The following is a 57671-nucleotide window of genomic DNA, read 5'->3' as shown; positions in this document are numbered from 1 at the left end:
AACCATCCTCCAGACAGGACCAGTGAAATTCACAGAAACCCTCAAACCATGGGGCTGAGAAAAATGAGGCGGCCTTTCCTGACTCCAGCAGGTATTCACCGGAAAAATACACTTCAGGAATATCCCTTGCGGACTTATTCTTAAGCTTACCAAGAGCCTTTATTTCCTTACCCATGGTACGGATAGCTTCCGCACTGACAGCCCCGTTCACAACCATAGGCTGGCTGTTCCTCCCATTAATAACAACTTTACATGGGTGGTAAAAAGCACCATGTTTTTCAAGAATGATGTGAATTTTTTCTATCTTTTCACTGTAAATTTTTTCAACTTCGTTAATATTTTCATCCAGAAAAATACCCACGCCCTTAAGAAAAGCTCCGCACTGAATATCCGTATCCTTATCTGTATCTGCCGGCAGCGGATGGGAATACATAGGATCTGAAGGAAATACGAGATCCCCCATTCCTGAAATACCATAAGAATATACGGTCATTATCTTTTCCATTCAATTACGGGCTGTCATTGCTGCCGGGTATGGGGCCTTTTATCTTCTTTATATTTTTTTTCTGTGGGCTTCCAGCTCATCCTTCAAACCCTGTGCCACTTCATAACCAAGGGATTCGGATTTATCTGCATTTTCAGCGGCTTTTTCATAGTCCCCTTTTTCAAGGTAAGCTACCGCCAGATTATTATAAGAAATGGGGAAATCAGGATTGATTTCTATGGCTTCCCTACAGGCTTCAATGGCTTCATCCAGAAGACCCTGCATCAGATAGGCGGTTGCCAGTGTTGTGAAAGCCTGAATGTTCTTTGAATTAAAAACAATACTCTTTCTGAGATGTTTAACAGCTTCTTCAATGTTTCCATTCTGCAACTCAAGATATCCGATATTGGCATATCCAGGAGAAAAACCTGCCCGTGCCTTGATGGATCTTTTATTATAATGCAGACAACCTTCAGTATCTCCCCTCTGGAGACAGATGGCGCCCAGCTGTACAAAGGCTTCCGCAAGGTTTGGGCTGCAGGAAATAGCTTCATGCAAATGGGATTCCGCTTCCTCATATTTTTTCTGGCCCATCAGGGCTACGGCCAGATTATAGTGCGTGGCACCGCACTCGGAATTGGATGCCAGTGCCATCCGCTGCTGTGCTATATATTCATCGGCGTTCTGTGCTTTCTGCATATTTTTTTCATCCCCTTAAAGTGTAAATTTTAAAAAAAAATCTATGGATACTTAAATATTTCTTACTGCTATACAGCCATTTCATATCATCCATAAAAACAATGAATGAAGGATAATCAAAAAAACCATGTGTCTTTATCATAAAACAACAAAAAATTCTTAAGGTGTTCCGTTAATATGGGCCGTCCCATTCTGTCAAGGATATTTGTCTTTCCTGTATTCCCAAAGGGTTAAATATTGTCAAATTATAAAATATATGGTAGGCCGACAACTGGAATATAAAAAACTTTAATGGTGACATTTCAATATTTTTTCACCATAAACTATAAATATTTTTATATTTTATTTAATTGCACTCCGATACTACCAGACAAAAAATATCTGATATTTTCTGTTACTTTTTTTAGAATACACCACAGGAAGGGAGTTTTATATGCGCACAGGCTGCTATACTGCGCTGGTCACCCCCATGACCAACAACACCGTTGATTACAAAGGCCTTGAAGCACTGGTGGATTTTCAACTTCAATCCGGGGTTACGGGTATTCTTGCCGTGGGAACAACGGGAGAAAGCCCCACCCTTAACTGGGAAGAACATAATACAGTCATTAAAACCGTTGCTTCGAAATGTAAGGATAAAGCCCTTTGCATTGCCGGTGCCGGCAGTAATAATACCGCAGAGTCCATGAATGCCGCCATCCATGCCGCAGATTGCGGAGTTGATGCCATTTTGCTGGTAGACCCTTATTATAATGGTCCAAGCTCCCTTGAAATACGCAGGGAATATATTGCTCCCGTTGCAAAAGCAGTTCCTGACATAGATATTATACCCTATATAATTCCAGGCCGCACCGGTGCCCAGATGTTTCCAGAAGACCTCGCTGTTTTGCATCAGCAGTATAAAAACATACGCTGTGTCAAAGAAGCCACGGGTGATCTCGATAATATGCGCCGTACACGTGAATGCTGTGGTCAGGATTTTATGATTTTTTCCGGGGATGATGCCCTCACCTTTCCCATGATGACAGATCCATATATCGCAGCTTCAGGTATCATATCCGTAGCTTCCAATATAGTACCGGCACTTATAACAGAAATGACCTATTGTCTGAAAAAGGGAGAAACACAGAGAGCACAGCAGATTCTTTCTGATATAGAGCCCCTTTTCCGATTGGTCACCGTCACCACCCAGGAAGAAACGCCCTATGGCCCGGTTGCCTGTCGTGCCAGAAATCCCCTGGCTCTGAAAACACTGATGCAGCTCATCGGTATGCCATCTGGCTCCTGTAGAAAACCCTTAGGAAAAATGACCCACAAAGGCTTTGAATTTGTTCTGGCCACAGCAAAAGAAATCCATCAGAAAAATCCTGATGTATTTGGCTCAGCTGCAAAGTTTTTTGATGTGGATATAGAAGAAAGACTTAAAAATCCTGAATACTGGAAAGATCTCTATTATACGGAAGAATACACTGACACTCCCGGATAATAAACAGTACAAAAACACTGTGGCAGAATTCCCTTCATGGTGAATCCTGCCACAGAGACAGTTAAGACATAGGGCCTGAAAAAATTATTTTTTTCTTGCTCCGGCAAACTCATCCTTTACGGAAAAACGTCCTTCCGGATCCCGCTTGAAAAGAATAGCCTGAAGCCAGTCAAAACCAAACTGTAACAATGTAATTTCATCTTCACTTATTTTTTTAATAATTTCATCGGAAATATTATGCATTTTTAAAAAATCCGACTCAAATACAAATCTTTTGAAACCGTCAATATTATAACAGACCATGAAAAACAGTTTTCTGCTCTTTTCCGTCATATCCATGGTAAAACCAAAACTTTTCTTCCTTACAATCAGATCCGTCCATCCCTCATTTATTCTGTCCTGAAGATCAACCCCCTGATCCATGCGCCATTCTGCTATTGACCATTCTTTGTTCTCCTGATGCCCCTTACAGCGTTCTTCATTGATCATAAAGAAAAAATCATCCTGTGTACCCTCAACCACATCTTCCATGTGACTTCTTGTAGCCATGCCTATGGGATAATAACGACAGGCACTTGGGCGGTCTGCATAAATAATGCACCCTTCACCATCCCGGACAAAGGGACAGGACTGTTTTTCATCATCCAGAAGACGCATTACCGGTACGGGCAATCCTGTTTTTTCAAGAATCTGAGGTTCCGTATAAACAGCCAGAAATTCATCTGAAGGAATTCCCATACGATTTTTGATTCGGATAATATCATAGGGAGTAAGCATGATATTAATTTTTCGGCAGCAATCCGTAAAGCATGGAACACCGGGATGGCAGTCAAAACAAAAACGGCTTGATCTGGTTAACTGGACGGGAACAGCCTCGTTAACATACTCCTGATCACTCATAAAATTTTTCCTTCCATACAATTGAATTTTTTTCAAATTTTATCTGGTATTAATAAAAAAAACAGAACTATCCTTATTCCGTAAGGAAAAAACACCTGTATAAAAAAGGAAACAAGGTATAAAACATACCCTGATATTTTTTAAAGTCCCTCAAAATCTGGAGACCCCCATGAATATTTCTTTTACCGCCAGCAGTAATCTTAAAAAAAAACCAGAAGACCATGAGCTCAGTTTCGGTACTCAGTTTACAGATCACATGCTTCTGATGGATTACAACCCAGAAAAAGGCTGGCATGATCTGCGCATTGTTCCCTATGATAATTTTTCACTTCCACCATCCACAACGGTTTTTCATTACGGACAGGCAATTTTTGAAGGCCTTAAAGCCTACAAACGCAAGGATAATAAAATCCAGCTGTTCCGTGCAAAGGACAACTTCGAACGATTCAATCGTTCAGCCAGACGCATGTGTATCCCAGAAATAGATAATGATTCTATCCTTGAAGCCCTGAAAGAACTTATCCGCATAGAAGAAGACTGGGTTCCTTCCAGTCGGGGTACCTCTCTTTACATCCGCCCCACCATTATTGCAACCGATCCCTTCCTCGGAATACGTGCTTCCCATAACTATCGTTTTTTTACCATCCTGTCTCCTGTGGGAGCTTACTACCCAGAAGGTTTTAATCCTGTAAAAATATGGGTCACCAGTGATTATGTCCGTGCCGTGCCCGGTGGCGTAGGTGAAGCAAAAACTGCTGGTAATTATGCAGCCAGTCTTTATGCCTCAGAAAAAGCCCAGAAGGAAGGTTACACTCAGGTTTTATGGCTGGATGGGAAAGAACACCGTTACATAGAAGAGGTTGGGTCCATGAACATCTTCTTTGTAATAAACAACGCCATTGTTACACCAGAACTCAATGGCAGCATTCTTTCCGGTGTCACCCGCAATACCGTCATTCAGGTAGCCAGAAAAAAAGGATTGTCTGTTTCTGAAAAACGGATTTCCATTGATGATATATGTAAGGCCCATGAAAATGGAGAATTAAGTGAAGCTTTTGGCTCAGGAACAGCCGCTGTTATTTCTCCTGTGGGTACCATTCGCTATAAAGATCAGGTTCTCACCATAAAAAATGGGGTTGCCGGTCCCATATCAACCATGCTTTTTGATGAAATTACAGGCATTCAATATGGTGAAAAGGAAGATTCTTTCCAATGGACTGAAATCATATAAAATTTTAATTGTTCAGCACATTTTATCTTAAAAAAATTGTTCATTAATTTCAAAACTCTGATTCCAGAAAAAGACAACAGGGCTGTTTGTAAGTGACATTGCAATAGTTTCGGATTCCGGCACTCAAGCCATAAACCCAAAGCCTGCGATGAAAACAATGGGTTTTTGCAAGCTTGAGTGCCGGATTGAGTCACAAACAAATAGCTCGCTTGTCTATACACCTGATTCATCAGGGCATGCAGGCAGATCCTGACTCCTTTATCCTTCAAAAAAACTTTTCAATTTATGTATTCTTCACGAAATTGTAAAACCCTTTTTATATAATTCACAGTTTCAGAAAAAGGCGGTACACCACCATATCTTTTGACATTGGATGGACCTGCATTATAAGCGGCAAGGGCAAGCTCCACATCACCTTCAAACATATCCAGCATCATTCGCAGATAACGGGTTCCTGCCATAATGTTTTCCCTTGGATTAAAGGGATCTCTTACACCAAGATCCTTGATGGTAGCAGGCATCAGCTGCATAAGCCCTTTGGCGCCTTTAGGTGAAAGGGCTTTCGGGTTAAATGATGATTCTGCCCGGACGACCGCCTTAACCAGAAACGGATCCACCCCATGATAATTTGCCGCCACCCGGATATTTTCATCATAAAAAGTCAGCTTTCCAATTTCACTCCCTTTTTTCTCACCTCTCTCACTCATAAAAAATTTATAGCTGGATGATGTTGGTGTATTGGTAAAACGAACAATACCATTTTCGTCCACATGCATATAAATATCCGCCACCGATAAGCATGGAAAAACAAAGTAAAAAAATAACAAAAAAACAGAAATAATGCTTAAATCTATCTTATTTATCATCATTTCTTTTATTCTGCCCTTTCCCATGACTCAATCAATGGACTTATCAAAATCTGTTATGACAGTATATTTATTGTTCATATCTTTGATCAAAAGTATGACAAAAAGATACTTTATCAAATAAATACAAGTAAATATATTTCATGTTTATTCTTATTATAATAAACAGCTACTGTTTTAGTGCAAAAAATACATTACTAAATAGACAGTTCTTTTTTTTCCTCCTTTGAAAAAATTTCAACCTTTCCATAGTCGCCGTCATATCCTCCTTCAATAGTTATACGATTTTCCCTGACCCGCAGGATTGCCTCCCCAAGAATGGGAATCCCCAACGTATTAATATTATCTATTTCCATTTCCCACAGAACGGAAAATTCCGGGCCCAGGCCGTTTATAATCTGTTCATAACTTTTTCCTGTTTTTTTAGTATTGGGTCCAACTCCCAGAATTTCAGAGAGGATATTCTTTAAGGGTACCAGGCTGTGGAAAGGTATTTTTCTTTTTTCTTCAGGATGATTACGGTCAGATAGTTCACAAACCCTGTATAAAACTCCAAGGGTAAGAGCTTTTCCACATACAGGACAAAGCCCCCCAAGCTTCATGGATTCTTCAGGTGTCAGTCGTACACCGCATTTTCTATGTCCATCCAGATGATATTTCCCCTCTTCAGGATAAAACTCATAGGTCCCAAGAAAACTCTTGGAATTCTGATTTTTAAGGGCATGGTACAAGCCCATATAATCAAATTCCGTATCAAGAATATTGGCTTCCCTTCCTAGATTTCCGGGAGAATGGGCATCTGAATTGGAAACAAGGGTCAGATTATCAAGGAAGGAAACGCGCCTGTTCATAGGAGGATCCGATGACAAGCCCGTTTCCACAGCAAAAATATGGGGCGTAAGATCCTCAAAACAGGCCTCCACGCTGTCAAAACCAGATTTTGACCCCAGAAGTGAAAACCATGGTGTCCAGATATGGGCAGGGATCAGGAAGGCATGTTCATGGGTTTCAAGAACCATCTCAAGGAGATACCGGCTGTCCAGCCCCAGAATAGGTCTTCCGTCGGAAACAATATTTCCTATGCGACCTAAACGCAGATTGAACTTTTTTACACTTTCAAGATCCGGAAAATAGACAAGGTTATGGTTTTTACGGACTTTGCCATCTTTTTTATAAATACAGCTTATTTCAGAGGAAAGAATAAAGCGGACCTCACGTCTGCAGACAGAAGGAACCAGAACATCCAGTTTCCCAGAAATTTCCGGACGAAGCTTATAAAATCCTGCTTCTGCAGGCAAAAGCTTACTTTCTAGCTCCACAAACCATCCGGGATGGGTACAGTCACCCGTTGCCACAAGGGAAATCCCCTTATACTGGGCTGAAATATACAAATGCTCCAGATCCAGCGAAGAAGCCGTTGCCATGGAAAACTTTGAATGGATGTGCAGATCCGCTATATATCTCATATGTTCAGGATTCCTCCGCAGGCCAGATGGGCTGATCCATCTCATCCGTATAGAACCCCATCTGAACTGAAATCAGCGTATCAAACTCAAAATAAAAAGACGCAGATAAATCATCCACCTCAAGGCAGTCCTGTTCTTCATCTTTTTCTTCAATAATTTCATTTATATTGTTTTTCTGGAGGAAATTTTTCAACTGTGTTTTGGATAAACGCGCAATATTCTGATCAAAGAGATCAAATTGCATGGAATCCACCTCAAAGCATCCAAACCGCCATGCATCCTCTTCATCAAAATAAAGGGTCAGGCCCTGATCAAAATAATAAAGAACCCTTGTTTTTCCTGTTCCTGCATCATTAAGAATATCTTTAAAATCCGCTTCTCCAAACAAAGCTTCCACCTGAGGTTCCGACATACCGAAAACAAGCCCATTGACACCCTTACCCGGAATAAGACAATGCTTTATATTCATTATTTTTCCTGTTTTTTTTCACAGATGCTTTTTTATCGAATCCGTGCTAATAATATATAGTTATTTTCTGCTTTATCTTTAAAGTTTATCAGCTGAAAACAACACCCTTTAAAACTTCTACAATAACCTCTGATTTTATAAATGGAGTCCCATGGCCCTGCTTTCCTCATCCACAGCCCTCACAAGATACCGTGTCGAGGGCAATAAAGAAACCTTATCCCTTGAGACCATAAGGGAAAAAATTAACAATAACAGATTCCCGGAAATTGAAGATCCCGCATCCTTTTTTACCAGCGGATGGACACCTTTCGAATCTCATTATTTATCTGATTTTTCAGAAAAAACAATAGTTTTTGGCAATAATTTTCTTTTCTGCCTGCGCATTGACAAAAAAACAGTACCTTCCAGGATACTGAAAAAAATGGTCGCCATAGAAACACAGAAGCGTCTCAAGGAATCCGGAAAGGAATTTCTGTCAAAAAATGAAAAAAAAGCATTAAAAGAAGATATAGAAGCATCTCTTCTTCTCAGAATTCCTGCAACACCAAATATTTACGATTTTCTATGGAATATGGAAGCAGAAGAAGTCTACTTTTTTTCCAGCCAGAAAGCCGCCTGCGAAGAAGTGGAAACTCTTTTTTTAAAAACATTCGGCATCCATCTTATCCGGATATTCCCCTATACCGCAGCCATGTTCAGCAATGAACTCAGTGATATGGAAAAAGACCGTTTTACAACCTTAAGCCCTGTTCGTTTTTCGGAGTAAAAAAATGCTTGATATTGCCGTTGCATATAATCGTTATAGTTTTGTTGGTCAGGAATTTTTAACCTGGCTCTGGTTTATATCTGAAAACCAGGATGATATTTTTCAAAAGATTCATGAAGAAATTTCGGACCTGCGTCTTGGAAACAGGATGGTTCTTCAGAACCGCTACGGAGATGACCGCATTGAAACCCTCACCATAAAAGGAGATACAGCAGGACTGGAAGAGGCCATGGTAGCATTGCAAAAGGGAGCTGTTGTAACTGAGATGCAGATTATTTTCACATCAGGAGAGCATGAATGGAGCCTTGCATTAAAAGGAGAACATTTAGGGTTTTCCGGATTAAAAACTCCGCAAACAGCCTCCATAAAAGAAATCGAAGAAACAGAAGGTGCTGTCATCGAAAAGTTTTTTTTAATTAATAAAACCTATGAAATTATTGATAAGCTTTTTATTTATTTTATAAAAACAAGAACAGGAGAAACATGGAACAATACCCTTCAGCTCATGAAGGAATGGGTAAAAAAATCTACTACAGATAAAAAAAATGCCTGAAAAAGTTATTAACAAGACATGAACATAACCTGAAAAAAAGGTAAAATAACATTTTTATAAAAACCTTGATTTTGAACAACTAAAAAAAAACAGACATAAAAGCCCTTTTTTAAACAGTTACAAGAGAAAGAAAACAACAGGAAAAAATAAAAATTTACTAAAAAAAACAAAAAGATACTTTAGTTACAAACAAAAAATCAGTCTGCTTATTATTGGTTTTATATATTTAAAAAAGAATAAAAAACAAAAAATTGTAAAACATAAAAAAGGCTGGTAAAAAGAAAAGGTTTTTTTGCAGGGCTTAAAATAATCTTCCATTTGATAAAAAAGCATCAAAAAAACGGAGAAAAACATGAAGTGCAGGCTTATAAAAAATGAAATATCTGAAGTTCTTGCAAAAATACAAGGAATTGCAGGTAGAAAAACAAATTTATTCATAACATCTACGGTACGTCTTACAGGACAAATGGATGGTACAATTCAGATAGAAGCCACTGATCTTGAAACTGATTTCAGCGGTATTTATCCAGCAGAAGTGGATGTACCGGGAAGTGTCTGCATCAATGCTAAAAAATTATATGAAATAATAAAGAGTTATCCTTCTGAAACCATTCTTTTGAATGAAATAGAAAACAGATGGATTGAAATAGGAGAAAACAATCTTCTTTTTCATATTGTGGGAATGAATCCTGATGATTTTCCTGAAATAGGAAAAGATACGGATACGGAATTAATTTCTGTGGACAGTTTTCAATTTAAAAAACTGATAGAAAAAAATTTGTCCATTCCTTCCCAGGCGGATGAAAAAAGAATTTACACTCAAGGACTTTTTTTTGAGTCCATTACAGATGAAGAAGGACGGATATTTCTCAGGGGAGTTTCTACAGACTCCAAAAGAATGGTAAAGTATGATATGCTTTCAGATAATCTTTTTGCTTTTCAGGGAGAAGATAAATTTATTCTGATACCCAAAAAAGGATTAAGTGAACTTCTTAAATTTCTTGATTCCCCTATGCCCGTCAAAATAGGTGCTTTAAACAACCGTTTTGTGGTTGTAAAAGAAAGTGAAATTTTTTCCATTACACTTCTTGAAGGTGGTTTTCCCGGTTATCAGGATATAATGAAATCAGATTCTGAAAGCATTATTGAATTTAAAAGACAGGAACTGATCATGAGTCTCAAAAGAATGTCCATTCTTTCCGATGATGATTTTCGTTCCATTATCTTTTCTTTTGAGGAAAACAAGCTGACTCTCATGACCTCCAATCCTGATCTTGGAGAATCCCATGAAGATCTTTCCGTATCCTATGAAAGAGAACCCTTTGAAGTTGCCTTTAATCCTAAATTTTTCATGGATGCCCTATCTTTAATAGAAGAAGATGATGCCCATGTTTTCATACGGAATAATCAGACACCCTGTTTAATTAAAGGAAAATCTGATTTTTATTTAACATCAGTAATAATGCCAATAAAAATATAAGAATATGACTGAAAATACCTATACTGAAAAAAACATAAAAATTCTCGAAGGCCTTGAAGCTGTCCGTAAACGCCCTTCCATGTATATCGGAAATATAGAAAGTGAAGGACTGCATCATCTGGTCTATGAAGTGGTGGACAACTCCATAGATGAAGCCATGGCTGGTTACTGTGATAAAATCCAGATAACCATTCATACAGACAACAGTGTGACAGTAAGGGATAACGGACGTGGTATTCCTACTGGAATTCACGAAAAAGAAGGTGTTCCTGCTGCAGAAGTTGTTCTTACAAAACTACATGCCGGTGGAAAGTTTGATAATGATACCTACAAGGTCTCAGGAGGTCTCCATGGTGTGGGGATATCCGTTGTTAATGCCCTTTCTGATCTTCTGGAGCTGACAATCTGGCAAAAAGGCCATGTTTTTTATCAGACCTTTTCAAAGGGTAAGAAAACCTCTGAACTGACAGTTATCGGTGATACGGACCTTAATGGAACCCAGGTTCACTTCAAACCCGATACATCGGTCATGAACACGGATAATTTTATATATGATATTCTGAGCAGACGTATGCGTGAAATGGCCTTTTTGAATAAAGGCGTGAGAATCATAATAGAAGATGAAAGATCCGATGAAAGGGATGATTTTCATTATGAAGGTGGCATTCGTTCTTTTGTCGAATACCTGAACCGCCAGCATACAGTTCTTCACGATCCTATCTTTATTGAAGGAAACCGTAATGATGTTCAGATAGAAGTAGCTATTCAATATAATGACTCCTATAATGAAAAAATACATTCCTTTGCAAATAATATTAATACAGTAGAGGGTGGTTTTCATCTAAGCGGATTTAAGGGTGCCCTTACCCGTACACTTAATGCCTATGCTTCGGGTGATCATATACCCAAAAACATGCAGGAAAAAATTTCAGGAGATGATGTCCGTGAAGGACTGACAGCCATTATCAGTGTCCGGATCAAAGAGCCTCAGTTTGAGGGACAGACCAAAACCAAGCTGGGTAACTCTGAGGTTAAGGGACTTGTTGAATCCCTTGTAAATGAAAAGCTGAATCTTTTTTTTGAAGAAAATCCAGCAATTGCAAGAAAAGTAATTATTAAGGCAGTGGAAGCTGCCCGTGCCAGGGAAGCTGCAAGAAGGGCACGGGATATGGCAAGGAGTAAAGGAGGGATGGCAGATGCCACACTTCCTGGAAAGCTTGCGGAATGTCAGTCCAAACTACCTGAAGAGCGGGAACTTTTTCTTGTGGAGGGTGATTCTGCCGGGGGCTCGGCAAAACAGGCAAGAGATAGAAAGTTTCAAGCTATTTTACCCCTCAAAGGGAAAATACTAAACGTTGAAAAAGCCAGATTTGATAAAATTTTAAAAAGTGAAGAAGTTAAAAATATTATTACCGTTCTGGGAGCCGGTATTGGCAGGGAAGAATTTGATATTGAAAAAATAAGATATCATAAAATTGTTATCATGACGGATGCGGACGTGGACGGCTCCCATATAAGAACCCTTCTCCTTACCTTTTTTTACAGACAGACCCCTGAAATAATTTCCAATGGTTATCTTTATATAGCCCAGCCTCCCCTTTACCGTATTGGAAAAGGAAAGGGAGGTATTTATCTGAAAGATGAAAATGAATACAGCCGTTATCTGCTCAGGAGAATCTGTGAGCTCAAACAGGTCAGTATAGGAGAAGAAGAACACCCTCTGAGTCCCGATGATTTATATGAGTTTCTAAGTCAGCTGGATGTTTTTATGATCAATCAGGAAAAGCTCCGCAGGCGAGGATATGAGCCAGAGCTTGTGGATATTCTTCTGGATAAAAATATCAGGGATAAAGATGATTTAAAAAATGAAGATATTATGACGAGGGTTTATGATCGTCTTCTTGCTTCAGATTATGAAATCAATCAATTTGTATGGAATGAAGAAAGGGATATTTTTGAGCTTGTTGTAACACCGCCCGAAAGAAAAATTTCCCTTGAAGAAGATTATGCAACAGTACGGGAAAAAAAATCAGTTCGCATTGGCAGAAGCTTTATCTTTTCTCAGGAATATCAGAAATGTGCTGATTTACATATGAAGATAGATCCATGGAACAGACCTCCTTTTAAAATTAAAGCCAAAGAATCCGTAAATATAGATTCCGTTGACAGTTTAAAGGCTTTTTATAAAAAAATAACAGAAGAAGCTAAAAAAGGTATTAATATTCAACGTTACAAAGGTCTTGGAGAAATGAATCCGGATCAGCTATGGGAAACAACCATGGATCCTGAAAAACGAAGACTTTTAAAGGTAAAAATAGAAGATGCCCTTGTTGCGGATGAAATTTTCACCCTTCTTATGGGAGATGAGGTGGAACCAAGGCGGGAGTTTATTCAGAATAATGCCCTGGAAGTAACCATGATAGATATGTAGAAAATAAAAAATAAAAATCCCTGTACCATGAAAAAGGTACAGGGATTTTTTTATATAAAAAAATAAACTTTAAACTATATCCATTTTTTTGGTCTTTTTTGCTACTGTTTTTTTCTCTTTTAAAACATTTATTTTATCCGTTGTTTCCTGTTCCAGCGCAATATTAAGAACATCCATCATTTTATCCACGAAATGAAATTGTATTTCTTTTTTTATTTTTTTAGGTATTTCATCAATATCCTTTTCATTCCACTTTGGAAGAATCAGAGTTTTCATTCCTGCCCTGTGGGCTGCAAGTACTTTTTCCTTTATACCGCCTACGGGAAGCACCTCGCCCCTTAATGTTATTTCACCTGTCATGGCCAGGTTCGGGATTAACTTTCTCTGCGTTGCAAGGGAAGTGATGGCCGTCAACATGGTGACTCCGGCTGATGGGCCATCTTTTGGAATTGCTCCTGCTGGAACATGAATGTGAAGATCATTTTTTTCAAAAAAATCTTCCGGTATATTTAGCTGAGCAGCATCAGACCTTATAAAGCTCATGGCGGCAGACACAGACTCCTTCATTACGTCACCAAGCTGTCCTGTCAGTGTAAGCTTGCCCTTACCCTTCATAGCCTTTGTTTCCACCACAAGGACGTCTCCGCCTGCTGGTGTCCATGCAAGGCCAACGGCAACTCCTGGAACTTTTATATTGGTATTAACCTCATTGTGAATTTTTTTAGGTCCCAGGTAACGGGGAATGTTCATGACATTGATGGAAACCGTCTCTGTTTCTCCTTCGGCTATACGACTGGCCACCCCCCTGCACAGGGATGCTATTTCCCTTTCCAGATTTCTTAAGCCAGCTTCCCTTGTATAATCTTCAATTATATGACGCACGGCACCATTGGTAAAAGTAATCTGGCTGGATGTGATGCCATGGGCTTTTCTCTGTCTGGGTATGAGATACTTATTGGATATTTTAATTTTTTCATCAAGGGTATAACCAGAAAGATCAATAACCTCCATCCTGTCCCTCAATGCCGGTGGAATGGTGTGAATCACATTTGCTGTTGTGATAAACATTACCTTGGAAAGATCAAAAGATACATCCAGATAATGGTCCACAAAGGAATTATTCTGTTCAGGATCAAGGACCTCAAGAAGGGCTGAGGATGGATCTCCCCTGAAATCATTACCCAGCTTGTCTACTTCATCGAGGATAAAAACCGGATTATCCGTACCTGCCCTCCGGAGAGCCTGAATAATCCTGCCTGGAAGTGCACCCACATAGGTTCTGCGGTGTCCCCTTATTTCTGCTTCATCCCTTACGCCGCCAAGGGCCATGCGGACAAATTCACGACCAAGGGCTTTGGCTATGGATCTGCCAAGGGAAGTTTTGCCTGTTCCGGGAGGACCTGCAAAGCAGATGATGGGTCCTTTTGAATCAGGTTTCAGCTTACGTACAGCAAGATATTCAAGGATACGTTTTTTTGCTTTTTCAAGGCCATAATGATCATCATCCAGGATTTTTCGGGCTTTTTTTATGTCTATTGTATCTTCGGTGGAGTTATTCCATGGAAGGGATATCATCCAGTCCAGATAAGTTGTTACTACATTATATTCTGCAGAAGATGGATGCATCCTTGAAAGCCGTTTCAATTCTCTGTCAGCTTCTTTTCTGGCCTCATCTGTAAGATTTTTTTCAGCAATCTTTGCTCGGTAATCATCAACTTCCACAGTGCTTTCATCTGTTTCACCCAGTTCATCACGGATGGCCTTTAACTGCTGCCTGAGGTAGAATTCTTTTTGTTTCTGCCCCATATCTTCTTTAACCTGGGTCTGAATTTTGGAACCTATTTTCAATATTTCAAGTTGATAATTTACAATTTTTGTAACTTCCCGGAGTCTTTTTTTAAGATCTGTTATTTCCAGGATTTTCTGTTTTTCTTCATGGGTGGTATTGATGGTGGAAGTGACCATATCCGCCAGTATACCCGGCTCATCGATGGTTTTTGCCATCTGAAGCATTTCCTGGGGAAGACCCGGGGATAATTCAACAATCTGTATGTAAAGATCCATGAGATTGGACATCAGAGCATCAATTTCCTTACTCTTTGTCTCAGGTTCTTCAATCTGTTTAATACCAGCAACAAGGTAAGGAGTTTCAGACTGGTATTCATTAATGGTAAAACGACTGATTCCCTGTACCAGTAACTGGGTTTTGTTATCTTCACCTTTGGCCATTTTAAGAATAATGGCACCACAGCCCATTTCATAAAGTTCATCTGGGGTTGTAAAGGTATTACCCTTGTTCTTTTTTACGGCAACAAAACCAACCATACGGTCTTTTCCCATCACTTCATCAATAAGACGGATGGATTGTTCCTGACGGACAATGAGGGGCAAAACCATTTTGGGGAAAAGAACGACATCATGAAGGGGCAGTATGGGTAATCTGGCTGGTAATTTTTCCTGGCTTAACTCCAGTGACGGCTGCTGCTCCTGCATCGCTCACCTCCGGATATCTTTTAAGTATTTTAGATTAGTCTGACTGAATTTCCACTTTGTAAATAGCTGTATGATCCTGTTTGCTTAAGTGTATTTCAAGAAATCCGTTACTGTATGAAGCATTTACTTTTTCAGTATCAATGGTTGTCGGCAAAAAGAGAATACGCTCAAAGCAGCCGTAAAAAATTTCTGCCAGCCTGTAGGTGGCATTTTTCATGCCTATATTGCAGTTACGGGTGCCATGGATACGGATAGCTTTATGGCTGATTTCAATTTCAAGATTTTCTTTTTCAACTCCGGCTATTTCCGCAAGAATAATAATTTCTTCCTCCGTTTCGTATATATCCATGGGAGGATTCCACCTGCGCTGACCAATAGCAAACATGGGATTTACAGAACCAAACATGTCAGAAACGGATCTTCCGCAGGTACGGGAATGGTCAAATCCCGTACCAAAACGAATTTTAATGTAATTCATGGAGATCTCCTTCATCAATTGGTACACATAAATATAAAACAAGCAGTAGATGTTGAAATATATAGTTAGGATTAAAAATAACATCTTTAAACTTAAAAAAATATAGTTAGTTTTGTTCGTTTTGCAAGCAGGTTTAAAAAAATTGGTTTTAAAATTAAAAAGAAAGAAATCTGGAGACTAAAACAGGCACGGCTGTTTCAACTTTTAAAATGCGGTGACCCATGGAAAAAGAAGACATTCCTGCTTTTTCAAGAAGATTTATTTCAAAGGGAATGAAACCACCTTCGGGACCGATGGCAAGTACAGATGCTTTATTGTGGCATATGCTCAGTGATGAATCCGTATAGGGATGGGCAATATAACCTTTTTTATCCTGCAATATGAGAGGAAGACGGTCTTCCACAAAAGGTCTGAATCTCTTTTCTGTCTGTATTTCAGGTAAAACAGTATCTTTTGCCTGCTGCAGACCTGAAATAAGTTGTTCATGAAGGGCTGTTTCAGACAAAAACGGGGTTTGCCAGTAACTTTTTTCAACTCTATAAGTATTTATAATTATAATTTTTTTTATTCCCATAGTAGTTATGGATTGAAGGATACGTCTGAGTACCTTGGGTCTGGGAAGTGCCAGAACAAGTGTAACCGGAACCGGTGGAGGCGGAGGAGCAGAGCAGTTGATGGAAAACAAATCTGCATGTTCTTCTCTTTCTAACAGGATAGCCTCACCAATGGAGCCATTGATGATTCCAGTCTGGATACTGTCGCCTTTCTGTATTTTCAATACATTTCTTATATGAAGAAGTCTTGAATCAGAAATGCGAATCGTATTTTTGGATATAAAATCTTCTTTTTTTATAAGAATAATATTCAAGTATAATTCTTTTTTTAGTCTATCGTTTATTTCTTTGTCTTGACATAAAGAGAAAAGGTTTTAATTTGTGCTCAGGCTGGTTTTGGTGCAGCGCAAAAAAAGATTTAAACTTTTTTACATATAAGAAGGAGGATAAAATGATTATTAATTTTTTAAAAGGGATTATTACCCGAAATGAGTTTATAGAAGAGCATTTTAATTTCTGATTTTTTACGTTCACTGTGAAATAACAGTTAGGAATAAAAGAAGATCAGTTCATATATAATAAAGGGGATTCCTTCTTCAAGGAGTCCCCTTTTTTGTTTAAAAACCTGTTTTGATATCAGGTTCAGGATATGTTTCCATTATTGTTTTTTTGAAGTTTTCTGTATTTTCACCATATAAAATAAATATATGAGTTTCCGGTTTTCCATAACGATCAAATAAAACAGCTGTAACTAGAATGTCTTTGCCCCTTTTCCAGAAATATACAGGCCCCGGACCTGATATTTTTACGTTTTCAATTGTTTGTGGTGTTCCATGAGTATTTTTAAGATTATTGATAACAATACTTCCGTCTCCAGGAAGCCTTAAAAAAAGAGAAAGTGGCTTATTTGTATATCTTGAAAAAACAAAACGAATATTATTAAAAGGAATATTCTTCTGATGTGCATAGCGATAATGCAATTTAAGCGTATTGCTTGCTATGGGGTCTCTAAGTCTGGGTTTTTCAAAAAAAACATCATAGGATTCCAGAGATGGAAAATATTTTGCAAGCCAGCCTTTATGAACAAAATCCATATACACAGGTGTCAGATTTTCCAGTCTGTGCTGGCCAAGAATTTTTCTTAAATCCTTTAATTTTGTTTTTGTAAGGACGGTATTTTCTCCAACATCAAAAAAGGTAAAGCTTTCTGATTTTTTCTGTTCAGCATTTCTTTGTATTTTTATGCTGGATTGATTTAAAAAAACCAAAAGAAAAGAAACACATATAGCAGTCAGAATTATAAAAAAAAGTATTATTCGATATTTTTCAGAAATAAGGTCTTTCATTGATCTGTCCTTGCTCAAGCTTAAATTTTTAAACTTGCATCATGGTTTTTATGAAGAAACCATACCACCCAGGATTTGTTTAACAAGCATACCATCGGCACGTGCACCAAAATGTTTCATGACAGCTCCTATGGCGGATGATGGATTTTTTAAAGATCCCATATCCAGATTATCTTCAATCCATTTTTTAATTTCATATTCATCTGCAGGCTTAGGGATATATTCCTGTAAAATTTCAAGAAAAGCAGAAGTTGTTTCTTTTTTTGCATCAAGCAGAATTTTTTCTGACTTTATAAGACCCCGTATCAGGCCTGTTACATCTTCATTACTAATTTCTTCCGTTTTTTTACATCTAAAACTTTTTTTTCCGGATTCAAGGGTTATTGGGACTGTAATTTTTGGAAACTCGCTGATAACCATTCGAAGTGCGTCACGAATATGATCGTCTTTTTGTTTCATGGCTACTTTGATGTCTTCTCTGATTTTTTCAGGCAGCCTTAAAGGACATTGAGGAGTCCATCCGTATTTTTTTTCCATTACTGTTTTTCCTTTTTAATCTTTTAAAAGAATACTGGAATATGTGTATTGTTAACCCAGTCAAATTGGTTGTCGGGTGATATTTAAAACAAGATTATTCTTTATCATGTAATCATGATGAATAAAATTAATATTATATTGTATTTAAATTAACATGTATGTCTTCCTTGGCACTTTTTATGCTTATTACAGCACAAGCTGGATGCCCAAAGACCTTAATAAATCCTGATCTTATTTGAAATAAAAAATTGAAAAATAACAAAAAAAATCTGCTTTTTGAGAAGAAGATTTTTATCTGTGTTTTTATTAACTTCATATAAAAAACGGCTTTATCCGGAAGGGATTTAGCCGTTTTTGGTACTGTAATTTTAAAATATACTGTTTTTTTTAAAAAAACAGTTAAAAAATCAAGATTGCAAAGCACGCTCTGCATCTTCGTTGCTACTGTAAAAATTAGGTTTTACCTGTTGTTGCTGTAAACTTTTCCCAAGTTCATCTCTTAGGGAAGCGCTGGTGGTATAACGGGTTACACCAGCATAGAAATGTTCCATCAGTCTATTTACCATATTGGTGTAATTTTGCATAAGATCTTGTTTTATATTAAAGTTTTCATAGTTTACAATAGCATCGACACGTTTGCCAAGATGGGAAAGCTGTTCTGCAACAAGAAATTCAATGCGGTGAATATCCCTTTCATTATCAATATTATAATTTTCAAAATTTACATAAAAACGATTTTTTACAGGATCATAGTGAAAGCGTTTTTCCAGTTTTTTTTCTTCGGCAGGATTTGTCATTTGGACCTCTTTCTTGTGAAGGGTATTTTTGATGGGTGCCGGAACGGCGCCGGGCGGGAAAATGATGTTTTCTATATTAAACACAAGGCTGCTTATGGAGCAAGTTTTTTTGAATATTTTTTTAGATGAAAGTTATTTTTTAAAAAAATAATAACACTATATTTATTTACTTAAAAAAAGAAAACGATCATACATTTCTTCATGAAAACCAACAATAAGTGTGTTGTTAAAAGAAAGAGCCGGAGCTCTCAGATTACCTCCAGGACCCTTAATTTTGTCTGTAAAAAGCTGTTTTTCTGATAGTGTATTATTGAAAATTAAAATTTTTTTCCCTGAAGAAACTACAATGGTATCTACTGAAGCAAGAATTGTTTCTAATTTTTCATCTTCTATTTTATTTTTTCGGGCGTCCTCAATTTCCATGAAAGTCATTTTTTTATCCTCGATCACGTCGAGGGCTTTCTGACATGTTTTTCAGCCTTTGCGAATATAAGCCCATGAAATAATGTTCATAATAACTCCTATGACTTGTTTTTTTGTTTGTCAGGGTCTGTTTTTTCCGGCCTTATGGAAAATTCCGGCTTGAGAAGACTCATGTTTTTTATGGTCTGTTCCCATAGAGTTTTTCCAACATCACCACCAGGAAAAATAATTTTCATAAGCTCTTTAGGATCCTGAGCTGCTTTGACTCTTGCCTGAAGATCCTTCATAACTTCTTCATGAAAAAGTCTCAAATCAGGAAGCCCCATGGCTTCACGGATTTCTTCGGGTGTTGCTTCAATGGTTATGTTTATTTTCATGGTTGCTCCTGGAATATAATGGATAAAATATGGAAGGTCTGATTTTCTTGTCAGGTCAGATGATTATAAAGGCCAGGATTACACAGTAACTCTATGTAATATTGACAAAATATTATTTAAAATTAAAAACATACCGTGTCTGGTAACATTATATGATTGTTTTTTACGTCCATAGCTTCAGTAAAATAATAACATGGGATAGTAATGTATGCAGCTTTATTTTTTTAAAAATAATATTTTTTTATTTTCCGGCAATTATTTTTTTTATTTTCTGGTTCTTGGTGTTTATTTCCCATATTTTCCTCTCTATTGTCACTATGCTGGCTTTTCTGAAAATCAGATAGGTATGATAACGGCTTTAAAAACATTTTCTGCCATTCTTTTTCCTCTGGCATGGGCATGGCTTGCTGATCGTTTTAATATTCACCATAATATTTTTTTACTTTGTCATTTTTTAGCCGCATTTTTATGGTGTTTCTTTTTTTTTACAGAATCATTTGTAATGATGATGCTTATTATGTTCATTTATGGTCTTTTTCATTCACCTATTATTGGTTTTACGGAAGCATTTACAGTAGGCTTTCTCGGAGGAAAAAAATCAGGATACGGTAATATTCGTTTATGGGGGTCCGTTGGTTTTATTCTTGCCGTATGGGGTTGTGGTATTGCTCTGGATTTTTTATCCCCCGTAATTGTACTCTGGCTTGTTTTTTCAGGAAGTATTGCAGGGGCATGGCTTGCTGTATATACACCGGTAAAAAAGAAAACTGCCGCCCGTATTTATAAAAAAGATATAATCCGTCTTTTTTCAGGTAACAGTATTTTATTTTTACTTATTACCTTTATTATGCTCATGAGCCATGGTGTTTATTATGGATTTTTTTCCATTCATCTTTCAAAAGCAGGGTTTTCAGGTAGTTTTATAGGGTTTGTATGGGCAGTGGCCTCCATCGCGGAAATTTTTGTGATGATTGGTTCAAGATATTTATTTTATTATTTTTCTTTAAAAAATCTCATATTATTTTCTTTTGCAGCAGCTGTTCTTCGATGGTGCCTGCTGGCTTTTTCCATTGATCCAGTTGTTATTATTTTCAGTCAGATTTTGCATGCTGTTACTTATGGCATTTTTCATATGACAACGATTCTTTATATGGATCTTCTTGTGGATTCTGGTGTTAAAACCATAGGCCAGACAGTTCTGAATGCCAGTTCCTATGGGCTTGGACTTATGGTCGGATATCTGGTTGGAGGCATGGGGTTTGCCGTTTTAGGCTCAGATATGTTTCTGATCAGTGCGGGAATGGCTTTTTCAGGGGGGGTACTGGCTATGGGTTTACATTCTCTGAAAATCCATTCAAGTCAAAGCAGTGCCCGGTAAATATTTTTTAAAAAATATTAAAGTTTTACCGGGCATTTTTTTATTTTAAAAAATGTTCCATCAGTTCAGATCTTGTCAGTATGGCGGAAGCATCGGAGATATGCTGACGTATATTATTCATACCACCTTCTTCCCTGTCCACCAATACAATAACCTTGCAGACATCAAGGCCTGTTTCCATGGCTCTGCTGATGGCTTTTATGGTAGATCCACCAGTTGTCGCAACATCATCTATGATTACAACCCGGTCACCGGGATTTACATCCCCTTCAACCCAACGGATAAGACCGTGATCTTTCTGTTCTTTACGTATGGAAAAAGCCTGCAGTGGTTTACCCTTCAGGCCCGAGGCAAAGGCTGTGGCCATGGCTACGGGATCTGCGCCAAAGGTGAGTCCGCCTATGGCATGAACGGAAATATTCCTTAATTCTTCCATAATAAGATGGCCAATTAAATACATTCCGTGGGGATCAAGGGCCGTTGGTTTGCAATTGATGTAAAAATTGCTTTTTTTTCCTGAAGCAAGGGTAAAACTGTCCGTTTCTGATACCTTAACGGATTTTTGACATAAAAGATCGATCAGTGCTTTTTTCATGTCAGAAGGACTTTTGGACAACTCTGTTGGATTCATGGGACGTCTTTTTCCGTGTATTTTGATTTTGTTATTTGAATTCAGTTTGTTATGACTGAAAACATGAAAAAAGTCAGCAAAAAATAAAGGCTAAGCAGCATAACGCCAAACCTCTGCCGGATTGAAAGAAGTCTTGGGGTTTGGGGATCCGGCAGTGGTTTGCGGCAGAAAAAACTGTTGGTCAGCACTTCCCGCAGATTTTTTTATACCATGAAGATTTGAGAAGGGTCAATAAAGGGTCTATGGGTTTTGTTTTTATTAAGGATATTTTTAAATTGAAAAGGATTTTAAATATTTTTATAATAGAATGAAAAATGGAAGTATTTGAAAAACTTTTGATTTAAGTTGGGTTAGGGTATAAAAAAGGGGTTGTAGAATTGAAAATAAAAATATGATAATAAAAAATATACAGGGTTATTTTGTCTCTTGGTGCATCTGATCTTTTGTAGAATCATCAAAATAGTATTATCCAAAAGAATTTATAAGCCTTTTTTTGTTGTTTTGAAAAAAATTATACCTTTGGAAAAATACATGTCAGGTATAAAAAATCAGGCAGATGAATGTGAATTTTTTTTTTAAGTTGAAAAAAACAATTGATTTATGCTGCAAAATGATGATCTGCTCTCTTTTTTATCAAACCTCGTGAAAAAGGGATATTTCCCTCCATGACAGATCCTTCCAGAAATATGATTGTCCGGATGTTTGATGTTTATAAGGCTTATGGGAAAACCTCTGCCCTTAGAGGTGTGTCCCTTGAGGTGGCTTCCGGGGACATCGTCTTTATTACAGGACCCAGCGGTGCAGGAAAATCAACACTTTTAAAAATTATATACAAAGCAGAAGTGGCCAGTCAGGGTCAGATTATTGTGGATGGTATGAATCTTTCACGTATAGGATCCCGTCAGCTTCCAGAACTGAGAAGACGTCTTGGGGTTATTTTCCAGGATTTCAAACTCATTGCCGGACGCAGTGTTTTTGATAATATTGCTCTTGTTCTGGAAGCCGCTGGTGAAAAACCTAAAATAATAGAAAAAAAAGTCATGAGTGTTTTAAGAACCGCGGGTATTGAAGAAAAGGCCAGGGTTTTCCCCCCTTCCCTTTCGGGTGGTGAACAGCAGCGGGTGGCTGTATCAAGGGCGGTAGTGGGATCTCCCAGATTGATTCTTGCCGATGAACCCACAGCCAGTCTGGACCCTGACTCTGCGGAACAGATAATGCAGCTTCTTGAAACCTTCCATGCTCGGGGGGCCACCCTTGTCATAGCAACCCATAACCGGCGCATTATTTCCCGGCTTAAAGGCAGAGAAATCCGCCTTGAAAGCGGGTCTGTAAAAAAACAGGCAATTTCCTCTGATAATGGAATGGAGGAAAAAGGATGAAGGATCTGTGGATAAGGCATTTCCGCCATGCCCTTAAGGATATAAGAAGTCATCGTTTTTTACATGGAATAACCGTAGTTACTATTATATTATCTGTAATTCTTTCAGGTACATTTACGCTTTTTGCTTCCAATGCAGCTGATGTTATTTCTTCCTGGAGAGCCGGAGTTCGTATTCTGGCCTATCTGGAAGAAGGCTATACTGAGCAGGATCGTTTACGTATCCATAATACCCTGAAAGAAAATAATCTGGTATCGGATATACGTTTTATATCAAAAAATGAAGCCCTTGAATCCTTACGAAGCCGTATGCAAAGACATTCCGCCGTATTTCAGAATCTGCCCGAAAACCCCCTTCCCGATGCCTTTGAACTCAGGGTAAGGGTGGAAGGCAACAGCTGGGAAACAGTGGAAGAAGTGGCTATGTATGTTGAAAAAATTAAAAGTATTGAGGATGTGGAGTATGGTGGTCAGTGGGTGGGCCGCTTTCTCAAGGTTATTGCCATGCTTCGCCTTACTGCTCTGGGAATGGGAGGGCTTTTTTTTCTTATTTCTGTTTTTATTGTGGCCAACACCATCAGACTTGCATTTTATTCCCGTAAGGAAGAGGTTGAAATTATGCGTCTTGTGGGAGCTGAAGAGGGCTTTATCAAGGCACCTTTTTATATTCAGGGTCTGATTCTTGGCTTTTCCGGAGGCCTTATGGGGATGCTTATCCTTTTTCTTACTTACATTACCCTTACCTTCAGGATGGATGCAACTTTTACGGCTCTGGCCTTTGATTTCTCTTTTTTACCGCTGAAGACAGTTGCGATAATGATTTGTGTTTCTACCCTTATTGGTTGGATGGGGGCCTACCTTTCCTTTCGACAGGAAGTTGTTGAATGATGGCCCGGATATGTCTTTTTATTTTTCTTATATATTTGATAAGCCCATCTGCTGTACTTGCCCATGAAATGGTTAGAGTGGAAGTGGATCGTCTGAATATGCGCAGTGCACCGGACAGAAATGCTTCCGTTGTTATGGTTCTGTCCAGAGGTGAAAGGGTACGTATTCTGGGTGAAGTGGATGGATGGGTAAGGGTTATTTCCGGAAACCGTGAAGGTTATCTGAGGGACAGGCCTATTTATATAAAAAGAATATCATCTGCTAATCAGGAAGTAGACAGTGTAAAAAAGGAAAGGGAAGAGGTCCTTTCAAGAATACAGGAACAGCAGAGCCTTCTGACTCGTTACAGGGAAAGGGAAACCAATGTTATTGCAGGGCTTAATGCCATTGATAAAACCCTGAATGAGGTGAACAGAAGACTTGCCTCCATACGCAAAGAACAGGAAAAACTCCTTGAGCAGCGCAGGCAGACAAGGGAAATTATTGCTGAACTTAAAAAAGATAATATGGAAAAAAAAGAGCTTGTTTCAAAGCGTCTGACAGCCCTTTACAAGCTTGAAGGAACAGGCCGTATGGCTTTGCTCACTTCAACTGATAATATCTATGAATTTTCTGTCCATAAAAAAGCTCTGGAAAAAGTTCTGCAGATGGATGATCGCATTCTTATGGAGCAGGTTCAGCGAATTCAGGAACTTAATCTTTTATCTGAACGACTGAATAAAGAAGAAGAACGCATAGCTGATGCCGCACAGAGGGCTGCTGATCAGCAGCGTATCCAGAGAATGGAAAAGGAAAAACGTAAAAATCTTTTAAGTGATATTCGTACAAAACAGCAGCATGGTCTTGCTGCCGTTGCAGCACTGGAAGAAGTAAAAGGAAAGCTGGATCAGGCCATTGAAAGGCTTTCCCGAAGAAGAGCAACTCCTTCTCAGCCATCAGGACCCTTTGAAAAATTCAAGGGCTTGCTTGATATGCCTGTGAACGGTACAATCATTTCCCGTTTTGGATACAGAAGAAATCCGGAACTCAATGTGCAGACCTTTCATAGCGGTATAGGTATACGTTCAGATCGTGGAGAACCGATAAAGGCTTTTTTTTCCGGTACAGTTATTTATGCAGACTGGTTCACAGGCTATGGAAATATGATGATTATTGACCATGGAGATCATTATTATTCAGTCTATGCCCATGCGGAAGAGCTTTTTAAAAAAACAGGGGACAGTGTTAATCGCAATGAAGTCATTGCCACTGTAGGGGATGCGGGCTCCCTTTCCGGATCCATGCTGCATTTTGAAATACGCAGACAAGGAAAACCCATAGACCCTATGCTGTGGGTTAAAAGCGGTTAAACTATAATAAAGCAGGATAAAAAATCTGGTTTTTTTAAAGTCAGGTATTTACCCAAGGAGTTCTCATGCCTTTTAAAATGTCAAGAGCAGGTTATATTCTGGCGGCAGCAGGTCTTGTCGTTTTCATAATTTTGGGTTCTGCCGGTTTTCACAAAACAGTTTTTGCAAGGGGAAGTGCAGAAACATATAAAGGGCTTAAGGTTTTCAGTGATGTTATTGAAGAAATCGAAGCCAATTATGTGGATGAAATAAAAACTGAAGACCTTATTAAAAAAGCCATTCAGGGTATGGTTGGCAGCCTTGATCCCCACTCGGCATTTCTTCCCCCCGAAGCTTTTGAGGAATTACAGACCGATACCAAGGGTGAGTTTGGCGGTATTGGCATTGTTATTACCACTAAAGATGGACTTCTTACGGTTGTTTCTCCCATAGATGGGACTCCGGCTTTTAAGGCTGGCATAGAAGCAGAAGATGTTATTATTGAGGTGGATGGTGAGTCTACCAAAGACATGATGCTCTGGGAAGCTGTTAAGCGGATGCGTGGGCCCAAGGGAGAATCTGTAGAGATAAAGATATTTCGTAAAGGAGTTTCCGATCCCCTTGAGTTCACTCTGGTCAGGGATATGATTCCCATAGAAAGTGTCCGTTATGCTGTTCTTAAGCCCGGATACGGTTATGTATGGGTAACTAATTTCCGTGAAAATACAACGGATGATCTGAAAAAAGCCCTTGAAATAATCAAGCAGGAAAATAATTTAAAGGGTCTCGTACTTGATCTAAGGGCTAACCCAGGTGGGCTTCTGGATCAGTCTGTTTCCGTAGCGGATCTCTTCCTTGATGGAGGAGATATTGTTTCCATACAGGGAAGAAAAAGAGCTAACCCCCAGGTTTTCAGGGCAAGAAAAAGGGGGACTGAACCGGCTTATCCCATGGTTGTTCTGATTAATGGCGGCAGTGCCAGTGCCTCAGAAATTGTGGCCGGAGCCCTTCAGGATCATAAAAGGGCGGTTATTCTGGGCACAACTTCCTTTGGTAAAGGTTCCGTACAGACTGTAAGACCTTTAAAAGACGGATATGCTCTTAAATATACCATTGCCCGTTATTATACACCCCTTGGCAGATCCATTCAGGCAGAAGGTATTGTACCCGATATCCGGGTTGCCCATCTGATCCTTGAAGAAGATAAAAAAGAAAAAGATCGTTTTTTCCATGAACGGGATCTGAAAAACCATATTGAAGGGAAGGGATCTTCAGACCTTAAAGGAGTTTCAGAAGAAAAAAAGGAAACAGTTTCTTCGGGCCTGGATTTTAAAAAGCTCATGAGAGATCAACAGGTGCAGAGAGCTCTGGATATTCTGATTGGTTATAGTATTTTTGAAAAAAAATAAGATAGCTTGAATGTCACCCACATTTTTTTTAGTAAATAAATATACTGGTTCTTATGGATCAGGATGGCACGGATAAAAAACCGCCGCATTATCTGCGGCGGTTTTTTGTGTACCCGTAAAGGGCCTATTCAATTATTTAAAGTGATTTTTGTATGACAAAAAAAAAAGAAACAAAAACCAATGAAAAAAAGAAAACCACGCGAAAATCAGGTACCAGAAAAGCTCCTGCAAAGTCTGCATCCGCTTCCAAGGGTAAAAACACCTCCCCTCCTTCTGAAATAAATCAGGGCCCCATTGCGCTTTTAATTCTTCTGCTTCTGGTGGTGGGAACAGGGGTGGCAGCCCATCTTTTTTTTAAGCCATTCCAGAGAGATATATCCCTTGCAGGAAATAAAGAGATCAGTTCTCCTGTTCCGAGGATTCATAAAGAACCAAGGGTAATTAAACCGGAAAAAGCCGTTGCAGTTCTTGAAAAAACAGTAAAAATACCGGAAATACCCACCCAGGATGAAATAAAAATTCCCACCTATGAGGTTTTTCCCAAAAAGGAATTGGAAAGGGAAAGGCTTCGGCCTGTAAAGGAAAAACATCCTGATAAACCGGTACTGGCCATTATTATAGATGATATGGGTTATGATCCAGGAATTGCCGAAGCCTTTATGGCTCTGGATATTCCCCTGACCTTTTCCGTTCTTCCCCACAGTCCCCATGGTGTGAGAATAGCAAACAGGGCCCATGAAAGGGGTTATGAAGTGATGCTGCATCTTCCAATGCAGCCTGTGGAATATCCCCGTATTCATCCGGGACCGGGTGCCCTGCTCCTTTCCATGGACCCTGATGAAGTGATAGCTGCTTTAAGACATAATCTCTCGGCCATTCCCCATATCCGGGGAGTAAATAACCATATGGGTTCTGCCCTTACGGCATCGGAACCCCATATAAATCAGATTTTTACTGTTTTAAAAAAAGAAAATTTCTTTTTTATAGACAGCAGAACAGCAGCAGACAGCCGTGGCCGTTCTGCTGCCAGAATGTTTCAGCTTCCCTTTGCCGAAAGGGATGTTTTTCTGGATCATATACAGCATAAGGATGCCGTAAAACTGGAGCTGGACCGGCTTTTACGCATAGCAGACAAGCATGGTAATGCTCTGGGTATAGGTCATCCCCACAGGGTTACCCTGGAAGGACTTCAGCGTATACTTCCCGAGGCAAAGGACAGGTATCGCTTTGTTTATGCCTCTGAATTTGTCGCCTTTGTGGAGTAAAGGATAAAAAATGAAAAAAATGACGGTTCAGGAAATTCTGTCTTTAAAGGACGAACGGATGGAAATCCGTGTGATGGGATGGGTCCGGACTCGGAGAACCGGGCGGGAGCTTTCTTTTATTGAAGTCAATGATGGCTCCTGTCTTGCCAGTCTTCAGGTTGTGGTGGAGACTTCCCTTCCCTATTATGAAGAAATAAGCCGTATAACAACTGGTAGTTCTGTCTGTGTGACTGGCGATCTTGTATCATCACCAGCTGAAGGACAGGCCTTTGAATTAAAAGCCAGGGAAGTGCAGATTTATCAGAAGGCTCCGGAATCCTACCCTCTGCAGAAAAAACGCCACAGTGATGAGTTTTTGCGCAGTATTGCCCACCTTCGTCCCAGAACCAACAAATACGGGGCCATGTTTCGTATCCGTTCTGAGGTGGCCTTTGCCATTCATCATTATTATAGAGAAAAAGGTTTCTTTCTTCTCCATACCCCCATTCTTACGGGTTCGGACTGCGAGGGTGCAGGAGAACTTTTTTCCGTAACTGCGGGTGAAAAAGGTGATGCTTTTTTCGGGAAACCTGCCAATCTCACCGTATCAGGGCAATTATCCGCGGAGATGTTTGCCCTGGCTCTTGGCAGGGTGTACACCTTTGGCCCTACTTTCCGGGCAGAAAACTCCAATACATCCCGACATGCTGCAGAATTCTGGATGGTGGAGCCTGAGATGGCCTTTGCGGATCTTGATGACGCCATGGATCTTGCGGAAGATTTTCTGAAATTTCTTGTGTCATGGGTGATGGAGCATTGCAGGGAGGATCTTTCCCTTTTTACCCGTTTTGTGGATAAGGATCTTGAAGGGGTTCTGGAGCGCATTATCAGCGAAGATTTTGCCCGTATTACTTATACTGAAGCTGTGGATCTGCTCCTGAAAAAGGGATCTGATTTTGAGTTTCCCGTGGTATGGGGGGAAGATCTGAAATCGGAGCATGAACGTTTTCTTGCGGAAAATATTTTTTCAAAGCCAGTTATTCTTTATAATTATCCAAAGAATATCAAACCTTTTTATATGCGCCTCAATGACGATAAAAAAACCGTGGCAGCTATGGATCTTCTGGTACCCCGCATTGGAGAGTTGATGGGAGGAAGTCAGAGGGAAGAAAGGGAGGATATTCTTGCCATGAGGATGGATGCCCAGAATCTTTCACGGGAAAGTTATCACTGGTATCTGGAGTCAAGACGCTGGGGTTCGGTTCCCCATGCTGGATTTGGTATGGGATTTGAACGCCTTCTTATGCTGGTAACGGGAGTGTCCAATATCCGGGATGTTATTCCTTTTCCAAGAACACCCGGAAATATTGAATTTTAGATTTTATAAAAAAGAAGGCAGCTTATCCGTATCTGAAGGAAAAGCTGCCTTCTTTTTTAAAGACTGTGATTTTCCGGCAGAATTTCTGTCCAGTATCCATCAGGATCTGCAATAAAGTAAATGCCCATTTCCGTATTTTCAAAGACCACACATCCCATTTCCCTGTGTTTTGCAAGGGCGGCTTCGTAGTCTTTTACGGAAAGGGCCAAATGAATTTCATTATCTCCAAGATTATAGGGTTTTTCCCTGTCCCTTAACCATGTGAGTTCCAGTTGGAAGGGTGTAGTTTTGTCCCCGAGATAAACCAGCTTAAAACTCCCGTCTTCCGGCGCATATTCTCTGACAATTTCAAGATCCAGCGCTTTTTTGTAAAAATCCAGACTTTTTTCAAGGTCAAAAACGGTGAGGTTGGCGTGAAGCCAGGTAAATGCACCCATGGATAACTCCTTTTTTTATACTGTTAAACTGCATATTATGAACCACTTTCTATTTATTCCTAATGGAAAAATAAGTCAAAGACCTTGTTTTTTTAGGCCTTTGCATCTAGTCTTCCATGCATAAAGCAGTCATCTTCCGTGATTATAATTTATCCGGAACTCTGCCGTACACGCTGTTTTATTTATTGTAGGTATTCTGTTTTAATAAAAACAGTGGCTTGTGCATGCTGCTCTGAAAGCTTTAGGATTTATAGTAAAGCTCAATATAAGACTGTATTTACCTTTGATAAGAAAAAAAATGGGGTATAATATGATATATTTTAGAAAATATGGCCTGATGATCCTTGCTGTGCTTTTCCTGCTGGCTTCCTGTGCAACAAAGGCTCCGGAACCTTCTTCCCGGACCGGGGTGCAAAAACCTTATAAGGTTTTCGGGAAATGGTATTATCCTATTCCTGACGCTTCAGGTTACCGGGAAAAAGGTATAGCCTCCTGGTATGGTTCTAAATTCCATGGAAAAACCACGGCAAATGGAGAAAAATATAACATGCATGCCATGACGGCAGCCCATAAAACCCTGCCCTTTGGTACCCTTGTTGAAGTTAGATGTACAGAAACAGGAAAAAAAGTTCAGGTCCGCATTAATGACAGGGGGCCCTTTGTCCGGGGAAGAATAATTGATCTTTCCTACGCCGCTGCCAAGGCTATCGGTCTGGATAAAAAGGGGGTGGGGCCTGTGGATGTAAGGGCACTGGCTTCGGAAAACAGAAGGCCCGTAGATTTAAAAAAGGGTAATTTTGCCGTTCAGCTGGGTGCATTCACTGAAAAAAATAATGCAGATCGTCTTGCATTAAATTTGAAAAAAGAAGGATACCGTACCCGTATCCTTAGCCACAGACAGGACGGTACTTTTTTTTACCGTGTCCGTGTAACAGGATATACGGATCTTTCTGAGGCAAAAAATGCGGAGAATCATTTCCGCAACAAGGGATATGAGGGTGCCATGACGGTTGCTGAATGAAGGACTTTATGGTGAATAAAGCCATGAAAAAGTGCTTGTTTTTCTGGACAGGTATGGTTTCATTAATCAGGATTACACGGACTATATCCGGATATGCCCTGCAGTGTTAAAAATATTAAAACGGTTGGATTTTAATGATTGTTCTTCAGGGAAGACTGGACAGTATACGATTCTCAAATCCTGAGAACGGATACACTGTGGCCCGTTATACACCGGATGGTTATCAGGCTGAAATAACCATTGTGGGTGTTCTTTCGGGTGTGCGTGCCGGTGAAACCCTGCGCATTGAAGGTGAGTGGGAAAAGCATGTAAAATTTGGTGAACAATTCCGGATTCTTCAGTTTGAAGTGATTCTTCCGGATACGGCCCGGGGAATCCGCCGTTATCTGGCATCCGGGATTATTCCCGGTGTTGGAGCCGGCATGGCGGAAAAGCTGGTAGCCTATTTTGGTACCCACACCCTTGAAATACTGGACAGCAGCCCTGAGCGTCTTCAGGAAGTTCCGGGTATAGGAAAGTCCAAAGTTAAAGTCATTGCAAAAGCCTGGAAATCTTATCATTCCATAAGAACTCTCATGGCCCTTATGGCCAGAATCGGTGCCTCTCCCTCTTCCGGTGCCAAGATTCTGCACACCTACGGAAGCGAAGCCCTGCAGCTGGTACAGGAAGATCCCTACCGTATCTGCAGGGAAATCCCCGAGGTTCCCTTTGAGGTGGCCGACCGTCTGGGGCTGGCTGCCGGAATGGAAAAGGATGCCTATTCCAGAATCAGTGCCGGTCTTTTACATGTTCTGGAAAGGGCCGGATACTCAGGCCATGTTTTTTTGCCGGAAAAGGAGCTTTTAAACAAGGCTTTTCGTCTTCTGGGAGGAAACCGTGAAAAGCTGGCGGAAGCCCTTTTTGATATGGAAAAGGAAAAGGTTATTGTAGTAGAGGAGGGAAAAGAGCAGCGCCACGTTTATCTTTCAGAAATGCATGGTGCTGAATCGGGTATAGGCCTGAGGCTTTCCGCCATGCTCAGTATTCCTTCTCCTGAAAATATGCGGCCGGATCTGTCATCCCTTGAGCTTTCGGTTCTGAAAGGTCTGGCCATACGCCTTTCCGAAGAGCAGCTGGATACCCTTTCCCGCCTTCTGGATCATAGGGTGGCCATCCTCACGGGGGGGCCGGGTACGGGTAAAACCACTCTGATACGTAGTGTCTGTGCCGTTATGGGAGAAAGGGGAGCAAAAATTCTTCTGGCCGCACCTACGGGAAGGGCTGCCAGAAGACTTGCCGAAGTTACAGGGCGCAAGGCCCTGACCCTGCACCGTCTGCTGAAATACAATCAGATGGAAAGCCGCTTTGAAATGAACAGGGATAATCCTCTGGATCTGGATATGCTCATCGTGGATGAGGCTTCCATGGTGGATATTCTTCTGATGTTTCATCTGCTTTGTGCCGTACCCGTTAATGCAAAAATTATTTTTGTGGGAGATGTTTCCCAGCTGCCTTCCGTAGGTCCCGGCAATGTGCTGGCAGATCTGATCAGTTCCGGAAGAATTCCGGCTTTTATCCTGACCACCATCTTCCGTCAGGCTGCTGAAAGTCCCATAGTTCTGAATGCCCACCTTGTGAATCAGGGCAGGATGCCGGATTTTACTCCGGTGGGGGATGGTTGCCTGTCGGAGTTTTATTTTATCCGTCAGGGCAGCCCGGAAAAGGTGGTGGAAACCATTGTTGCCCTCTGTTCTCAGCGGATTCCTGAACGTTTCGGTTTTGATCCATTAAAAGAGGTACAGGTACTGACTCCCATGCATAAGGGCGAGGTGGGGACCCTCTTTCTCAATCAGGTGCTGCAGAATGCCCTAAACCCTCTTAAGCCCGGTAAAAAAAAGAAAATGGGCTCTTTCCGGGTGGGGGATAAGGTCATTCATTTGAAAAATAATTATAAAAAAGAAGTTTTTAATGGTGATATAGGTCAGGTCTGCGATATTGAGGAAGGGGAAGGTCTTCTTCTGGTGGATTACAGCGAAGGCGAGGGAGAAAGACAGGTAGGCTATACCCTTGAAGAACTGGATGAGCTGGCTCTGGCCTATGCCATCAGTGTTCATAAATCTCAAGGGTCGGAATATCCTGCTGTTATTATTCCTCTGATGCCGGAGCATGCGCCTCTTCTTCAGCGCAATCTTATATATACGGCCATGACCCGTGGGAAAAGACTGGTTATTTTTGTGGGTATGTCCCAGGCTCTGGATATGGCCATACGCAATGACCGGCCCACCCGCAGGTATTCAGATCTTTCCCGTCGTCTTGATACCCTCTGAGATGGGATGAAGTGTTTCTGTAATTTCCAGCAGGCTTTTAATTATCTCAGCAGTTATGCCCCAGATAAGGCCTTTGGGAGTAAACCAGAAAAGAACGGGATGACGCACACCGCCCCAGGGACGGGCATAGTGTTCCGGAAGCCCCAGTTTTTCCACGGGCAGAAGAACTTCCTTTTCCCCGTTTTTTTTTGTCACTACAGGGTGGGCCATGATCTGTATGGTATGTATTTCAGGAGGATGGTCAGAAAACCATGAAAGAGGCAGGGTGAAAATCCGGGAGACTTCTTCGGGGTTGGGTTTCATCTCCTCAAGGTTTTTCACTTGCACACGGGCCACAACAGGAGCTACGGTAAGACCCATGACGGTCATGAGGATGTCCATTCTTCCAATAACTTCTATGTTTTCAGGAGATATCCCAAGCTCTTCTTCGCTTTCCCTTATGGCCGTCTCACAGGGATTGGCATCTTCCGGATCCATCATACCACCGGGAAAGCAGATTTCTCCGGCCTGACGGATACCATCGGCCCTTTCCTCAAAGAGCAGGTGTACACCGTCTTCCATTTCGATAAGTGGCAGCAGAACGGCCGTGTTTTTATATTTTCGTCCATAATGGAACCCCGGCCTGAGGGGAAGTTTCGCTGCAAGCTGTTCAAAGGGAAACATAGATTATCCTTATTTTTCATAAAAGCCATGGTAAGAAACCATGGTCAGCATAATGATATGAAAACTTTTTTCAAGGGGATTATGATTCATTAAAGAATCTGCTGTCGGACTGAGGGATTTTTTTTTATGAATAATGGCTTCTGCAATTGGGGATGATACATGAAATATTATTTTAAATTTTTAATCTTATTTTCTTTTTTATGTTTTGTCGCAGCCAGCGTTCAGGCGCAGACTGCCTATGTGACTGATGAACTCCAGTTTATGGTACGTACCGGTAAAAGTACGGATAATAAGATTGTTTCCATTGCCCGTTCCGGGGACAGGGTACAGGCAGTGGAAACGGACGGAGACTGGACTTACGTGAAACTGGCTGATGGCAAAGAGGGCTGGATGCTGGGGCGTTTTCTGGTTCCGGATCCTCCGGGCAAGGTGCGCATGATTACCTTTGAGCGGGAGCATGAAAGGCTGAAACAGCGCTTCAGCAGTCTGGAAAATGAAGCAGCAGAGCTTCGTGAAGAAAATAAGAATCTAAAAACCATTCTTACGGAAAAAAAGACTAATCTTGAAATGATGGAATCCGCCCATAAACAGCTTAAGGAAGATGCGGCGGAGTTTCTGGCTTTAAAGGAAGAATCCATCAGGATGCGGGAAGAGCTGGAAGCACAGGATCTGCTGGTTAAAGAAATGGATGCCAGACTGCTGGAGCGTAACATCAAGATGTTTGCCCTTGGTGCAGGGGTTCTTCTGGTGGGTATGCTGCTGGGTGGCTCCATGCGTAAAAAAAAGAAAAGCTCATTTTATTGATTTAAGGAAAATAAAGATGCGCATCCACAGCGATTTTCTGGTTTTAGGCTCAGGCGTTGCCGGTCTGATGTTTGCTCTGAAGGTGGCGGATCATGGCAGGGTTGCTGTGGTAACCAAGGCTGAGATATCGGAAAGCAATACGGTACGGGCGCAAGGGGGGGTGGCTTCGGTTTTTTCCGATACGGATTCCTTTGAACTGCACGTAAAGGACACCCTGGATTCCGGTGCAGGTCTCTGTGATCCCGAGGTAACGGATATGGTGGTCAGAAATGGCCCGGAACGTATCCGTGAACTGATGGAAATGGGGGTGAAATTCAGCCATGCCGATGAAGAGCATCTGGATCTGGGCAGGGAGGGAGGACATTCGGAAAAACGCATTGTCCATGCCCTGGATATGACGGGCTGGGAAATTGAATCCGTTCTTGTCTCAAGGGTAAAATCCCATCCCAATATCAGCGTATATGAACACCATATTGCCATTGATCTTCTGACCCACGCCGCCCGCATACGGCGGGGTCTGATTGTTGCCAGCCATGAAGAACGCTGCTGCGGAGCCTATGTGCTGGATATAGAATCCGACCGGGTGTGTACCTTTACGGCACCGGTCACGGTTATGGCCACCGGCGGAGCAGGCAAGGTCTATCCCTACACCAGCAACCCGGATGTGGCCACAGGCGATGGTATTGCCATGGCCCACAGGGCCGGGGCTTCGGTTGCCAATCTTGAATTTGTTCAGTTTCACCCCACCTGTCTTTATCATCCTGAGGCCAAAAATTTTCTGATTTCAGAGGCTGTTCGGGGAGAAGGCGGTATTCTTCGCAATGCCATGGGTGAGGCCTTTATGGAGCGATATTCTCCCCTGAAGGATCTGGCATGCAGAGATGTGGTTGCCCGGGCCATTGATACGGAACTCAAACGAACGGGAGATGATTCAGCTTTTCTGGATATATCCCATAAACCATCTGATTTTATAAAAAAACGATTTCCGAATCTTTATGCAAGATGCATGAAATTCGGAATAGACATGACATCTGACCCCATTCCAGTGGTTCCTGCCGCCCATTATATGTGCGGTGGCATTGCAACGGATCTTTCGGGCAGAACGGATATTTCCAGTCTCTATGCCATCGGAGAAACGGCCTGTACGGGCCTGCACGGAGCAAACCGGCTGGCAAGCAATTCCCTTCTTGAAGCTCTGGTTTACGCCCACAGGGCGGCTGAGGATGCCCTTGAATGTTTTCAAAGCACCCCGCTTCCTTCAAATCTTCCCGAATGGGATGAAATGGGTACCACAGACAGTGATGAGGCCGTCATGGTGGCCCATAACTGGGATGAAATCCGCATGTTCATGTGGAACTATGTGGGCATTGTGCGTTCGGATAAACGCCTTGCAAGGGCAAGGCGGAGAATAGATAATATCCAGCGGGAAATACAGGAATATTACTGGAATTTCCGGGTGACATCGGATCTGATTGAGCTGCGCAACATTGCTCTGGTGGCGGAACTTATTATCCGCAGTGCCCAGCGCCGCAAGGAAAGCCGGGGACTGCATTATTCCATTGATTACCCTGAGCGTGACGATGTGAACTGGCTCATGGATACGGTACTGAAGCGCAGCAGCAGGGCATAAAGGGTTTATGCTGCGGGCGGTTTTTGCCCTGTATACAGGGTGGCAACGCCAAAGGTCAGGGGGCTGAAGGCAACCTTCTGAAAACCTTGACCTTCAATGATTTCTGAAAATTCTGCAGGCCGTGGAAAGGCCATGACAGAATCGGGAAGATAGGTATAGGCAAAGTTGCTAGAAAAAAGTCCGCCGATAAAGGGAAGAATGCTCTGAAAATAAAGAAGATAAAGTTTTCTGAGTATTCCTTCCGGAGGTGTGGCCAGCTCCAGCACGGCAAGTCTTCCACCGGGTTTCAGGCAGCGGTGGAATTCTTCAAGGGCCCTTTCCCTGTCTTGAATATTTCGGATGCCAAAGGCAATGGTGATGGCCTCAAAGCTGTTATCCCCAAAGGGCAGGTGCAGGGCATTGGCTGGCTTCAGTTCAATGGAATCTTCCATTCCGCAGGATCTGATTTTTTCCCGTCCGATTTCAAGCATTTTTTCGGAAAAATCCACGCCAAGCACAAAGGCATCCGGATGTTGGCGGATAGCTTCCATGGCCACATCGGCAGTACCGCAGGCCACATCCAGTACCCTGGCCTTTTTGGGCAGCCTGAGGGAGCGGACGGCCCTGCGCCGCCAGAGTGTGTCCTGACGCAGGCTTAAGAGGCGGTTAAGGAAATCATATCTCGGTGCAATGGCATCGAACATGCTCTGGACAAAGGGAATTTCTTTATTTTTCATTGACAAGGCCGTCACAGGTATTAGTTTTGCGTCGTTGTTTAAGTAAACTCAAAATCCGTAAAAGCTTCGACTATCACATTCTTTATGGATATGCAAAATAAACGGAGCCGGAATTAATTTCCGGTGCAAAAACGGGTAGGTTATGGCAGAAAAACGGGATTACTATGAGGTTCTCGGCGTCAGCCGGGATGCGGATGCGGACAGTATAAAAAAGAGTTACCGCAAACTGGCAATGAAATATCATCCGGATAAAAATCCGGGGGATAAAAAGGCTGAAGATCGTTTCAAGGAAGCTTCTGAAGCCTATGCGGTGCTTTCCGATGCGGAAAAACGTAGTGTCTATGACCAGTTTGGTCACAGAGGCCTTGAAAATTCCGGTTTTTCCGGAGCCGGTGGTTTTGAGGATATTTTTTCCAATTTTGGGGATATCTTTGAGGATTTTTTCGGTTTTGGCGGACGCAGGGGCGGTGGTCAGCGCAGCCGCAGGGGTTCGGATCTCCGCTATGATCTGGAGATAGAATTCAGTGAGGCGGCCTTTGGCTCCGAAAGGGAGCTTGAGTTCGAAAAGCTGGAAAGCTGCGGAACCTGCGGTGGAGACGGCTGTGAGCCGGGCTCCGGTCCGGAAGTTTGCCCCCATTGCCGGGGAACTGGTCAGTATGCCCAGACCCAGGGTTTTTTCACAGTGCGCAGCACCTGTCCCTATTGTAAGGGTGCCGGAAAAATCATCCGCAATCCCTGTTCCAAATGCCATGGCCGGGGTCGGATGCCTGCAAAGAAAAAGGTTTCCGTGCGTATTCCCGCAGGGGTGGACAATGGCTCCCGCCTCAGGCTGACGGGAGAAGGAGAACCCGGACCTAATGGCGGGCCCCAGGGGGATCTTTATGTCTTCATCCATGTGAAGCCCCACAAGCTTTTCCAGAGGGAAGGCAGTGATGTTCTTTGTTTTGTGGATATTTCCATGGTTCAGGCAGCACTGGGGGATACCCTTCGTGTGGAAACCCTTGAAGGGGAAAAGGAGCTGGAAATACCTAAGGGAACTCAGTACGGAGATACCTTCCGGCTCAAGGGAGAAGGGATTCCTTCCCTCCGTACCGGACAAAGGGGAGACCAGATTATTCAGGTGCATGTGAAAACCCCCACCCATGTGAATAAAAAACAGGAAAAGCTCCTTAGGGAATTTGCCAAGCTGGATGAGGAAAAATTCACCAACAAGCTGAAAAACCTTTTCAAGGGCCTTTAATATGTATGAACTTCGGGTAACAGGGGATTTTGCTGCTGCGCATCAGCTCCACAATGTGACGGAGAAATGTGAAAATCTCCATGGTCATAATTTTGATGTGGAAGCCGCTGTGGAAGGAGAAGAGCTGAACGAGGCCCATGTTCTCATGGATTTCGGACTGCTTAAAAAACATTTGAGGGAAATCCTTGCATCCCTTGACCACTGCTTTTTAAATGAACACCCTGCCTTTGCCGGGAAAAATGCTTCTTCAGAAAATATTGCCCGTTTTATAGCAGAAAATCTCAGTGAACGTCTTCTGCCCCTTGGCGGAGGCGTCCGGGTCCGCAGGGTAAGGGTCTGGGAATCCGCCAGAGCCAGTGCGGCCTATTATCCATAAGGCTTTGTGAAGATTTAAGGAGGCATGGCTTCCTGAAAATATAAAAAGGTGCAGAATCATCGGCGGATGGTTTTTGCACCTTTTTTTATCTCTCATTTTGGGTATTTCTGTTTGAAAAGTTTTTCTACAGAGGTATGCTGTTTAGCCTATGGGATTTTTTGAAATCCCACAGCGAAAGATTAAAGGACGGTCGTTTTTGCGGCTGATCTGCTGCCCCACAGGGTATAAAAAATGTAATGATTCATAACTATTTTCCTTTGGTAAATCGAATGCCTATAATCAGGTGCATAGACAACCGGACCATTTGTTCGTGACGCAATCCGAAACGATTGCAATGTCACTCACAAACAGCCCGATTGTCTTTTGCTGGAACCAATGCTTTGAAATTAATACACAATCTTGCATAAGAAAATGTGTTGAATAGTTGCTGAAAAAATCAGAATTTAAGGAAATATATAGAATGAAAATCAAACAATTGAAGATAGAAGGTTTCCGTTCCCTTCGGAGTGTCAGTTGGTTGCCAGGAGATCTCAATGTCATTATTGGCCCTAATGGAACAGGTAAATCAAATTTGCTACGATTTATCGAGCTGGTTTCCATGTCAGCACAAGGCAGGCTTGGCAAATACATTAAGGCTTTTGCAGTGGATTGGAAAAACCTGTGCCGCTGAATTGCTCTCCCGACTCAGGTAAAAATTTGAGGGCCAAGAGGCAAGGCTGAATGTCCTGATAGCGGAGAATTTAAAGAGGGTGAAGGTATGACACAAACAGATCCGCCAGTAGTTCCGGTTGACAGGCTTTATAAGGATATCCGGTATCTCATTGAATCCGCCAGATCCCATGTCGTTACCCAGGTGAATCAGGCGCTGGTGTTCACCTACTGGCAGATAGGCAAGACGATTACAACAGAGGTAATGAATGATGGCCGGGCACAATATGGCGCAGCCACAATGGATGTGTTGGCTGAAAAGCTGGTGGTGGAATATGGACAAGGCTATGGTCGGCGTAACCTCTTTCGGATGACAAAATTCTACCAGCATTTTCCCAATATCGAAATTGTGACGACAGTGTCGGCACAATTGAGCTGGTCACATTTTGTCGAAATCATCAGGTTTGAAGATGCCATCAAACGGGCCTTTTACATCCGGATGGCCACCGATGGCCGCTGGTCTGTGCGTACCCTGAGAGAGCGCATGGACGGCATGCTGTTTGAACGCACGGCCATTTCTAAACAGCCCGAAGCCCTTATTCAGCAGGAGCTGGCGCAGCTGCAACAGAAACCAGAAAATGCCAGCCCGGCACTCTTTCTCAAAGATCCCTACCTGCTCGATTTCCTCGACCTGAAAGACAACTTCACCGAAAAGGATCTTGAAAACGCCATCCTGATGGAGCTGGAGCGCTTTCTTCTCGAACTGGGCAGCGACTTTGCCTTAATGGGCCGCCAGAAACGCATTCAGATCGGCGGCAACGACTATTACCTCGACCTCCTCTTCTATCACCGCAAACTCAAGCGGCTGGTGCTCATTGAGCTGAAACTCGGCGACTTCAGGCCTGAGTATAAAGGTCAGGTGGAACTGTACCTCAAATGGCTGGCCAAATACGAACAGCAACAGGGCGAACACTCCCCCATCGCCATCATCCTGTGCAGCGGAAAAGATACCGAAGTTGTCGAACTGATGGATCTGGAGCCGGACAACATTCATATCGGTGAATACTGGCTGAAACTGCCACCGAAAAAGGTACTTCAGGCCAAACTCCACAAAGCCATGACCGAAGCCAGGGCAAGACTGGATCTGCTGCATGAAAGAGGGCCTGAGGCATCACAGGAAAAGGAATAGGGCAAAAGCACTTGCCATGAAAGACGGGGTGTCCTATGAAAGCAGAATCGTTTTTTTGGGTGTGCAGGAGCCATAATTTCTGGAAGAGGTTTTCTCACGGGAGCTGAAAACGAAGACATGGGGTTTTTGGCTTATCCTGATCCATGGCGGATTATCTGGCTGGAAAAGCTGTTTTTAGGTGCTTCTGTATTATCGGATTTTAAAAAACGGTGGAGGTTGTACGGATCAGGACAGTAACTTTTTAGGCGAGGAGAAGCGCGATGAAGCTTCCAGAAGAGATTGATAGCTTGAGAGAGCGGGTTCATGCGGTTCTCAATCCTATTGCCTCGGCGGTAGACAAAGGCACCAAAGCTGAAAAACACTTTTTATTTACCGTAAATCGAACGGATGCAGGAAAAAATTTACCACCTTACTACTTAATGTATTTCCTTTTCGTGGATCTACTTGGCTACAAAAATCTGGGACAATTTGAAAAAATTTCTTGGTCCGTTCCGATAGATTACAAAGGAACGGCCTATCTTCTGGAACATAGAAAATTTGGCGTGGGCCTATTCGCTTCAGATAAAGAAAATCAAGAATCTGATTGCCAAGAGATAGTCAGAAAAATTCAAAAAGCAGTTAAAGTTGCTCAACCTTACTTTGAGTGGGTTGCAAACGAGGCATCAAAGAAATCAGCTCTGAATGTTCTAAATCACAGCTTGAGGCTTCATGAGAGATATGATTTTCTTGCGAGGGAGGCAAAAAGAAAGTCAGAAGAGGCAATTTCTAGAAAAGATGAAAGAATCAGGGTGCAGCATTCTGAAAGCTCTTGGAGAGAGCGCATTCCGTATTACGAACTAACAAGGGAAGCGGAATGGCTAGCACTTTCAGCAATTGATGCATTTTATAGCTTTACTGAACATGTTTTTATTCATGCGGGTATTTTGAAGGGAAGTTTAATAACTGGTGAAGATGTAGCGAACTTCGCTGATAAGGATTGGGCGTCAAAGTTTAAAGAATGTCTCGATATTCATGATAATTCAATAAAGCCACACTATGACCGATTGGTTGAAATAAAGAGGCAAATAAGAAATTACATGGCTCACGGGGCGTTTGGAAAAAATGGTGAGGCTTTTCAGATACACTCTGGAGCAGGTGCCGTGCCGTTGCTTATGCCTCATCAGAAAGGAAGTTCTAGGTTCTCTATGCAGAACGGAACAGAGTTTCAAGAAGATGAGGCAATAAGCGCCATCGAAGAATTCATGCAGTTTTATTGGGAGTCAAATAACTTTCCAGAGGTGATATACATAAAAAGCTCACTCTCAAGCATTCTTACTTATGCATCTGACTCTACCTATAACAATGCTATGGTTTCAACTAAGGATATGGAAAGTTTCGTTGATTATTTGATTGAGGTTCACGATCGTGCTGCAAACATGGATTGGTAATAAATAGCCTAACAGTAGCATTAACTAGGACGAGCAAAAGCGCCGGTTATGGCGAGCGTTATATGGTGACGAAATGAACCTTATGTTCCATGCCAAAGAAGTTATTTATTCTGAAGCACTTGGAGGCGACATTGTACAAGTGTCTTTTCAAGAAGAGCCAGACCCTGATATTGATTACAGCAAGCGAGGAACACTCTTACCGCCAGCAATAAAATATGTTGCTATTTCGGCAAATTACGAATTTTCTAGTGAGAAGCTTGTCGAATGGTGTGATGGAAATGATTTCGATGGTGGAGAATCAATCAGACACATCGAGATTACCAGAAATCAGCTGAAGCTGGTTCTCAAAAATGGTTTTCGTTTCGATGTGTCCTTCAATACCGACGAAAGGACCTTTAAAAAAATGGCGTTGTTTTTGTTAGGCGATAATACATGAGTCATTCGTATGGCAGGCACCTGAAAGATCGTGATTTTCAGCCGCTGGACACGCAACAACCTGCTCGCCCCTAAGGCGGGTATTATCCAAGAAAAAACCCCACCCAGTTCTACGCATAATAAGGAAGACCATGGCAAAAAAAGCAGCACCCAAACAGGAAGAACCCATAGAAAAACAGATGTGGAAGGCGGCGGATAAGCTGCGTAAAAATATTGATGCGGCAGAATACAAGCACATTGTTCTGGGGCTGATCTTCCTCAAGTATATTTCCGATGCCTTTGATGAGCTGTACGAAAAGCTGCAAAAAGGTGAAGGCGACTATGCCGGGGCCGACCCGGAAGACAAGGACGAGTACAAGGCGGAGAATGTCTTCTTTGTTCCGGAGACAGCCCGCTGGTCCTATCTCCTGACTCAGGCAAAGCAGCCGGACATCGGCAAAACCGTGGATGCCGCCATGGATGCCATAGAAAAGGAAAACCCCTCGCTTCGGGACGTGCTGCCCAAGGTGTTCGCACGGGGCAATCTCGACCCCACCAGCCTTGGCGGACTCATTGATCTCATCGGCAACATTGCCTTTACCAGTGCCAAGGCCCGCAGCGCTGACCTGCTCGGCCATGTGTTCGAATATTTTCTCGGAGAATTTGCGCTGGCCGAAGGCAAAAAGGGCGGCCAGTTCTACACCCCCCGCAGTGTGGTCGAACTGCTGGTGGAAATGCTGGAGCCTTACAAAGGCCGTGTGCTGGACCCCTGCTGCGGCTCCGGCGGCATGTTTGTGCAGTCGGAAAAATTCGTTACCGGACATCAGGGCAAGGTCAGTGACATCTCCATCTACGGGCAGGAGAGCAACCAGACCACATGGCGGCTGGCCAAAATGAACCTTGCCATCCGTCATCTGGACAGCTCTCAGGTGAAATGGAACAACGAAGGCTCCTTTCTCAATGATGCCCACAAAGACCTGAAGGCCGATTATGTCATCGCCAACCCGCCCTTCAACGACAGCGACTGGAGCGGAGATCTGCTGCGCACAGATGGCCGCTGGCAATACGGGGTGCCGCCCACGGGCAATGCTAACTACGCCTGGATTCAGCACTTTCTCTATCACCTCAACCCGAATGGTCAGGCCGGTTTCGTACTGGCCAAGGGTTCCCTCACCTCCAAAAGCTCCGGCGAGGGCGACATCCGAAAAGCCCTGATCGAAGCCGGTCTGGTGGACTGCATTGTCAACCTGCCCGCCAAGCTCTTTCTGAACACCCAGATCCCTGCCAGCCTCTGGTTTCTCAGCCGCAATAAGAGTAACGGCAGATTCCGCAACCGCTCCGGAGAAATCCTCTTCATCGATGCCCGCAACCTCGGCCACCTCATTAACCGCCGCACCAAGGAGTTTTCAGCGGAAGACATCTCCACCATCACCCGCACCTATCACAACTGGCGCAAGCTGGACGGTGACTATGAAGATGTGAAGGGTTTTTGCAACTCAGCCTCCATCGAAAGGGTACGGGAGCTGGATTATGTGCTCACACCGGGCCGCTATGTGGGCCTTGCCGATGAGGAGGACGATTTCGATTTCAAGGAACGCTTCACCCGGCTCAAGGAAGAATTTGAGGCCCAGTTGCAGGAAGAGGCAAGGCTGAATGCCCTGATTGCGGAGAATTTAAAGAGGGTGAAGGTATGAACAACGAGATCAGGTGGAAGCAGCGGTTCCAGAATTTTGAAAATGCCTGTCACCAGACAATCCTGCAGGAGACCGTGCCCTTCATTGCCGAAGAATTTTTTCCTCTGGCCCGCAGACTCCGGGAAGATCTGAGGGACAGAGTATGAAATACGGACTCAGTGAAAAACAGCTTGAGGAAATCATTGATTTCATCGCCGGATACCCGGAAGTGGAAACCGCACTGCTCTTCGGCTCCCGCGCTCTGGGAACCTTCCGGGAAGCCTCGGATGTGGACATTGCCCTTCAGGGGGAAGGGGTAACCTTTGCCCTTGCCGCAAAAATGAAATTCAATATCGAAGAAGACAGCTACCTGCCTTTCATCTTTGATTTTATTGCCTATCCGACCATTACCAATGAGGCCCTCAGAAAGCACATTGATACGAAGGGGGTTGTGATTTTTAGGAGGGGGGAGAGCGATTGGAAGGAAATGGAATTAGGAGATGTCTGTACTCTTTTGGATTGTTTGCACAAAACACCCAAATATTCTGGGTCAGGCTATCCTATGGTCAGAGTAACAGATGTAAAAAATGGATTCTTAGATACAAGTGAATGTTTGTTGGTTGATGAAGAAGTCTTTAAAGCTTTTAGCAAGGATTATAAACCAAAGATTGGCGATATTATATTTACAAGGGTGGGTTCTTTTGGTCTTTCAGCTATTGTAAAAAAAGAAGAGAGATTTTGTATTGGCCAAAACACTACCCTGCTTCTTCCTAATAAAATTGATCCTTTTTTTATTTTTTATTTTTTAATAGGTACTGATGCTCGAAATCAAATAGAAGGTCTTGTAGGAGGTTCAACACAACCAACAATAAGCATGGCCAATATTAGAAAAATAATAATACCGTATCCATCAATTGATGAACAAAAAGCCATCGCCTCGGTGCTGACCTGCCTCGACGACAAAATCGACCTGCTCCACCGCCAGAACAAAACCCTCGAAGCCATGGCGGAAACCCTCTTCCGGCAGTGGTTTGTGGAAGAGGCGCAGGAGGATTGGGAGGAGGGAAAGATGGGAGATATTGTTACTGTTGTAAGCGGAACAACACCAAAAACAAGCAAACCTGAATATTGGAACGGGGAATATCACTGGACATCACCCCGAGATATAACGACTTTAAAAGGCTTATTCCTTTTTGATACCGAAAGAAAAATAACAAAGGAAGGGCTTGAACAAATAGGATCAGGCTTGCTTCCTTCTGGTAGTTTACTAATGTCTTCTCGTGCACCAGTTGGGGCATTGGCTTTTGCAGAAATACCCGTAGCTATCAATCAAGGTTATGCTGGAATTATATGTGATAAAGGTTTTTCACGTGAGTATGTTTATCTATGGTTAAAAACGAATATGGATTTTGTAAAATCCCATGCAAATGGTTCCACTTTTCAAGAAATAAGCAAGTCAGCATTCCGAGAATTAGCTGTAAACATACCAGACAATAAGTCAAATTTTGAATTCAATAAGTTAATTTCTCCCTCTTTCACAAAGATAAAAACAAATTGTGTACAAATCCAAACACTTGAAAAACTCCGCGACACCCTCCTACCCAAGCTCATGAGTGGCGAAGTGCGGGTGGAAATATGAGTAACAACATTCTCCCCGAAAAAGTTCAGAGCTTTGTCATCTTTAAAACGGCAGATGGCAAAGTCAATATCGATGTTTATTTCCAAGACGATACACTCTGGCTTACCCAAAAACTGATTGCCGAATTATTCGGAAAAGGTCGTTCAACCATTACCGAACACCTGAAAAATATTTTTGCGGATGGCGAACTCCAGGAACAACTGGTATGTCGGAAATTCCGACACACCACCCAACACGGTGCCATCGAAGGCAAAACCCAGCAAAAAGATGTGCTGTACTACAACCTTCGAGCCATAACTGCCGTTGGCTATAGGGTCAATTCCCATCGGGCCACAGAATTCAGGAAATGGGCAACAGAAATCCTGCATGAATACATCATCAAGGGTTTTGCCATGGATGACGAACGCCTAAAGCAGATCAGGCATTTTGGGCAGGATTACTTTGATGAGCTGCTGGAGCGCATTCATGAAATCCGCCTGAGTGAGCGGCGGCTCTATCAGAAAATCACGGATATTTATGCCTTGTCCGCTGATTACGACAGAAACGATGAAACCACCAGAACGTTCTTCTCTATGGTACAAAACAAAATGCACTGGGCTATACAGGGTAAAACCGCCGCAGAGATCATCTATACCGAAGCCGATGCCCAGAAAATCTTTATGGGTTTAAAAAGCTGGAAGAATGCCCCTGCCGGGAAAATCCTGAAATCCGATGTGATCATTGCCAAAAACTACCTCAATGAAGAACATCTTAAAGAACTGCAAAGGATCGTGTCCGCCTACCTCGATCTGGCCGAAAATAGGGCGCGCCGTGGTATTGTAACCAATATGAAAGACTGGGTTCAGTTTTTGGACAGGTTCCTGACCTTATCGGATTATCCGATTCTCACGGATAAAGGAAAAGTTTCCGCCTTAGAGGCCAAAATCAAAGCCGAGGCAGAATACGATAAATTCCGGGTCATACAGGACAGAGAGTACATCTCTGACTTTGACATGGAAGTGAAAAAGCTGATCGCTAAAGATAAAGACGGAAAAAAATAATGACTTCTAAAATCAGCGAATCCGAAATCGAAACCTTCGCCATGGGGCTTTTTGAAAAACTCGGGTATCACTGCCTCCATGGCCCGGACATAGCACCTGACAGCGAAACCCCGGAGCGGGAGAGTTTTGAGGATGTGCTGCTGCTGGAACGGCTTCGCAGGGCCGTGGCCCGCATCAACCCTGCCCTCCCTTCGGATGTGCGGGAAGAAGCCATCAAAGGGATTCAGCGCCTCAACGCAGCGGAACCCATTGCCAACAACGAAGCCTTTCACCGTATGCTGACCGAGGGCATCAAGGTCAGCTATCAGGACAGGGGAAACGAGCGTGGGGATCTGGTGTGGCTGGTGGATTTTACCAGCCCCCGGAACAACGAGTTTCTCGTTCTCAATCAGTTCACCGTGGTTGGCCACCACAGCAATCAGGGGCACCAGAGCAGGCGGCCGGATGTGATTCTCTTTGTCAACGGCCTGCCGCTGGTGGTCATTGAACTCAAAAACGCCGCCGATGAAAAGGCCACCCTCCAGTCCGCCTACAGGCAGTTTCAGACCTACAGGGAGACCATTCCCGCCCTCTTCACCTACAACGGGATGCTGGTGATCTCCGACGGGCTGGAGGCAAGGGTGGGTTCCCTGTCGGCGGATTTTTCCCGGTTCATGGCCTGGAAAACAGCAGACGGCAGGACGGAGGCACCGGCCCTGATCAGCCAGCTGGAAACCCTGATCAAAGGGATGCTGAACCAAGAAACCCTGCTGGATCTGCTCCGCCATTTCATCGTGTTTGAAAAATCCGGAAAGGAAGACCCGGAAACGGGTATTATCAGTATTTCTACGGTGAAAAAGCTGGCGGCCTATCATCAGTATTATGCCGTGAATGCGGCGGTGGCTTCCACCCTGCGGGCTTCCAGTGAAATCCCAGAGGCAGTGGCGGAAGCACCGGAGAATTTCGGGCTGGCCAGTGTCGGCAACCAGCCGCCCGGGGATCGCAAGGCCGGGGTGGTCTGGCATACCCAGGGCAGTGGCAAGTCCCTCTCCATGGTGTTCTACACCGGCAAGATCGTGCTGGCGCTGGATAACCCCACCATCCTCATCATCACAGACCGCAACGATCTGGATGATCAGCTTTTCCAAACCTTTGCCTCATGCACTCAGGTGCTGCGGCAGGAGCCGGTGCAGGTGGATGATCGCAAAGAGCTGAAACGGCTCCTGAAGGTGGCATCCGGCGGGGTGATCTTCACCACCATTCAAAAATTCCAGCCGGAAGAAGGCAATATCTACGAGGAGTTGAGCAGTCGTTGCAATGTGGTGGTGGTGGCAGACGAGGCCCACCGCACCCAGTACGGTTTCAAGGCCAAAACCGTGGATGAGAAGGATGCGGAGGGTAACATCATCGGCAAAAAGATTGTGTACGGCTTTGCCAAGTATCTGAGGGATGCCCTGCCCAATGCCACCTACCTTGGATTTACCGGAACCCCCATCGAAAAGACCGATGTCAACACCCCTGCGGTGTTCGGCAATTATGTGGATGTCTATGACATTGCTCAGGCGGTGGAAGACGGAGCCACCATAAAGATTTATTACGAAAGCCGTCTGGCGCGGGTATCCTTAAGCGAGGAAGGCAGGGAACTCATTGCTGAGCTGGATGATGAACTGGAGCAGGACGAGCTGACGGAAACCCAGAAAGCCAAGGCCAAATGGACGAAGATGGAAGCCCTGATCGGCTCAGAGCAGCGCATCCGGAATGTGGCTCAGGACATTGTGGCGCATTTTGAAAAACGTCAGGAAGTGTTTCTGGGCAAGGCCATGATTGTGGCCATGTCCCGGCGTATTGCGGCGGATCTCTATGAAGAGATTGTCAAGCTGAGGCCAGAGTGGCATTCCTCCGATCTTACCGGGGGGTCGATCAAGGTTGTGATGACGGCTTCTTCTTCGGACGGGCCGAAGCTCTCCGGCCATCACACCACCAAAGAGCAGCGCCGAATCCTTGCCGAGCGCATGAAAGACCCCCATGACACCCTGAAGCTGGTCATTGTGCGGGATATGTGGCTCACCGGTTTTGATGCGCCCTGCATGCACACCCTCTACATCGACAAGCCCATGAAGGGCCACAACCTGATGCAGGCCATAGCACGGGTCAACCGGGTGTACGGCGACAAGCCTGCGGGGCTGGTGGTGGATTATCTGGGCATTGCCTCGGATCTTAAACAGGCCCTGTCCTTTTATGCCGATGCCGGTGGCAAGGGTGATCCCATGCTGGCCCAGGAGCAGGCCGTACAAGTGATGTTGGAAAAGATGGAAGTGGTGGCCGCCATGTATCACGGCTTTGCCTATGAAGAGTATTTCGGGGCTGATACTTCCGGCAAGCTCTCCATGATTCTGGCCGCCGAAGAACATATTCTGGGGCTGGAGGATGGCAAAAAACGCTACATCGATCAGGTCACAGCCCTGTCTCAGGCCTTTGCCATCGCCATTCCGCACGAGCAGGCCATGGATGTGAGCGATGAAATTTCCTTTTTTCAGGCGGTGAAGGCGCGGCTTGCCAAGTTCGACAGCAGGGGTTCAGGACGGAGCAACGAGGAGATGGAATCCACCATCCGGCAGGTGATCGATAAGGCTCTTGTCTCGGAACAGGTCATTGACGTATTTGATGCCGCCGGAATCAAAAAACCCGATATTTCCATTCTTTCCGAAGAATTTCTACAGGAGCTTAAAAACAGGGAACACAAAAATATTGCGCTGGAAGTGCTGAAAAAACTGCTCAATGATGAGATAAAGGCACGGGCCAAAAAGAATCTGGTACAAAGCCGGACGCTCATGGAAATGCTGGAGAACGCCATCCGGCGTTATCAGGCCAAGGTACTCACGGCAGCAGAGGTGATGGACGAGCTGATCCGGGTCGGCAAGGAAATCGTCAAGTCCGATCAGGAGGCCGAAAATATGGGCATGAGCGATTATGAGTACGCCTTTTATACCGCCGTTGCCAACAACGACAGTGCAAAAGAGCTGATGCAGAAGGATCAGTTGAGGGAGCTTGCCGTTGTCCTCTTTGAAAAGGTAAAGGCCAATGCCTCCATAGACTGGACCATTAAAGAGAGCGTAAAGGCAAAACTTAAAGTCATTGTAAAAAGAACCTTACGCCAGTTCGGGTATCCGCCCGACATGCAGAAGCTTGCCACGGAAACGGTGCTGAGACAGGCGGAGATGCTGGCCAATGAGCTGGCACAAACTCAGGGGGCGTAAAAAGCCGCGCCCCTGTGCTGAGTGTCATACCCCGGAGAAGCTTGACACACCAGCCCACCCGTATTACGACTTGTCATACGGAGGTGACACTATGATCACATTAAGACTGGACCCGGATTTAGAAAAAGAGATCTGTACCGCTGCCAAAAATCTTGGCCTGACAAAATCCGATCTGATTCGTAAAAGCATCATTGAATATCTCGGAAAGCTTGAAAGCCCCAATGCCTGGGAGCTGGGCAAGGATTATTTTGGCAGATACGCAAGCGGCCTGAAAAATTTATCCGTTGATCGGAAAACCATATTAAAAGAAAAGATCCGGGCTAAAAGAACATGAAAAAAATTCTGATAGACTCCGGCCCTTTAATTGCCTTATTCGATTCATCGGACAGATACCATCAAGAATCCATTGATTTTATAAAGAAAAATAAATATCCCCTTGTTACAACCATAGCCTCCATAACCGAGACACTTCATTTACTGGATTTCAACAGAAATGCCCAAATCGATTTTTTGGAGTGGATTGGCAGCGGAGGCGTTCAGATTCATGACATCCAGAATAAGGATTTTCACCGGCTGAAAGAGCTGACAGAAAAATATCGGGATTTACCAATGGATTTTGCGGATTCATGCCTTGTCTATACTGCTGAACAACTCGGCATCAATACCATTGCAACCATTGACCGGGATTTTACGGTTTACAGGATTGAAGGAATAAAAAAGTTTGAAATTTTACTTTCCTGAATAAATCCGAAATATTACAGAACTTTTAGGACATGGCAGGAAATGAACCTTTTTGTAAGGAGATTTCCCACATTGGATATTCCACGGATCTTCACCATTACCGAAAGTGCCCACCGCATCCATAACCCTTTCACGCCCGAAAAGCTCGCCACCCTTGGTGCAGCCCTGCGTCTGGAACCGGGAACCCGGATACTCGACCTCGGCAGCGGTTCCGGCGAGATGCTGTGTACCTGGGCACGCGATTACGGAGTCATCGGCACCGGCATCGACATGAGCCGCTTATTCACTGAACAGGCCAGGCAGCGTGCTGAAGAACTCGGTGTCAACGATAAGGTCACATTTATCCATGATGATGCCGCAGGCTATGTCGCTGCCGAAAAGGTTCATGTGGCAGCCTGCGTCGGTGCAACCTGGATTGGTGGCGGTGTTTCCGGCACAATCGCGCTTTTAAGACGCAGCCTGCACACCGGGGGGATCATCCTCATCGGCGAGCCTTACTGGCGGCAGTTACCGCCGACGGAAGAAGTTGCCAGGGGCTGCCTTGCCAGCGGGATATCCGACTTTCTCATGCTTCCGGAACTCCTCGCATCTTTCGGGCATCTGGGCTGCGATGTGGTTGAAATGGTTCTGGCGGATCAGGACGGATGGGACAGATACGAGGCCGCCAAATGGCTCACCATGCGCAGGTGGCTTGACGCCAGCCCCGAAAACGCGCTGGCTGAAGAAGTTCGCGCCAGACTGACCTCGGAACCCGAACGCTATTCCACCTACACCCGTGAATATCTGGGCTGGGGGGTGTTTGCCCTGATGCCCCGGTGAACAGAGGAGCAGCCATGGGGAATTTGATACGGGTGCCCCACCTGAGTACTACCTTCTCGATTTCCTCGACCTGAAAGGCAACTTCACCAAAAAAACCTGAAAAACGCCATCCTGCCGGAAGCTGATGCAGGCATTGGGAGGCTCTTCATGGAATCAAACCGCATTGAATACAAAAAAGAGCTGACGGATTCATTAGAAAAAGAAGTTGTCGCCTTTCTGAATTATCGTGACGGTGGCGTAATTTTTATCGGCATAGATGATAAGGGAACGGCTGTTGGCGTAGATAAAAGCGATCAGGTTCAGCTGATTATCAAAGACAGGATCAAAAACAATATCCAGCCCTCCGCCATGGGGCTTTTTGATGTGATTCTGGAAACAAAGGAAGACAAAAAGCTTATTCGGATCATCGTTGCCGGTGGCATGGAAAAGCCCTATTATTTACGCAAATACGGCATGACGGAAAAAGGCTGTTTTATACGGATAGGCAGTTCAAGCGAACCCATGTCCCAGGATATGATAGATTCTCTCTACAGCAGAAGAATCCGCAATACCATTGGGAAAATGGAATCAACCCGCCACAACCTGACCTTTGAACAGCTTAAAATTTACTATGAAACAAGGGACTTGCACCTGAATGCCTCTTTCATGAAAAATCTGGAACTGCTGACTCCCGAAGGAAAGCCAAATTATGCCGCGTATCTTTTAGCAGATGAAAACGGGGTTTCTGTTCAGGTAGCAAAATATGCGGACACGACACGGGTTGATCTTGTAGAAAATATTGATTTTGGCCGCTGTTCTCTGATTAGAGCCTACAAAAATGTCATGGACAGAATGAATGTCGAAAATACCATTTATACCAGAATTGGTGTTCCTTTGCGGGAAGAACGCCCGATGATCCACCCCATTGCCCTGCGGGAAGCGGTCGTCAATGCCATTGTTCATAATGACTACTCCAATGGCAGTATCCCCAAATTTGAATTTTTTTCTGACAGACTGGAAATCACCTCTGCCGGGGGATTACCCTATGGCCTTGAAATGGAAGATTTCTTTGCAGGCCATACAGCCCCCCGCAATAAAGAAATTATGCGGATATTCCGGGATCTTGAAATTGTCGAACATCTTGGCTCAGGAATCCCCCGTATTTTAGAAGCTTATGGCCAGGAATGCTTTCAGATCAGCCGGAATTTCATGCGAGTGGTTTTCCCTTATGCTCAACCCTTGCCAAAAGAAGACGATTTGCCAAAAATAGTCGGCAAAACAGGGGAACAAGTAAAGGAACAAGTAAAGGAACAAGTAAAGGAACAAGTAAAGGTTTTAGTGCTGAAACTGGAAAGGGAAATGTCTGTAGCAGAAATAATGACCTCCCTTGAGTTAAAAGGTCGTAGAAATTTTATACAGAATTATTTGCAACCTGCTCTTGAATCCGGATTTATAGAAATGACGCAGCCCTCTTCCCCCAAAAGCCCGACTCAAAAATACCGCCTCACCGCAAAAGGCAAGGCCCTGCTGGGCAAGGGAGGGGATCATATCTGATCCGCTTGAGCTTTTACAAAAGCACTTCAACACCGCCCTCAAAAGCCCCCTTCCGCCAGCGTACCGGATGGGGGCTTTCCTGTCCTGATCGCCATCCCCGAAAACCAGCCTCTCCCCTACCGGACATCTTGCAGCCTCTGAGCAAAAAACTTAAAAATACATAAAAAAACAAGCTATTACATCTGAAAATCAGTTTATTGTTGACACTGGAAACATTCCTGCCCTATAGTCCGCCCAATGCAAGAGGAGACCAAGAGGAGGCAGGGATGACAGAACAGACAGCGTATCACCATGGCAACCTGCGGGAAGAGCTTGTGGCTGCCGCCCTGGAAATGATTCAGGAAAACGGCGGTGCCTACGGCGTTACCCTGCGCAAGATCGCTTCCCGTGTCGGGGTCAGCCATGCGGCCCCCTACCGTCATTTTCAGGACAAGAAAGATCTGCTGGCCGCAGTGGCCCGGCAGGGCTTCGACCTTCTCATGGACTGGACCCGAAAACGCCTGAGTGAAACGGATGGGGAGCCCCTTTCCCGCTTCGGGGCCTGGGGGATGGCCTATATGGATTTTGCCATCGCCCATCCGGCCCATTTCCGGGTTATGTTTGCGCCTCCGGAAAAGGACATGACGCTGTCCGAGGATCTGAGACCGGAATCTTCACATTACTTCAAAGAATTTCAAGCTCTTGTTTCAGATTGCTACGATAAGGGGGTTCTGGTGGGGGAAGATCCCGCCGCCATCACCCGTGGGGCCTGGTCCATGGTGCATGGATTTTCAACCCTCTTCATCGGCAATCACATGGAAACCACCGGTCTGGATCTTCAGGCCATAACCCACATGAAACGCTCGATTCTCACGACCTTTTACCGGGGAACCCGTCCCGATGGAGAGGGGCTGCCGTACAAAACGGCTGCCGGAACAAAAGAATCGGGAAAGGAAAACCCATGACCCATCCCATGTATCACAAACTGCAGGAGGTACTCGATACCCTGCCCAACGGATTCCCCGCAACGGAAAGCGGTGTGGAACTGCGGATCCTCGAATGGATCTTTACACCGGAAGAGGCGGAACTCTTCTGCGATCTCAGGCTCACCTTTGAGTCTGCGGATCAGATCGCCAAACGCACGGGCCGCCCCTTGGAGGGCCTGGAAAAAATGCTCTTTACCATGTGGGACAAGGGCCAGATTTTTGGCATTGATTACCATGGGTTCCGGATCTTCCGCATGGCTCCCTGGGTTTTCGGTATTTTTGAGTTCCAGAGAAAACGCATGACCCGGGAATTCGCCCAGCTCTGCAAGGACTATGAGGTTGCCTACGGACGGCAGTTTTTTGAAACCCAGCCTCCCCTCATGAAAATTGTCCCCATTGAGGAGGAAATCCCCTCGGATCAGATGTCCATGCCCTATGAGCAGGTATCGGCCATCATCGAGGCGGGGCAGAGCTTTGCCGTCGCGGACTGTATCTGCAAAAAGGAACACGAACTGCTGGATGCCCCCTGCACCAAACCCGTCGAGGTCTGTCTCTCCATTGCACCGGTTCCGGGTTTCTTCGAGAACCAACCCATGGAGCTGCGCCCCATCGACAAGGAGGAAGCCTACGCCATCCTCAAAAAATCCGAAAAGGCGGGGCTGGTTCACATGACCAACAACTTCGCCAAGGGGCATTACTACATCTGCAACTGTTGCAGCTGCTGCTGCGGTGTGCTGCGCTCCATTACGGAACACGGCATCCGGAATGCGGTCAGCACGAACTTTTTTGCCCTTATTGATGCGGAAAGCTGTATCGACTGCGGGATCTGCCAGAAAAAACGCTGCCCCGTCGCTGCCATCGCCAAAACAGAAGATGCGTATCATGTGAACCCGGATCTCTGCATCGGCTGCGGACTCTGCGTTTCCACCTGCCCGTCCAGATCCATCACCCTTAAGCGCAGGCCCGAGTCCGCCATCGTGGAACCGCCTGAAAACGAAGCGGACTGGTACCGTCAGCGCGCCGCCATGCGGGGCGTGGACTACAGCCGGTTTGCCTGAGCCAAAAAGGGGAGAACCATGCACGAGCTTCCCGTAATGAACCGGATTCTGGCTGTGGCGGAAAAACATGCCCGCATGAACCGGATACAGCGGATTCTCAAAATTGATCTCGAAGTCGGGCGGCTTTCCGATCTCGAAGAAAAGTGGATGCGCCGCTACTTTGATCAGATTTCCAAAGGAAGCATCGCGGAAGGTGCCTTTCTCTCCGTGGAATGGAAGCCCGTTGTTCTGGCCTGTTCGGCCTGCGGCACAACATTTGAACCAGAGCTTTCTGGCGACAGCCCCAGTGTCTGCCCGGAGTGCCTGAACACAGGCGGCACTCTGGTGAGCGGACGGGGATATGTGATTAAAAGTATGGAGGGTATATGACAGAAGTACGTCTCATCGAGGTTAAGGAAAACATTCTGGACGACAACGACAAGGTGGCGGCAGATCTGAGGGCACGGCTTACGGCCAGTAAAACCTTTCTCCTGAACCTCATGGCAGGGCCCGGTGCGGGAAAGACCAGCACCGTGATCGCCACGGCCACACGCCTGAAAGACCGGATCAGGATCGGTGTGCTGGAGGCGGACATCGATTCTACCGTGGATGCGGAAAAGGTGCTGGAAGCCGGTATTCCCGCCATTCAGATGAAAACCGGCGGATTCTGCCATCTGGACGCCACCATGGTGGAGGACGGACTCCGCACCCTTGGCGGCAATTATGATCTGGTCATTCTGGAAAATGTGGGCAATCTCGTCTGCCCTGCGGAATTTGATACGGGTGCCCACCTGAACATGATGGTGATCAGCCTGCCCGAAGGAGACGACAAACCCCTCAAGTACCCGCTGATGTTTTCCGTATGCGACATCATTCTCGTGAACAAGACGGACATGCAGGCCTTAACGGATTTCAGTCTGGAACGCTTCACCAGCGCGGTCCGCCGGGTTAACGCGAAGGCAGCCATCTTTCCCGTCTCCTGCAGGACAGGGGAAGGTCTGGATGTCTGGGCAGAGGCTCTTGCGGAAAAAGTTTTGGAATTTCAGCAGAAAACAATCTGAAATCTTCTTTGGATTCCCGTTTTTACATCCATCCTCATCATCGAAGGAGAACCCACATGCACATACCCGACGCCATGATCACAGGAGCCATCTGTCCTGTCACCGCTGCTCTGGCAGCAGGCCTCGCAGGAGCCGCCGTCTTCACCGCCGTAAAAGGAAAGGAAGAGACGAGACCCGTAAGCTTTGCGGCCGTAACCGCCCTTATTTTTGTCTTACAGATGCTGAACTACCCCGTCAGTGCCGCCACATCCGGGCATCTCATTGGCGGTGTACTGGCCGCAACGCTGCTGGGTGTTCCCCTGGGAGTTCTCTCCCTGTCCCTCGTCCTCTTCGTGCAGGCCGTCTTCTTCGGAGACGGCGGGCTCACGGTTCTCGGAGCCAATATTCTGCTCATGTCCGGTGCAGGCGCAGGCTTTGGCGGACTTCTGAGGCATGTTCTCATCCAGAAATCCGAAAATCCCCTTCTCCGGAACCTTGCCACGGCCTTTGCCGCCTGGTGCTCCGTGGTTGTCGCCGCCTGCCTCTGCTCCTTTTTTCTGGCCTCAGGTTCCGAGGCCTCCCTTTCCGGCGTTCTCTGGCCCATGGTCAAGGTGCATGCCCTCATCGGTGTGGGTGAAGCCGTCCTCACCCTGACCATGGTGGCCCTGGCAAAGCGGATGCCGAAACTCCTCCTTCCCATGGCGGCGGCACTGTTTCTGACTCCCTTTGCCTCAGGCTATCCCGACGGGCTTGAGTTTGTGGCGGAAAACTTCCACCTTCCCGAAGGCATTTCCCTCTTTACCGCCCCCATGCCAGACTATACCCTTCCCTTCCCCCTGCTTCCTGAAGCCCTTTCCGGCATGGCTGCGGGGCTTGCGGGCATTCTCATCTGCCAGATACTGGCCGCAGCCCTCGCCCGATCCATGGGCCAAAAAGGGGTCGCCCATTTAAAGGACCTGTCAAGTAAAAAAACACCTCTCCTGTTCAAGCGTCACCTCTTTTTTTGCTTGATTACGGTTAACTCAGAATGGTGCAGGTGGCCTGTCTGAATTCGCATCTGAAATTTCAATTTTATTGGGATGGCGGAATAATGATCCGCACCAGTCACCCATCGGGATCCAGGCTTGCTGTGTTCTGTTGTACAGAACCGGCAGCCCCCTCCGCCAGAAGGCGGACCAGAAAATCTTCAGTTCCGTATCGTGTCCAGTTGTTTTTATCAGACCATATGGTTTTTATAACCAGCCCCAAAATAGGTTCACGACACAGGCGAATCAAACTTTTGCAAATGCAGCCAGTCTGTTATTTAAAGGGAACAACAGCCCCCAATCAGACCCAGTGAGTTTGAATCAACCCCTTTACCGGCTAACTGCTGTTCCCAAAACGATATTTATTCAGTATGTCTCTGGAGGCTGGGTCCTCCAAAGCTCCCGGAAGATGAATGGGGACCCAAATTATCCCAGATTCATCTTCCGGGAGCTTTGGGTCGATAAACCTTCATCATCGGGGAGTTCTGAAACCATCCTCATCTTGTGTGTTAAAAAGCTTATTTGCATCATAGGGGACCTGATCTCTCATGATATAGTAAGAAGCTCTGGCGAGTTTATTAC

General features: G+C 44.1%; 55 protein-coding genes (1 of these 55 running past the window's edge). 37 read left to right on the top strand and 18 right to left on the bottom strand.

All coding sequences use genetic code 11. The features are described 5' to 3' along the window. Both FIM25_RS11350 and FIM25_RS11345 read right to left on the bottom strand, forming a co-directional pair. Positions 1-493, bottom strand: the 5' portion of a protein-coding gene (locus tag FIM25_RS11350) for a hypothetical protein (protein WP_139449373.1). 620 nt of this gene lie to the left of the window's left edge; 493 of the gene's 1113 nt are visible here — the first part of the coding sequence; its start codon is at positions 491-493; its stop codon lies beyond the left edge, outside the window. A gap of 60 nt (positions 494-553) precedes the next feature. Then, positions 554-1183 carry a tetratricopeptide repeat protein gene (locus tag FIM25_RS11345; protein ID WP_139449371.1) on the bottom strand — a complete coding sequence of 210 codons (630 nt, stop codon included), beginning with the start codon at positions 1181-1183 and terminating at the stop codon, positions 554-556. 433 nt (positions 1184-1616) lie between these two features. Between FIM25_RS11345 and dapA the strand changes: the two genes are divergently transcribed. Beyond that, complete coding sequence (dapA, locus tag FIM25_RS11340; protein ID WP_139449369.1) at positions 1617-2669, top strand: 4-hydroxy-tetrahydrodipicolinate synthase; 1053 nt, start codon at positions 1617-1619, stop codon at positions 2667-2669. 84 nt (positions 2670-2753) lie between these two features. On the opposite strand, the gene FIM25_RS11335 is transcribed toward dapA, so the two are convergent. Further along, positions 2754-3569 (bottom strand): YkgJ family cysteine cluster protein, encoded by an 816-nt coding sequence (locus FIM25_RS11335; protein ID WP_139449367.1) that lies wholly within the window; start codon positions 3567-3569, stop codon positions 2754-2756. A gap of 169 nt (positions 3570-3738) precedes the next feature. On the opposite strand from FIM25_RS11335, the gene FIM25_RS11330 reads away from it, so the two are divergent. Continuing rightward, the gene (locus FIM25_RS11330) at positions 3739-4800 is read left to right on the top strand and encodes a branched-chain amino acid aminotransferase (protein WP_139449365.1); all 1062 of its coding nucleotides are present in this window, start codon (positions 3739-3741) and stop codon (positions 4798-4800) included. 278 nt (positions 4801-5078) lie between these two features. Here the strand turns inward: FIM25_RS11330 and FIM25_RS11325 are convergent, their stop codons facing one another. The 3 genes from FIM25_RS11325 to FIM25_RS11315 form a co-directional block, all read right to left on the bottom strand. Continuing rightward, on the bottom strand, positions 5079-5576 hold the full coding sequence (locus tag FIM25_RS11325; RefSeq protein WP_218961395.1) for a lytic transglycosylase domain-containing protein: 498 nt from the start codon (positions 5574-5576) through the stop codon (positions 5079-5081). Positions 5577-5863: 287 nt separating this feature from the next. Further along, positions 5864-7132 (bottom strand): endonuclease Q family protein, encoded by a 1269-nt coding sequence (locus FIM25_RS11320; RefSeq protein WP_139449364.1) that lies wholly within the window; start codon positions 7130-7132, stop codon positions 5864-5866. A gap of 4 nt (positions 7133-7136) precedes the next feature. After that, entirely contained in the window at positions 7137-7601 is a 465-nt protein-coding gene (locus tag FIM25_RS11315; protein WP_139449362.1) for a hypothetical protein, read from the bottom strand. A 151-nt stretch (positions 7602-7752) separates the two neighbouring features. Between FIM25_RS11315 and rdgC the strand changes: the two genes are divergently transcribed. The 4 genes from rdgC to gyrB all read left to right on the top strand — a co-directional run bounded on the left by rdgC (position 7753) and on the right by gyrB (position 12831). Beyond that, on the top strand, positions 7753-8367 hold the full coding sequence (gene rdgC / locus FIM25_RS11310; RefSeq protein ID WP_139449360.1) for a recombination-associated protein RdgC: 615 nt from the start codon (positions 7753-7755) through the stop codon (positions 8365-8367). A gap of 4 nt (positions 8368-8371) precedes the next feature. After that, on the top strand, positions 8372-8920 hold the full coding sequence (locus FIM25_RS11305; protein WP_139449357.1) for a hypothetical protein: 549 nt from the start codon (positions 8372-8374) through the stop codon (positions 8918-8920). A 352-nt stretch (positions 8921-9272) separates the two neighbouring features. Next, complete coding sequence (gene dnaN, locus FIM25_RS11300) at positions 9273-10400, top strand: DNA polymerase III subunit beta (protein ID WP_139449355.1); 1128 nt, start codon at positions 9273-9275, stop codon at positions 10398-10400. 4 nt (positions 10401-10404) lie between these two features. Further along, positions 10405-12831 (top strand): DNA topoisomerase (ATP-hydrolyzing) subunit B, encoded by a 2427-nt coding sequence (gene gyrB / locus FIM25_RS11295; protein WP_139449353.1) that lies wholly within the window; start codon positions 10405-10407, stop codon positions 12829-12831. 69 nt (positions 12832-12900) lie between these two features. On the opposite strand, the gene lon is transcribed toward gyrB, so the two are convergent. The 8 genes from lon to FIM25_RS11255 form a co-directional block, all read right to left on the bottom strand. After that, positions 12901-15324 carry an endopeptidase La gene (gene lon / locus FIM25_RS11290; RefSeq protein ID WP_139449351.1) on the bottom strand — a complete coding sequence of 808 codons (2424 nt, stop codon included), beginning with the start codon at positions 15322-15324 and terminating at the stop codon, positions 12901-12903. A 34-nt stretch (positions 15325-15358) separates the two neighbouring features. Beyond that, positions 15359-15802 (bottom strand): Hsp20/alpha crystallin family protein, encoded by a 444-nt coding sequence (locus FIM25_RS11285; RefSeq protein WP_139449349.1) that lies wholly within the window; start codon positions 15800-15802, stop codon positions 15359-15361. Positions 15803-15956: 154 nt separating this feature from the next. Continuing rightward, on the bottom strand, positions 15957-16670 hold the full coding sequence (locus FIM25_RS11280) for a 16S rRNA (uracil(1498)-N(3))-methyltransferase (protein ID WP_139449347.1): 714 nt from the start codon (positions 16668-16670) through the stop codon (positions 15957-15959). A gap of 303 nt (positions 16671-16973) precedes the next feature. Continuing rightward, positions 16974-17702, bottom strand: coding sequence for a hypothetical protein (locus FIM25_RS11275; protein ID WP_139449345.1), 729 nt, complete (start codon positions 17700-17702; stop codon positions 16974-16976). A 48-nt stretch (positions 17703-17750) separates the two neighbouring features. Beyond that, on the bottom strand, positions 17751-18239 hold the full coding sequence (locus FIM25_RS11270; RefSeq protein WP_139449343.1) for a GatB/YqeY domain-containing protein: 489 nt from the start codon (positions 18237-18239) through the stop codon (positions 17751-17753). 407 nt (positions 18240-18646) lie between these two features. Then, positions 18647-19036: a hypothetical protein gene (locus tag FIM25_RS11265; RefSeq protein ID WP_179953320.1), complete on the bottom strand. Its 390-nt coding sequence runs from the start codon at positions 19034-19036 to the stop codon at positions 18647-18649. Positions 19037-19198: 162 nt separating this feature from the next. Next, positions 19199-19468, bottom strand: a complete 270-nt coding sequence (locus FIM25_RS11260) for a hypothetical protein (protein WP_179953319.1) — start codon at positions 19466-19468, stop codon at positions 19199-19201. 89 nt (positions 19469-19557) lie between these two features. Beyond that, positions 19558-19836 (bottom strand): hypothetical protein, encoded by a 279-nt coding sequence (locus tag FIM25_RS11255; RefSeq protein WP_139449337.1) that lies wholly within the window; start codon positions 19834-19836, stop codon positions 19558-19560. A 208-nt stretch (positions 19837-20044) separates the two neighbouring features. Here FIM25_RS11255 and FIM25_RS11250 point away from each other — a divergent pair, with 208 nt between their 5' ends. Beyond that, complete coding sequence (locus FIM25_RS11250) at positions 20045-21214, top strand: MFS transporter (protein ID WP_139449335.1); 1170 nt, start codon at positions 20045-20047, stop codon at positions 21212-21214. A 40-nt stretch (positions 21215-21254) separates the two neighbouring features. Here the strand turns inward: FIM25_RS11250 and pyrE are convergent, their stop codons facing one another. Further along, positions 21255-21845: an orotate phosphoribosyltransferase gene (pyrE, locus tag FIM25_RS11245; protein WP_246052165.1), complete on the bottom strand. Its 591-nt coding sequence runs from the start codon at positions 21843-21845 to the stop codon at positions 21255-21257. Between the two features lie 665 nt (positions 21846-22510). On the opposite strand from pyrE, the gene FIM25_RS11240 reads away from it, so the two are divergent. The 6 genes from FIM25_RS11240 (at position 22511) to asnS (ending at position 29470) form a co-directional block, all read left to right on the top strand. Beyond that, positions 22511-23224 (top strand): cell division ATP-binding protein FtsE, encoded by a 714-nt coding sequence (locus tag FIM25_RS11240; RefSeq protein WP_139449333.1) that lies wholly within the window; start codon positions 22511-22513, stop codon positions 23222-23224. Continuing rightward, the gene (locus tag FIM25_RS11235) at positions 23221-24111 is read left to right on the top strand and encodes a cell division protein FtsX (RefSeq protein WP_139449331.1); all 891 of its coding nucleotides are present in this window, start codon (positions 23221-23223) and stop codon (positions 24109-24111) included. Before FIM25_RS11240 ends, FIM25_RS11235 begins: the two co-directional genes overlap by 4 nt. Further along, complete coding sequence (locus FIM25_RS11230; RefSeq protein WP_139449329.1) at positions 24108-25460, top strand: peptidoglycan DD-metalloendopeptidase family protein; 1353 nt, start codon at positions 24108-24110, stop codon at positions 25458-25460. Before FIM25_RS11235 ends, FIM25_RS11230 begins: the two co-directional genes overlap by 4 nt. Before the next feature lie 65 nt (positions 25461-25525). Then, positions 25526-26848, top strand: a complete 1323-nt coding sequence (locus FIM25_RS11225; RefSeq protein WP_139449327.1) for a S41 family peptidase — start codon at positions 25526-25528, stop codon at positions 26846-26848. 152 nt (positions 26849-27000) lie between these two features. After that, the gene (locus FIM25_RS11220) at positions 27001-28113 is read left to right on the top strand and encodes a divergent polysaccharide deacetylase family protein (RefSeq protein ID WP_139449325.1); all 1113 of its coding nucleotides are present in this window, start codon (positions 27001-27003) and stop codon (positions 28111-28113) included. 10 nt (positions 28114-28123) lie between these two features. Then, a complete protein-coding gene (gene asnS / locus FIM25_RS11215; protein WP_139449323.1) occupies positions 28124-29470 on the top strand; it encodes an asparagine--tRNA ligase in 1347 nt (448 codons plus the stop codon). A gap of 56 nt (positions 29471-29526) precedes the next feature. Here the strand turns inward: asnS and FIM25_RS11210 are convergent, their stop codons facing one another. Continuing rightward, entirely contained in the window at positions 29527-29907 is a 381-nt protein-coding gene (locus FIM25_RS11210) for a VOC family protein (protein WP_139449320.1), read from the bottom strand. Positions 29908-30217: 310 nt separating this feature from the next. Here FIM25_RS11210 and FIM25_RS17705 point away from each other — a divergent pair, with 310 nt between their 5' ends. Both FIM25_RS17705 and recD2 read left to right on the top strand, forming a co-directional pair. Continuing rightward, positions 30218-30928, top strand: coding sequence for a septal ring lytic transglycosylase RlpA family protein (locus FIM25_RS17705; RefSeq protein ID WP_179953318.1), 711 nt, complete (start codon positions 30218-30220; stop codon positions 30926-30928). Between the two features lie 134 nt (positions 30929-31062). Next, complete coding sequence (gene recD2 / locus FIM25_RS11200) at positions 31063-33234, top strand: SF1B family DNA helicase RecD2 (RefSeq protein ID WP_139449316.1); 2172 nt, start codon at positions 31063-31065, stop codon at positions 33232-33234. Here the strand turns inward: recD2 and FIM25_RS11195 are convergent. Beyond that, positions 33202-33897, bottom strand: a complete 696-nt coding sequence (locus tag FIM25_RS11195) for an NUDIX hydrolase (protein WP_139449314.1) — start codon at positions 33895-33897, stop codon at positions 33202-33204. The two genes, recD2 and FIM25_RS11195, sit on opposite strands and share 33 nt — an antisense overlap. 240 nt (positions 33898-34137) lie before the next feature. On the opposite strand from FIM25_RS11195, the gene FIM25_RS11190 reads away from it, so the two are divergent. Beyond that, positions 34138-34701, top strand: coding sequence for a TIGR04211 family SH3 domain-containing protein (locus FIM25_RS11190; protein ID WP_179953317.1), 564 nt, complete (start codon positions 34138-34140; stop codon positions 34699-34701). A gap of 16 nt (positions 34702-34717) precedes the next feature. Then, entirely contained in the window at positions 34718-36331 is a 1614-nt protein-coding gene (gene nadB, locus FIM25_RS11185; protein WP_139449309.1) for an L-aspartate oxidase, read from the top strand. A 5-nt stretch (positions 36332-36336) separates the two neighbouring features. Here nadB and ubiE read toward each other — a convergent pair whose 3' ends face one another. Then, positions 36337-37047: a bifunctional demethylmenaquinone methyltransferase/2-methoxy-6-polyprenyl-1,4-benzoquinol methylase UbiE gene (gene ubiE, locus FIM25_RS11180; protein WP_139449307.1), complete on the bottom strand. Its 711-nt coding sequence runs from the start codon at positions 37045-37047 to the stop codon at positions 36337-36339. Between the two features lie 142 nt (positions 37048-37189). On the opposite strand from ubiE, the gene dnaJ reads away from it, so the two are divergent. From dnaJ to FIM25_RS11085, 20 genes are all read left to right on the top strand, one after another. Further along, positions 37190-38287 carry a molecular chaperone DnaJ gene (gene dnaJ / locus FIM25_RS11175; RefSeq protein WP_139449305.1) on the top strand — a complete coding sequence of 366 codons (1098 nt, stop codon included), beginning with the start codon at positions 37190-37192 and terminating at the stop codon, positions 38285-38287. Between the two features lies 1 nt (position 38288). Next, complete coding sequence (gene queD, locus FIM25_RS11170) at positions 38289-38663, top strand: 6-carboxytetrahydropterin synthase QueD (protein WP_139449303.1); 375 nt, start codon at positions 38289-38291, stop codon at positions 38661-38663. A gap of 460 nt (positions 38664-39123) precedes the next feature. Next, positions 39124-39333: an AAA family ATPase gene (locus tag FIM25_RS11165; protein ID WP_139449301.1), complete on the top strand. Its 210-nt coding sequence runs from the start codon at positions 39124-39126 to the stop codon at positions 39331-39333. Between the two features lie 87 nt (positions 39334-39420). Then, positions 39421-40500: a PDDEXK nuclease domain-containing protein gene (locus tag FIM25_RS11160; protein ID WP_139449299.1), complete on the top strand. Its 1080-nt coding sequence runs from the start codon at positions 39421-39423 to the stop codon at positions 40498-40500. Positions 40501-40760: 260 nt separating this feature from the next. After that, positions 40761-41927, top strand: a complete 1167-nt coding sequence (locus tag FIM25_RS11155) for a hypothetical protein (RefSeq protein WP_139449297.1) — start codon at positions 40761-40763, stop codon at positions 41925-41927. Between the two features lie 73 nt (positions 41928-42000). Further along, complete coding sequence (locus FIM25_RS11150) at positions 42001-42363, top strand: hypothetical protein (protein ID WP_179953316.1); 363 nt, start codon at positions 42001-42003, stop codon at positions 42361-42363. Positions 42364-42493: 130 nt separating this feature from the next. Further along, a complete protein-coding gene (locus FIM25_RS11145; RefSeq protein ID WP_139449293.1) occupies positions 42494-44035 on the top strand; it encodes a type I restriction-modification system subunit M in 1542 nt (513 codons plus the stop codon). After that, complete coding sequence (locus FIM25_RS17095; protein WP_179953315.1) at positions 44032-44181, top strand: hypothetical protein; 150 nt, start codon at positions 44032-44034, stop codon at positions 44179-44181. The genes FIM25_RS11145 and FIM25_RS17095 overlap by 4 nt, the downstream gene beginning before the upstream one ends. Then, positions 44178-45653, top strand: a complete 1476-nt coding sequence (locus FIM25_RS11140; RefSeq protein ID WP_139449291.1) for a restriction endonuclease subunit S — start codon at positions 44178-44180, stop codon at positions 45651-45653. The genes FIM25_RS17095 and FIM25_RS11140 overlap by 4 nt, the downstream gene beginning before the upstream one ends. Further along, positions 45650-46693: a virulence RhuM family protein gene (locus FIM25_RS11135; RefSeq protein ID WP_139449289.1), complete on the top strand. Its 1044-nt coding sequence runs from the start codon at positions 45650-45652 to the stop codon at positions 46691-46693. The genes FIM25_RS11140 and FIM25_RS11135 overlap by 4 nt, the downstream gene beginning before the upstream one ends. After that, complete coding sequence (locus tag FIM25_RS11130) at positions 46693-49929, top strand: type I restriction endonuclease subunit R (RefSeq protein ID WP_139449287.1); 3237 nt, start codon at positions 46693-46695, stop codon at positions 49927-49929. The genes FIM25_RS11135 and FIM25_RS11130 overlap by 1 nt, the downstream gene beginning before the upstream one ends. 91 nt (positions 49930-50020) lie before the next feature. Beyond that, entirely contained in the window at positions 50021-50263 is a 243-nt protein-coding gene (locus FIM25_RS11125) for a ribbon-helix-helix domain-containing protein (protein WP_139449285.1), read from the top strand. After that, positions 50260-50670 carry a type II toxin-antitoxin system VapC family toxin gene (locus FIM25_RS11120; RefSeq protein WP_139449283.1) on the top strand — a complete coding sequence of 137 codons (411 nt, stop codon included), beginning with the start codon at positions 50260-50262 and terminating at the stop codon, positions 50668-50670. Before FIM25_RS11125 ends, FIM25_RS11120 begins: the two co-directional genes overlap by 4 nt. Before the next feature lie 42 nt (positions 50671-50712). Further along, positions 50713-51489, top strand: coding sequence for an SAM-dependent methyltransferase (locus FIM25_RS11115; protein ID WP_246052164.1), 777 nt, complete (start codon positions 50713-50715; stop codon positions 51487-51489). Positions 51490-51636: 147 nt separating this feature from the next. Continuing rightward, positions 51637-53022: a Fic family protein gene (locus FIM25_RS11110; RefSeq protein ID WP_139449281.1), complete on the top strand. Its 1386-nt coding sequence runs from the start codon at positions 51637-51639 to the stop codon at positions 53020-53022. A 266-nt stretch (positions 53023-53288) separates the two neighbouring features. After that, positions 53289-53966 carry a TetR/AcrR family transcriptional regulator gene (locus FIM25_RS11105; RefSeq protein WP_139449279.1) on the top strand — a complete coding sequence of 226 codons (678 nt, stop codon included), beginning with the start codon at positions 53289-53291 and terminating at the stop codon, positions 53964-53966. Further along, on the top strand, positions 53963-55045 hold the full coding sequence (locus FIM25_RS11100; RefSeq protein WP_139449277.1) for a 4Fe-4S binding protein: 1083 nt from the start codon (positions 53963-53965) through the stop codon (positions 55043-55045). The genes FIM25_RS11105 and FIM25_RS11100 overlap by 4 nt, the downstream gene beginning before the upstream one ends. A gap of 18 nt (positions 55046-55063) precedes the next feature. Next, entirely contained in the window at positions 55064-55414 is a 351-nt protein-coding gene (locus tag FIM25_RS11095) for a hydrogenase maturation nickel metallochaperone HypA/HybF (RefSeq protein WP_139449275.1), read from the top strand. After that, entirely contained in the window at positions 55411-56085 is a 675-nt protein-coding gene (hypB, locus tag FIM25_RS11090) for a hydrogenase nickel incorporation protein HypB (RefSeq protein ID WP_139449272.1), read from the top strand. Before FIM25_RS11095 ends, hypB begins: the two co-directional genes overlap by 4 nt. Before the next feature lie 56 nt (positions 56086-56141). Continuing rightward, positions 56142-57113, top strand: a complete 972-nt coding sequence (locus tag FIM25_RS11085; protein ID WP_218961394.1) for an energy-coupling factor ABC transporter permease — start codon at positions 56142-56144, stop codon at positions 57111-57113. Positions 57114-57671 lie beyond the last annotated feature (558 nt).

The sequence above is a fragment of the Desulfobotulus mexicanus genome, from assembly GCF_006175995.1.
In the GTDB taxonomy this organism is placed as follows: Bacteria; Desulfobacterota; Desulfobacteria; order Desulfobacterales; family ASO4-4; genus Desulfobotulus; species Desulfobotulus mexicanus.
This window is presented reverse-complemented; position numbering and strand designations above follow the sequence as displayed.

Excerpts from the sequence above, each read along its gene's own strand:
- FIM25_RS11320 (WP_139449364.1), bottom strand. The coding sequence starts at position 7,132 with ATGAGATATATAGCGGATCTGCACATCCATTCAAAGTTTTCCATGGCA.
- queD (WP_139449303.1), top strand. The coding sequence starts at position 38,289 with ATGTATGAACTTCGGGTAACAGGGGATTTTGCTGCTGCGCATCAGCTC.
- nadB (WP_139449309.1), top strand. The coding sequence starts at position 34,718 with ATGCGCATCCACAGCGATTTTCTGGTTTTAGGCTCAGGCGTTGCCGGT.
- FIM25_RS11110 (WP_139449281.1), top strand. The coding sequence starts at position 51,637 with ATGGAATCAAACCGCATTGAATACAAAAAAGAGCTGACGGATTCATTA.
- FIM25_RS17705 (WP_179953318.1), top strand. The coding sequence starts at position 30,218 with ATGATATATTTTAGAAAATATGGCCTGATGATCCTTGCTGTGCTTTTC.
- FIM25_RS11325 (WP_218961395.1), bottom strand. The coding sequence starts at position 5,576 with ATGCATGTGGACGAAAATGGTATTGTTCGTTTTACCAATACACCAACA.
- FIM25_RS11085 (WP_218961394.1), top strand. The coding sequence starts at position 56,142 with ATGCACATACCCGACGCCATGATCACAGGAGCCATCTGTCCTGTCACC.
- FIM25_RS11260 (WP_179953319.1), bottom strand. The coding sequence starts at position 19,468 with ATGACTTTCATGGAAATTGAGGACGCCCGAAAAAATAAAATAGAAGAT.
- ubiE (WP_139449307.1), bottom strand. The coding sequence starts at position 37,047 with ATGAAAAATAAAGAAATTCCCTTTGTCCAGAGCATGTTCGATGCCATT.
- recD2 (WP_139449316.1), top strand. The coding sequence starts at position 31,063 with ATGATTGTTCTTCAGGGAAGACTGGACAGTATACGATTCTCAAATCCT.
- dapA (WP_139449369.1), top strand. The coding sequence starts at position 1,617 with ATGCGCACAGGCTGCTATACTGCGCTGGTCACCCCCATGACCAACAAC.
- FIM25_RS11195 (WP_139449314.1), bottom strand. The coding sequence starts at position 33,897 with ATGTTTCCCTTTGAACAGCTTGCAGCGAAACTTCCCCTCAGGCCGGGG.
- FIM25_RS11230 (WP_139449329.1), top strand. The coding sequence starts at position 24,108 with ATGATGGCCCGGATATGTCTTTTTATTTTTCTTATATATTTGATAAGC.
- gyrB (WP_139449353.1), top strand. The coding sequence starts at position 10,405 with ATGACTGAAAATACCTATACTGAAAAAAACATAAAAATTCTCGAAGGC.
- FIM25_RS11165 (WP_139449301.1), top strand. The coding sequence starts at position 39,124 with ATGAAAATCAAACAATTGAAGATAGAAGGTTTCCGTTCCCTTCGGAGT.
- FIM25_RS11240 (WP_139449333.1), top strand. The coding sequence starts at position 22,511 with ATGACAGATCCTTCCAGAAATATGATTGTCCGGATGTTTGATGTTTAT.
- FIM25_RS11285 (WP_139449349.1), bottom strand. The coding sequence starts at position 15,802 with ATGAATTACATTAAAATTCGTTTTGGTACGGGATTTGACCATTCCCGT.
- asnS (WP_139449323.1), top strand. The coding sequence starts at position 28,124 with ATGAAAAAAATGACGGTTCAGGAAATTCTGTCTTTAAAGGACGAACGG.
- FIM25_RS11235 (WP_139449331.1), top strand. The coding sequence starts at position 23,221 with ATGAAGGATCTGTGGATAAGGCATTTCCGCCATGCCCTTAAGGATATA.
- FIM25_RS11100 (WP_139449277.1), top strand. The coding sequence starts at position 53,963 with ATGACCCATCCCATGTATCACAAACTGCAGGAGGTACTCGATACCCTG.
- FIM25_RS11275 (WP_139449345.1), bottom strand. The coding sequence starts at position 17,702 with ATGAAAGACCTTATTTCTGAAAAATATCGAATAATACTTTTTTTTATA.
- FIM25_RS11140 (WP_139449291.1), top strand. The coding sequence starts at position 44,178 with ATGAAATACGGACTCAGTGAAAAACAGCTTGAGGAAATCATTGATTTC.
- FIM25_RS11315 (WP_139449362.1), bottom strand. The coding sequence starts at position 7,601 with ATGAATATAAAGCATTGTCTTATTCCGGGTAAGGGTGTCAATGGGCTT.
- FIM25_RS11225 (WP_139449327.1), top strand. The coding sequence starts at position 25,526 with ATGCCTTTTAAAATGTCAAGAGCAGGTTATATTCTGGCGGCAGCAGGT.
- FIM25_RS11210 (WP_139449320.1), bottom strand. The coding sequence starts at position 29,907 with ATGGGTGCATTTACCTGGCTTCACGCCAACCTCACCGTTTTTGACCTT.
- FIM25_RS11135 (WP_139449289.1), top strand. The coding sequence starts at position 45,650 with ATGAGTAACAACATTCTCCCCGAAAAAGTTCAGAGCTTTGTCATCTTT.
- FIM25_RS11125 (WP_139449285.1), top strand. The coding sequence starts at position 50,021 with ATGATCACATTAAGACTGGACCCGGATTTAGAAAAAGAGATCTGTACC.
- FIM25_RS11255 (WP_139449337.1), bottom strand. The coding sequence starts at position 19,836 with ATGAAAATAAACATAACCATTGAAGCAACACCCGAAGAAATCCGTGAA.
- FIM25_RS11145 (WP_139449293.1), top strand. The coding sequence starts at position 42,494 with ATGGCAAAAAAAGCAGCACCCAAACAGGAAGAACCCATAGAAAAACAG.
- FIM25_RS11115 (WP_246052164.1), top strand. The coding sequence starts at position 50,713 with ATGAACCTTTTTGTAAGGAGATTTCCCACATTGGATATTCCACGGATC.
- dnaN (WP_139449355.1), top strand. The coding sequence starts at position 9,273 with ATGAAGTGCAGGCTTATAAAAAATGAAATATCTGAAGTTCTTGCAAAA.
- dnaJ (WP_139449305.1), top strand. The coding sequence starts at position 37,190 with ATGGCAGAAAAACGGGATTACTATGAGGTTCTCGGCGTCAGCCGGGAT.
- hypB (WP_139449272.1), top strand. The coding sequence starts at position 55,411 with ATGACAGAAGTACGTCTCATCGAGGTTAAGGAAAACATTCTGGACGAC.
- FIM25_RS11330 (WP_139449365.1), top strand. The coding sequence starts at position 3,739 with ATGAATATTTCTTTTACCGCCAGCAGTAATCTTAAAAAAAAACCAGAA.
- FIM25_RS17095 (WP_179953315.1), top strand. The coding sequence starts at position 44,032 with ATGAACAACGAGATCAGGTGGAAGCAGCGGTTCCAGAATTTTGAAAAT.
- FIM25_RS11155 (WP_139449297.1), top strand. The coding sequence starts at position 40,761 with ATGAAGCTTCCAGAAGAGATTGATAGCTTGAGAGAGCGGGTTCATGCG.
- FIM25_RS11130 (WP_139449287.1), top strand. The coding sequence starts at position 46,693 with ATGACTTCTAAAATCAGCGAATCCGAAATCGAAACCTTCGCCATGGGG.
- FIM25_RS11345 (WP_139449371.1), bottom strand. The coding sequence starts at position 1,183 with ATGCAGAAAGCACAGAACGCCGATGAATATATAGCACAGCAGCGGATG.
- FIM25_RS11270 (WP_139449343.1), bottom strand. The coding sequence starts at position 18,239 with ATGGAAAAAAAATACGGATGGACTCCTCAATGTCCTTTAAGGCTGCCT.
- FIM25_RS11095 (WP_139449275.1), top strand. The coding sequence starts at position 55,064 with ATGCACGAGCTTCCCGTAATGAACCGGATTCTGGCTGTGGCGGAAAAA.
- FIM25_RS11250 (WP_139449335.1), top strand. The coding sequence starts at position 20,045 with ATGCAGCTTTATTTTTTTAAAAATAATATTTTTTTATTTTCCGGCAAT.
- pyrE (WP_246052165.1), bottom strand. The coding sequence starts at position 21,845 with ATGAATCCAACAGAGTTGTCCAAAAGTCCTTCTGACATGAAAAAAGCA.
- FIM25_RS11265 (WP_179953320.1), bottom strand. The coding sequence starts at position 19,036 with ATGACAAATCCTGCCGAAGAAAAAAAACTGGAAAAACGCTTTCACTAT.
- lon (WP_139449351.1), bottom strand. The coding sequence starts at position 15,324 with ATGCAGGAGCAGCAGCCGTCACTGGAGTTAAGCCAGGAAAAATTACCA.
- FIM25_RS11120 (WP_139449283.1), top strand. The coding sequence starts at position 50,260 with ATGAAAAAAATTCTGATAGACTCCGGCCCTTTAATTGCCTTATTCGAT.
- FIM25_RS11105 (WP_139449279.1), top strand. The coding sequence starts at position 53,289 with ATGACAGAACAGACAGCGTATCACCATGGCAACCTGCGGGAAGAGCTT.
- FIM25_RS11335 (WP_139449367.1), bottom strand. The coding sequence starts at position 3,569 with ATGAGTGATCAGGAGTATGTTAACGAGGCTGTTCCCGTCCAGTTAACC.
- FIM25_RS11160 (WP_139449299.1), top strand. The coding sequence starts at position 39,421 with ATGACACAAACAGATCCGCCAGTAGTTCCGGTTGACAGGCTTTATAAG.
- FIM25_RS11220 (WP_139449325.1), top strand. The coding sequence starts at position 27,001 with ATGACAAAAAAAAAAGAAACAAAAACCAATGAAAAAAAGAAAACCACG.
- FIM25_RS11305 (WP_139449357.1), top strand. The coding sequence starts at position 8,372 with ATGCTTGATATTGCCGTTGCATATAATCGTTATAGTTTTGTTGGTCAG.
- FIM25_RS11150 (WP_179953316.1), top strand. The coding sequence starts at position 42,001 with ATGAACCTTATGTTCCATGCCAAAGAAGTTATTTATTCTGAAGCACTT.
- rdgC (WP_139449360.1), top strand. The coding sequence starts at position 7,753 with ATGGCCCTGCTTTCCTCATCCACAGCCCTCACAAGATACCGTGTCGAG.